This window comes from Thermoactinomyces daqus, from assembly GCF_000763315.1.
Classification (GTDB): domain Bacteria; phylum Bacillota; class Bacilli; order Thermoactinomycetales; family Thermoactinomycetaceae; genus Thermoactinomyces_A; species Thermoactinomyces_A daqus.
Map to the genome: position 1 here is coordinate 1 of NZ_JPST01000012.1, position 57,671 is coordinate 57,671.

General features: G+C 48.0%; 54 protein-coding genes, 2 pseudogenes and 2 riboswitches (1 of these 58 running past the window's edge). Of the genes and pseudogenes, 33 read left to right on the forward strand and 23 right to left on the reverse strand.

All coding sequences use genetic code 11. The features are described 5' to 3' along the window. Together JG50_RS0104855 and JG50_RS0104860 are read left to right on the forward strand one after the other, a co-directional pair. On the forward strand, nucleotides 1–758 hold a 758-nt coding region (locus JG50_RS0104855), incomplete at its 5' end, for a phosphotransferase (protein ID WP_152568485.1). Nucleotides 759–829: 71 nt separating this feature from the next. Then, a complete protein-coding gene (locus tag JG50_RS0104860) occupies nucleotides 830–1,294 on the forward strand; it encodes an SMI1/KNR4 family protein (RefSeq protein ID WP_033099998.1) in 465 nt (154 codons plus the stop codon). Between the two features lie 270 nt (nucleotides 1,295–1,564). Here the strand turns inward: JG50_RS0104860 and JG50_RS0104865 are convergent, their stop codons facing one another. From JG50_RS0104865 to JG50_RS0104880, 4 genes are all read right to left on the reverse strand, one after another. After that, nucleotides 1,565–1,978, reverse strand: coding sequence for a DUF6194 family protein (locus JG50_RS0104865; RefSeq protein ID WP_052154009.1), 414 nt, complete (start codon nucleotides 1,976–1,978; stop codon nucleotides 1,565–1,567). Further along, the gene (locus tag JG50_RS0104870; protein ID WP_160173811.1) at nucleotides 1,978–2,547 is read right to left on the reverse strand and encodes a PadR family transcriptional regulator; all 570 of its coding nucleotides are present in this window, start codon (nucleotides 2,545–2,547) and stop codon (nucleotides 1,978–1,980) included. Before JG50_RS0104870 ends, JG50_RS0104865 begins: the two co-directional genes overlap by 1 nt. Nucleotides 2,548–2,858: 311 nt before the next feature. After that, nucleotides 2,859–3,365 carry a type 1 glutamine amidotransferase domain-containing protein gene (locus tag JG50_RS0104875; protein WP_033099999.1) on the reverse strand — a complete coding sequence of 169 codons (507 nt, stop codon included), beginning with the start codon at nucleotides 3,363–3,365 and terminating at the stop codon, nucleotides 2,859–2,861. A gap of 196 nt (nucleotides 3,366–3,561) precedes the next feature. Beyond that, on the reverse strand, nucleotides 3,562–4,605 hold the full coding sequence (locus JG50_RS0104880) for a D-glucuronyl C5-epimerase family protein (protein ID WP_033100000.1): 1,044 nt from the start codon (nucleotides 4,603–4,605) through the stop codon (nucleotides 3,562–3,564). Nucleotides 4,606–5,199: 594 nt separating this feature from the next. Between JG50_RS0104880 and JG50_RS0104885 the strand changes: the two genes are divergently transcribed. Together JG50_RS0104885 and JG50_RS0104890 are read left to right on the forward strand one after the other, a co-directional pair. Then, nucleotides 5,200–5,895: a thermonuclease family protein gene (locus JG50_RS0104885; RefSeq protein ID WP_081943720.1), complete on the forward strand. Its 696-nt coding sequence runs from the start codon at nucleotides 5,200–5,202 to the stop codon at nucleotides 5,893–5,895. Between the two features lie 63 nt (nucleotides 5,896–5,958). Further along, nucleotides 5,959–6,954, forward strand: coding sequence for a sporulation protein (locus tag JG50_RS0104890; protein WP_033100001.1), 996 nt, complete (start codon nucleotides 5,959–5,961; stop codon nucleotides 6,952–6,954). A gap of 312 nt (nucleotides 6,955–7,266) precedes the next feature. Here the strand turns inward: JG50_RS0104890 and JG50_RS0104895 are convergent, their stop codons facing one another. From JG50_RS0104895 to JG50_RS0104920, 5 genes are all read right to left on the reverse strand, one after another. After that, the gene (locus JG50_RS0104895) at nucleotides 7,267–7,800 is read right to left on the reverse strand and encodes a DUF84 family protein (protein WP_033100002.1); all 534 of its coding nucleotides are present in this window, start codon (nucleotides 7,798–7,800) and stop codon (nucleotides 7,267–7,269) included. Nucleotides 7,801–7,819: 19 nt separating this feature from the next. Then, complete coding sequence (locus tag JG50_RS0104900; protein WP_033100003.1) at nucleotides 7,820–8,677, reverse strand: PhzF family phenazine biosynthesis protein; 858 nt, start codon at nucleotides 8,675–8,677, stop codon at nucleotides 7,820–7,822. Nucleotides 8,678–8,909: 232 nt separating this feature from the next. Further along, nucleotides 8,910–9,704: an SDR family NAD(P)-dependent oxidoreductase gene (locus tag JG50_RS0104910; RefSeq protein ID WP_033100005.1), complete on the reverse strand. Its 795-nt coding sequence runs from the start codon at nucleotides 9,702–9,704 to the stop codon at nucleotides 8,910–8,912. Nucleotides 9,705–9,822: 118 nt separating this feature from the next. Further along, complete coding sequence (locus JG50_RS0104915) at nucleotides 9,823–10,797, reverse strand: LLM class oxidoreductase (protein WP_033100006.1); 975 nt, start codon at nucleotides 10,795–10,797, stop codon at nucleotides 9,823–9,825. 28 nt (nucleotides 10,798–10,825) lie between these two features. Further along, nucleotides 10,826–12,040, reverse strand: a complete 1,215-nt coding sequence (locus JG50_RS0104920; RefSeq protein WP_033100007.1) for an MFS transporter — start codon at nucleotides 12,038–12,040, stop codon at nucleotides 10,826–10,828. A 255-nt stretch (nucleotides 12,041–12,295) separates the two neighbouring features. On the opposite strand from JG50_RS0104920, the pseudogene JG50_RS18095 reads away from it, so the two are divergent. The 14 genes and pseudogenes from JG50_RS18095 (at nucleotide 12,296) to JG50_RS18100 (ending at nucleotide 28,443) form a co-directional block, all read left to right on the forward strand. Continuing rightward, nucleotides 12,296–12,661, forward strand: a pseudogene (locus JG50_RS18095) (winged helix-turn-helix transcriptional regulator). Nucleotides 12,662–12,807: 146 nt separating this feature from the next. Next, a riboswitch (Fluoride riboswitch) is annotated at nucleotides 12,808–12,868 on the forward strand. A 69-nt stretch (nucleotides 12,869–12,937) separates the two neighbouring features. Then, the gene (gene crcB / locus JG50_RS0104930; protein ID WP_033100008.1) at nucleotides 12,938–13,348 is read left to right on the forward strand and encodes a fluoride efflux transporter CrcB; all 411 of its coding nucleotides are present in this window, start codon (nucleotides 12,938–12,940) and stop codon (nucleotides 13,346–13,348) included. Further along, complete coding sequence (crcB, locus tag JG50_RS0104935) at nucleotides 13,345–13,707, forward strand: fluoride efflux transporter CrcB (protein WP_033100009.1); 363 nt, start codon at nucleotides 13,345–13,347, stop codon at nucleotides 13,705–13,707. Before crcB (JG50_RS0104930) ends, crcB (JG50_RS0104935) begins: the two co-directional genes overlap by 4 nt. An 833-nt stretch (nucleotides 13,708–14,540) precedes the next feature. Continuing rightward, nucleotides 14,541–15,959 carry a sigma-54 interaction domain-containing protein gene (locus JG50_RS0104945; protein WP_081943722.1) on the forward strand — a complete coding sequence of 473 codons (1,419 nt, stop codon included), beginning with the start codon at nucleotides 14,541–14,543 and terminating at the stop codon, nucleotides 15,957–15,959. Between the two features lie 247 nt (nucleotides 15,960–16,206). After that, nucleotides 16,207–17,619 (forward strand): GntP family permease, encoded by a 1,413-nt coding sequence (locus JG50_RS0104950; protein WP_033100011.1) that lies wholly within the window; start codon nucleotides 16,207–16,209, stop codon nucleotides 17,617–17,619. Nucleotides 17,620–17,696: 77 nt separating this feature from the next. Then, nucleotides 17,697–18,695, forward strand: coding sequence for an extracellular catalytic domain type 1 short-chain-length polyhydroxyalkanoate depolymerase (locus JG50_RS0104955; protein ID WP_033100012.1), 999 nt, complete (start codon nucleotides 17,697–17,699; stop codon nucleotides 18,693–18,695). A gap of 149 nt (nucleotides 18,696–18,844) precedes the next feature. Continuing rightward, complete coding sequence (locus JG50_RS0104960) at nucleotides 18,845–19,060, forward strand: hypothetical protein (protein ID WP_033100013.1); 216 nt, start codon at nucleotides 18,845–18,847, stop codon at nucleotides 19,058–19,060. A 638-nt stretch (nucleotides 19,061–19,698) separates the two neighbouring features. Beyond that, nucleotides 19,699–20,046 carry an EsaB/YukD family protein gene (locus JG50_RS0104970; RefSeq protein WP_268745614.1) on the forward strand — a complete coding sequence of 116 codons (348 nt, stop codon included), beginning with the start codon at nucleotides 19,699–19,701 and terminating at the stop codon, nucleotides 20,044–20,046. Nucleotides 20,047–20,067: 21 nt separating this feature from the next. After that, nucleotides 20,068–24,126: a type VII secretion protein EssC gene (gene essC, locus JG50_RS0104975; protein ID WP_033100016.1), complete on the forward strand. Its 4,059-nt coding sequence runs from the start codon at nucleotides 20,068–20,070 to the stop codon at nucleotides 24,124–24,126. Between the two features lie 215 nt (nucleotides 24,127–24,341). Beyond that, entirely contained in the window at nucleotides 24,342–24,611 is a 270-nt protein-coding gene (locus tag JG50_RS0104980) for a WXG100 family type VII secretion target (protein WP_033100017.1), read from the forward strand. 110 nt (nucleotides 24,612–24,721) lie between these two features. After that, nucleotides 24,722–26,101 carry an alpha/beta hydrolase family protein gene (locus tag JG50_RS0104985; protein WP_033100018.1) on the forward strand — a complete coding sequence of 460 codons (1,380 nt, stop codon included), beginning with the start codon at nucleotides 24,722–24,724 and terminating at the stop codon, nucleotides 26,099–26,101. Nucleotides 26,102–26,114: 13 nt separating this feature from the next. Continuing rightward, the gene (locus JG50_RS0104990) at nucleotides 26,115–26,870 is read left to right on the forward strand and encodes a hypothetical protein (protein ID WP_033100019.1); all 756 of its coding nucleotides are present in this window, start codon (nucleotides 26,115–26,117) and stop codon (nucleotides 26,868–26,870) included. Nucleotides 26,871–26,992: 122 nt separating this feature from the next. Next, entirely contained in the window at nucleotides 26,993–27,751 is a 759-nt protein-coding gene (locus JG50_RS0104995) for a hypothetical protein (protein ID WP_033100020.1), read from the forward strand. 236 nt (nucleotides 27,752–27,987) lie between these two features. Continuing rightward, on the forward strand, nucleotides 27,988–28,443 hold the full coding sequence (locus tag JG50_RS18100; protein WP_081943723.1) for a pentapeptide repeat-containing protein: 456 nt from the start codon (nucleotides 27,988–27,990) through the stop codon (nucleotides 28,441–28,443). Between the two features lie 142 nt (nucleotides 28,444–28,585). Here the strand turns inward: JG50_RS18100 and JG50_RS0105005 are convergent, their stop codons facing one another. Together JG50_RS0105005 and JG50_RS19675 are read right to left on the reverse strand one after the other, a co-directional pair. Beyond that, nucleotides 28,586–29,569, reverse strand: a complete 984-nt coding sequence (locus tag JG50_RS0105005; protein ID WP_033100021.1) for a poly-gamma-glutamate hydrolase family protein — start codon at nucleotides 29,567–29,569, stop codon at nucleotides 28,586–28,588. Between the two features lie 438 nt (nucleotides 29,570–30,007). Further along, a complete protein-coding gene (locus JG50_RS19675; protein ID WP_152568486.1) occupies nucleotides 30,008–30,148 on the reverse strand; it encodes a sporulation protein YjcZ in 141 nt (46 codons plus the stop codon). A gap of 317 nt (nucleotides 30,149–30,465) precedes the next feature. On the opposite strand from JG50_RS19675, the gene JG50_RS18670 reads away from it, so the two are divergent. After that, the gene (locus JG50_RS18670) at nucleotides 30,466–31,032 is read left to right on the forward strand and encodes a methyltransferase family protein (RefSeq protein WP_052154014.1); all 567 of its coding nucleotides are present in this window, start codon (nucleotides 30,466–30,468) and stop codon (nucleotides 31,030–31,032) included. Nucleotides 31,033–31,041: 9 nt separating this feature from the next. Here JG50_RS18670 and JG50_RS0105020 read toward each other — a convergent pair whose 3' ends face one another. Then, nucleotides 31,042–31,548 (reverse strand): hypothetical protein, encoded by a 507-nt coding sequence (locus JG50_RS0105020; RefSeq protein WP_033100023.1) that lies wholly within the window; start codon nucleotides 31,546–31,548, stop codon nucleotides 31,042–31,044. A gap of 167 nt (nucleotides 31,549–31,715) precedes the next feature. On the opposite strand from JG50_RS0105020, the pseudogene JG50_RS18105 reads away from it, so the two are divergent. The 3 genes and pseudogenes from JG50_RS18105 to JG50_RS0105035 all read left to right on the forward strand — a co-directional run bounded on the left by JG50_RS18105 (nucleotide 31,716) and on the right by JG50_RS0105035 (nucleotide 34,473). Then, a pseudogene (locus JG50_RS18105) lies at nucleotides 31,716–32,329 on the forward strand (PH domain-containing protein). Between the two features lie 222 nt (nucleotides 32,330–32,551). Then, nucleotides 32,552–34,084, forward strand: a complete 1,533-nt coding sequence (exaC, locus tag JG50_RS0105030) for an acetaldehyde dehydrogenase ExaC (RefSeq protein ID WP_052154015.1) — start codon at nucleotides 32,552–32,554, stop codon at nucleotides 34,082–34,084. 14 nt (nucleotides 34,085–34,098) lie between these two features. Then, nucleotides 34,099–34,473 (forward strand): DUF779 domain-containing protein, encoded by a 375-nt coding sequence (locus JG50_RS0105035; protein WP_033100024.1) that lies wholly within the window; start codon nucleotides 34,099–34,101, stop codon nucleotides 34,471–34,473. Between the two features lie 94 nt (nucleotides 34,474–34,567). Here JG50_RS0105035 and JG50_RS0105040 read toward each other — a convergent pair whose 3' ends face one another. The 5 genes from JG50_RS0105040 to JG50_RS0105060 form a co-directional block, all read right to left on the reverse strand. After that, nucleotides 34,568–35,485 carry a PIG-L deacetylase family protein gene (locus JG50_RS0105040; RefSeq protein ID WP_033100025.1) on the reverse strand — a complete coding sequence of 306 codons (918 nt, stop codon included), beginning with the start codon at nucleotides 35,483–35,485 and terminating at the stop codon, nucleotides 34,568–34,570. 299 nt (nucleotides 35,486–35,784) lie between these two features. After that, nucleotides 35,785–36,426 carry a YjgB family protein gene (locus JG50_RS0105045; protein ID WP_052154016.1) on the reverse strand — a complete coding sequence of 214 codons (642 nt, stop codon included), beginning with the start codon at nucleotides 36,424–36,426 and terminating at the stop codon, nucleotides 35,785–35,787. Nucleotides 36,427–36,547: 121 nt separating this feature from the next. Continuing rightward, nucleotides 36,548–38,395: a PTS fructose transporter subunit IIABC gene (locus tag JG50_RS0105050; RefSeq protein WP_033100026.1), complete on the reverse strand. Its 1,848-nt coding sequence runs from the start codon at nucleotides 38,393–38,395 to the stop codon at nucleotides 36,548–36,550. An 80-nt stretch (nucleotides 38,396–38,475) separates the two neighbouring features. Further along, the gene (pfkB, locus tag JG50_RS0105055) at nucleotides 38,476–39,417 is read right to left on the reverse strand and encodes a 1-phosphofructokinase (protein WP_033100027.1); all 942 of its coding nucleotides are present in this window, start codon (nucleotides 39,415–39,417) and stop codon (nucleotides 38,476–38,478) included. Then, entirely contained in the window at nucleotides 39,414–40,169 is a 756-nt protein-coding gene (locus JG50_RS0105060; protein ID WP_033100028.1) for a DeoR/GlpR family DNA-binding transcription regulator, read from the reverse strand. Before JG50_RS0105060 ends, pfkB begins: the two co-directional genes overlap by 4 nt. Before the next feature lie 490 nt (nucleotides 40,170–40,659). On the opposite strand from JG50_RS0105060, the gene JG50_RS0105065 reads away from it, so the two are divergent. From JG50_RS0105065 to JG50_RS0105085, 5 genes are all read left to right on the forward strand, one after another. Then, nucleotides 40,660–40,851, forward strand: coding sequence for a hypothetical protein (locus tag JG50_RS0105065; RefSeq protein ID WP_033100029.1), 192 nt, complete (start codon nucleotides 40,660–40,662; stop codon nucleotides 40,849–40,851). Further along, nucleotides 40,836–41,183, forward strand: coding sequence for a DUF2085 domain-containing protein (locus JG50_RS0105070; RefSeq protein ID WP_232330906.1), 348 nt, complete (start codon nucleotides 40,836–40,838; stop codon nucleotides 41,181–41,183). Before JG50_RS0105065 ends, JG50_RS0105070 begins: the two co-directional genes overlap by 16 nt. 337 nt (nucleotides 41,184–41,520) lie before the next feature. After that, nucleotides 41,521–42,846: a helix-turn-helix domain-containing protein gene (locus JG50_RS0105075; protein ID WP_033100030.1), complete on the forward strand. Its 1,326-nt coding sequence runs from the start codon at nucleotides 41,521–41,523 to the stop codon at nucleotides 42,844–42,846. A gap of 54 nt (nucleotides 42,847–42,900) precedes the next feature. Further along, a riboswitch (SAM riboswitch) is annotated at nucleotides 42,901–43,009 on the forward strand. A gap of 135 nt (nucleotides 43,010–43,144) precedes the next feature. Next, nucleotides 43,145–46,531: a methionine synthase gene (gene metH, locus JG50_RS0105080; RefSeq protein ID WP_052154047.1), complete on the forward strand. Its 3,387-nt coding sequence runs from the start codon at nucleotides 43,145–43,147 to the stop codon at nucleotides 46,529–46,531. 14 nt (nucleotides 46,532–46,545) lie between these two features. Then, nucleotides 46,546–48,417, forward strand: coding sequence for a bifunctional homocysteine S-methyltransferase/methylenetetrahydrofolate reductase (locus tag JG50_RS0105085; protein WP_033100032.1), 1,872 nt, complete (start codon nucleotides 46,546–46,548; stop codon nucleotides 48,415–48,417). Nucleotides 48,418–48,630: 213 nt separating this feature from the next. On the opposite strand, the gene JG50_RS19980 is transcribed toward JG50_RS0105085, so the two are convergent. Then, nucleotides 48,631–48,804 (reverse strand): hypothetical protein, encoded by a 174-nt coding sequence (locus JG50_RS19980; RefSeq protein WP_160173812.1) that lies wholly within the window; start codon nucleotides 48,802–48,804, stop codon nucleotides 48,631–48,633. 765 nt (nucleotides 48,805–49,569) lie between these two features. On the opposite strand from JG50_RS19980, the gene JG50_RS0105095 reads away from it, so the two are divergent. Continuing rightward, complete coding sequence (locus JG50_RS0105095; protein WP_033100034.1) at nucleotides 49,570–49,761, forward strand: hypothetical protein; 192 nt, start codon at nucleotides 49,570–49,572, stop codon at nucleotides 49,759–49,761. 129 nt (nucleotides 49,762–49,890) lie between these two features. Then, nucleotides 49,891–50,850 carry a 4-hydroxy-3-methylbut-2-enyl diphosphate reductase gene (locus JG50_RS0105100; RefSeq protein WP_033100035.1) on the forward strand — a complete coding sequence of 320 codons (960 nt, stop codon included), beginning with the start codon at nucleotides 49,891–49,893 and terminating at the stop codon, nucleotides 50,848–50,850. A 75-nt stretch (nucleotides 50,851–50,925) separates the two neighbouring features. Here JG50_RS0105100 and JG50_RS19985 read toward each other — a convergent pair whose 3' ends face one another. Continuing rightward, nucleotides 50,926–51,090: a hypothetical protein gene (locus JG50_RS19985; RefSeq protein ID WP_160173813.1), complete on the reverse strand. Its 165-nt coding sequence runs from the start codon at nucleotides 51,088–51,090 to the stop codon at nucleotides 50,926–50,928. A 114-nt stretch (nucleotides 51,091–51,204) separates the two neighbouring features. Here JG50_RS19985 and JG50_RS0105105 point away from each other — a divergent pair, with 114 nt between their 5' ends. Both JG50_RS0105105 and JG50_RS0105110 read left to right on the forward strand, forming a co-directional pair. Next, the gene (locus JG50_RS0105105) at nucleotides 51,205–52,188 is read left to right on the forward strand and encodes an alkaline phosphatase family protein (RefSeq protein WP_081943725.1); all 984 of its coding nucleotides are present in this window, start codon (nucleotides 51,205–51,207) and stop codon (nucleotides 52,186–52,188) included. 63 nt (nucleotides 52,189–52,251) lie between these two features. Further along, a complete protein-coding gene (locus JG50_RS0105110) occupies nucleotides 52,252–52,644 on the forward strand; it encodes a hypothetical protein (RefSeq protein ID WP_033100036.1) in 393 nt (130 codons plus the stop codon). Nucleotides 52,645–52,952: 308 nt separating this feature from the next. Here the strand turns inward: JG50_RS0105110 and JG50_RS0105115 are convergent, their stop codons facing one another. Together JG50_RS0105115 and JG50_RS0105120 are read right to left on the reverse strand one after the other, a co-directional pair. Then, nucleotides 52,953–53,306: a L,D-transpeptidase gene (locus tag JG50_RS0105115; protein WP_033100037.1), complete on the reverse strand. Its 354-nt coding sequence runs from the start codon at nucleotides 53,304–53,306 to the stop codon at nucleotides 52,953–52,955. A gap of 62 nt (nucleotides 53,307–53,368) precedes the next feature. Then, complete coding sequence (locus JG50_RS0105120) at nucleotides 53,369–53,548, reverse strand: hypothetical protein (protein ID WP_033100038.1); 180 nt, start codon at nucleotides 53,546–53,548, stop codon at nucleotides 53,369–53,371. 304 nt (nucleotides 53,549–53,852) lie between these two features. On the opposite strand from JG50_RS0105120, the gene ablB reads away from it, so the two are divergent. Beyond that, a complete protein-coding gene (gene ablB / locus JG50_RS0105130; RefSeq protein WP_033100040.1) occupies nucleotides 53,853–54,683 on the forward strand; it encodes a putative beta-lysine N-acetyltransferase in 831 nt (276 codons plus the stop codon). A gap of 61 nt (nucleotides 54,684–54,744) precedes the next feature. Here the strand turns inward: ablB and JG50_RS0105135 are convergent, their stop codons facing one another. Beyond that, entirely contained in the window at nucleotides 54,745–55,224 is a 480-nt protein-coding gene (locus tag JG50_RS0105135) for a DinB family protein (RefSeq protein ID WP_235281611.1), read from the reverse strand. Nucleotides 55,225–55,616: 392 nt separating this feature from the next. Here JG50_RS0105135 and speD point away from each other — a divergent pair, with 392 nt between their 5' ends. Continuing rightward, entirely contained in the window at nucleotides 55,617–56,024 is a 408-nt protein-coding gene (gene speD, locus JG50_RS0105140) for an adenosylmethionine decarboxylase (protein WP_033100041.1), read from the forward strand. A gap of 141 nt (nucleotides 56,025–56,165) precedes the next feature. On the opposite strand, the gene ptsP is transcribed toward speD, so the two are convergent. Beyond that, nucleotides 56,166–57,671: the 3' portion of a phosphoenolpyruvate--protein phosphotransferase gene (gene ptsP, locus JG50_RS0105145; RefSeq protein ID WP_033100042.1), read on the reverse strand. It continues 201 nt past the right edge of the window; the window shows 1,506 of its 1,707 coding nt (coding positions 202–1,707); its start codon lies beyond the right edge, outside the window — the gene reads right to left on this strand; it ends in the stop codon at nucleotides 56,166–56,168.

A 57,671-nucleotide genomic window follows, 5' to 3' on the forward strand; every position in this document is an offset into this window, starting at 1 on the left:
AGCGTATGGGGTCATTATACATCCCTTGTCCCAAACCCTTTCAATATGAAGAGTCCCATTTGATTAAAACCGATTGTGATGTGTGTTACTGCTTAACTCCTTACTGTGAAGGAGAAGTGGTAAAACCGGGAGAAGTGAATATGGATCAAATGTATCATCTGGGAAAAGTGACAGGGAAAATGCACAAAAAACTGCAAGTCCTTCCTGCGCAGCCGCCTGGGTGGAAGCCAAGTTATGAAAAGATTTGCGAAGCATGGAACAGGAATCGGGACAGGGCACGATTGGAGAAGCGTCCGGATCGCGTGCTCCAGGCGATTAATAGCCAGAGAACCATCATCGATCAGCTTGAGTTAGATCGTTTTCATGATTGTCCGGTTGGTTGGGCCCATTCGGATTTATTCGTGGACAATTTGCTTTTTTCTCCTGATCGTGTATCGGCCGTTCTTGATTTTGATCGGATAACGGTCATCTATCCGGAACTGGATCTTTCGCGAGCCATTCTGTCATGCGCATTGAAAGAAGACAAAATGCGTTTGGATGCCGTTTCGGCTTTTTTAAATGGTTACAATGAATATATTGCTTTTCAGGGAAATGATTTGGTTCGGGCGTTTAAACTGCTTTGGTGTCGTGAATCAGCCAAATGGATTAGGCCGGAGATGGAAGAGCGTCCGGGTTCTGCCATGCGTTTTGTTCATGAGATCCTGTGGATAACGGCCAATTGGAATGAGCTGGATAAAATATTTAACTCGCTTCCATAGGAGGAATCACCTATGAGAGGTACAACGCACAGATTAACAATAAGTAAGCAGGAAAGAAGCGGGATTGACATATGGTAGAATGGATAAAACGAGATAAAGAAACAGCTTTAGAGGCTTTTTCCCGGGTTGAAGTAAAAATTGGCATACGCTTTTCACAAGATTATAAAGATTGGGTTAAGCTATACAGCCGACCCAAAAGCGGACATGTTCATATTCTGATTAATGATGAATCCTTTCATTTTGATGACTTCTTTGATTTGGAGGAAATAGTCGATGAGGTAGAGGAATTGTATGCAGGCGAAGAAGAGTATAAGAAATTGGGATTGATCGTGCCTTTCGGGTTTGATTCAGCATTGGAACGTTACTGTTTTTATTATCCTCAAGGTAACGAAAACCCGATTATCATTTGGTTTTCTTCAGATGATACTCTTTCAGAGATTTTCGACGGAAAAGAATTTAACTTGAATCGGGTTAAAATCGTAAGACAAACGTTTACTGATTTTATCAACGATTTATATACAAGAACGGATGATTAATGATTTACTCATAATCATGGCGCATAGGAGCCGCATTTTAAGGAGTGCGGCTCCTTGCTATTTGCAAAGACAAAAATGATGCCCATTTTCGGTTCGCTTTGGGAGGGAAAGAATTCGGTGATTTAAGCTGCTAAAACCGAATTGAATCATTTTTACCTGTTCGGAACAATTTTTCATTAAGACACAGAGGAACAGAGCGAATAGTTCTGATGCATACTAAATTTTTGTAAAAGAACTTGTTTTTTATTTCTTGGGGAGATCTAATTATAACTAAATTGATTCCATTTTACGCCGAAGCCGTTCTTCCGCAATTAAATGTGCCTCTGCAATCAGTTGTTTTGTTTTTTCCACATTCTCTCCGTCCGGATTAAGGATGCACACAAAATGTTGGCGTGAATAGTGAGGATGCGGTAAAAACACGTTCAGCACCGAATAATCGATGTCCCCGTCCAACGGACCGGTAATGAGCTTGTTGAATGTCTCTTTGCTTACTCCTATGTTGAGGCGAAATACATCTTTTCGATTGAGATTGGAAACATTGTCGTAGTCATTGTCTGAATCGATAATGGTTGTAAACGGCAGGCTGCGATCGTCGCCGACGAAAAACAATGAATATCCGAAGTTCTCTTCTCGTTGAACATTGGGCAAACCCATCAGAAATGCTTCAAAATCCACCTGTTTCATCATTTTTCCTCCTCGGATTTGAACACATATTTCCCCGCTTGTACATGGGCCAATATTCTTTCTGTCGTTGCCAATTCATTCTCAACATAACCAACCCAAATGCCTACAAGTTCAGGATGCATGGAAGGTTCGGATGGACGCTCTTCCGTTGGCAAACTCTTCAGGAAACCAATCGATCTTTCTATTTCAATACGGCGTTGCTGTAAGAGAGCAATCACTTTTTGCCGTGGTAGCATATCCATAAAAGCAACTCCCGCTGAAAGCTGCTGAATGTCAATGCTTACAAGTGCCGATTCAAGCAATGCTTCAAATTCGGTTTCACCCTTTTTGGTTACGGTGTATTCCTTTCGTGATGGACCCAGTTTTACATTGACCTCAGAATTAATGGACTTTATCATCCCCTGCGATTCGAGCTTGTTCAAGGCATGATAAACAGACCCGGGCTTTACGTTGGTCCAAGTATCGGCATGCCAAGAAGTGATATCACTTAAAACTGCATAACCATGACTAATTCCTCTTCGCAAAATGGAACCTAACACGAGTAATCTAACAGTGGATATGGTTAACACCTCCCGATATCTATTCAAATTTGAATATAAAACACTATGTATTTTAACTTAATGAAGCTGATTATTCAAGTTTGAATAGCAACGTAGTAAAAAAGCCGTACAAAGGCAAACCAATTACACGCCAGGGGATTTATGGCCAGTTAAAAAAACACTTCCCTGTCTTGAATGACAAGGAAGTATCTGCTCGCTGTTTATGCCATATCTTCTGTAAAATCCTGATCGATCAAAGCCACGTCCGCTGATGACACGAATAAACCACTTCAAATAGAAAAGCAGCCTCTGGTAGTTAAAGGCTGCTTGATCGTCTCATATTAAAGAAGTTTTAAGGATTCACGGATAAAGGCCGGGATATCATCCGGAGTCCGGCTGGTCACCAGCTGGTTTTGACAAACAACCACTTCTTTATCGTGGAAGTTGGCACCGGCATTTTTCAGGTCCACTTGGATGGACTTGTACCCGGTTACGTCACGATCCTTCAAGGTTTCGGCTGTAATTAATAACTGTGGACCGTGGCAAATGGTAAAGACAGGTTTTTTGTCATCCATGAATTTCTTTGCAAATGCGACGAAGCGGTCGTCAGCACGCAGCAAGTCAGGAGAAAATCCACCAGGGATGAATAGTGCGTCAAAATCCTCTGGTTTTACTTCATCAATACCGGCATCGACGGACAATTTGTACCCATGTTTGCCGGATACCGTTTTTCCCTTTTTCTCTTCAATCACGGTAACTTGGTGTCCGGCATCTTGGTAAGCTTTTGCCGGCTCGGTGAATTCAACATCCTCGAATAAGTCGGTAACTAGTGCAGCAATTTTGCTCATGTTGTGTACCTCCTACCGAGATATATAAGTATATTTATGTTTGCAAAGAAATGGTACAGAAATAAAATAACATGCTTTAATTTGATTATCAATATGTGATAAAATAACATACTTTAATTTATTTAGTTACGGGAGAATTCAGTGATGACACAGCAGAGCAGATTATGCACTTTCTTCCTTATCAGGATGATCCCTTTCACTCAAAGGCCGTTTTCACTTTGTTTACCTGCCGTTTGAATTTGGCGGGCCAGCCGTACCAATCATGATGGAAGGTTTGACTCATCTGATGAAAATACGGGTCACCCGTCATCTGATACAACGTCTCCAACTGTTCAATATGAACCATGTGATAGTGCATGGACTGATGGGTGAGTTTGAGGCCATAGCGACTGGCATCATCCGGGACGCGATAACGATCAATGTTGTCGTACACCGTCGTGATGGCTGCCTGCAACAGGACTTTGGCTTCTTCCTTCTTCGTCAATTGGTAATAGTCGTACAAGCCATAGGCGGCAAAGATGAAGCCGTTTAAGACATGTGTGGGTTTCTCCATCGGATACTCTTCAATCCAGTAATGCCCATTTTTGTCGGCCATGGTCACCCACCAGGGATGGTTTTTCGATCTCAGCTGCGCGAAACTGAGATAGGTTTTGTCTGCGAGGATCCGGTATTGGGGATCATGGGTGATCTGATATAAGCGGACAAAAGCAGATAAGGCTTGTCCTTGGGCCATTCCTGAATACCAACGGGGTTTTAGGTGCTCCGTCGGAATGTTATGAAGATAAACATCGAAATCATAGGGGAAATAAAGGGCTCCATCCTTTTCCACCGCAATGTCCGACAAACGCTTCGCGTACTTTTGGGCTTCCCGGAGATACCGTTCATCCTTCGTCATTTGGTAACTGGTGATGAAATTGATGATGTTATTGGCCAGACGAACCGGATGATTATATAAGGGTTTTCCCTCTTTATCCTGGTACATGGGAATCCCGTCTTGATCAAATGCCGTGTGCTTCGGAATCAAATCCGCCGGTTTGGGCAATCGGTAGATCTCCGCCGAACGAATCGGAAACGGATAATAGGAAAGCGTATTGGAACCGATGTTAAATTTTATTTCAGCTTTTTTCGGTTTTACCGGTTCCTTTCCTTCTGCATTTTCTGTCCAAACGCTTGCAATTCCCAGGCATATCAAGGAAATGGTAAGTGTCAGAACCCATAGGCGGGGTTTAAGATTGGTCATAGAAATTCCCTCTCCTTTTTCATCACTACAAATTCATTCGGAGAGGGAACATCTTTTCTACGCATATTCACATATTTGTCAGAAATAAGATTTAACACAGAAGAGTTTGATTAATCATAGTAAAAGAGCTACCCTTTGCAGGTAGCGTGTTTGGTTTTTGGGAAATGGTTATGGTTTGCGCTTCATTATAGTTATTCGTAAGGTGTAACGAATTTGTGTCCATGTACGTATAGAAAATGGTTGGAAACGTGTCTCGAAATGTGTCCGAATAAGCACGACCTCCGGGGATTTTTCATCCGCTTTTAAACGCCGCGCTGAATTTTCTTGAGAGTGACCGTTTCCGGTTTATGTTTGAATGAGGGGTGCTTTTCATAATTCGGAACAGCCTTAAATATAAGACGTACAGCTTTGTACTCAAAAATCGGATGGTGGAAATGGGGCGAATTCAGATGGCATAACGCGGAATTGATTAAAATTAAACTATCCCTTAAGATTTTTTGACAATAATGTGACAATCGAGTGATCGTTTTCATAAAAAAAGTTAGTTTAGTATAATTATCGTTGGATGAATTTACCGCAGAAAGGGGATTGAATATGTGGAAGGGAAGTAGTAAAATTATATCTATTTTCCTATCTGCCGTACTTATTTTTCTTCTGAGTGGATGCAGCAAAGATGACAAGGTGGAAATTCCGGCAAGTTCGGTACAAGTAATTGATGGGGACACGATTAAAGTAAGAATGAAAGGAAAAGAAGATACGGTCCGATTCTTGTTGGTCGATGCCCCTGAAACGCATAATGATCGTTTGGGGAAACAACCTCTGGGAGATGAGGCGAAAGAATTTACCGAACAGATGATCAAACATGCCAAAAAAATTGAGTTGGAAAAAGACCAGTCGACTCGGGATAATTATGGTCGTTTCCTTGCTTATGTATACGCGGATGGCAAATCAGTACAGGAAGAGCTGTTGAAAAACGGTTTTGCCCGGGTTGCTTATGTATACAAACCTAATACAAAATATGCCAAAGAGTACGAGGAATTTGAACAACAGGCTCGAAATAAGAAAGTGGGAATTTGGCAGTGGGATGGATATGTCCGGAAAGATGGCTTCCATCCTGAAGCGACAAGAAACGTATTTGCCGCAAGTAAAAATAGTGATGTTTATCACCCGGCCGACTGTTATGTCGTAAAAGATATCAAACCTGATAACTTAATTTATTTTTATTCGGAGGCATCTGCAAAAGCCAGTGGTCGTCACCGTAGTGATGTAAAAGGTTGTTGGGCTCACTAATCTTTGTTTGTTCCGGATGCGGTTGAAAGAACTGGATTTTTATAATGAAGGGGATAATTAACCATGTTCAAGGAATTAATGGCCCGATTTGGCAAGGGGGCCGCTAAAGTCGATTTGGTATTGGATCGAAATCAGTTCCAGTTGGGAGATGTTGTGGAAGGGAAACTGACGATCCGCGGCGGAGAAGTGGAACAAAAAGTGAATAAAATCGATGTCCGGCTGATGGGAGTAATTCGTTTTGGCGAGTCAGACCATAACCTGAATGTTACCTCCATCCCATTTTATCAATCCTTTACTATTCATCCGGGAGAATACAAGGAGTTTCCATTTCAATATCAACTGCCATACGATCTCTTGGTTTCCGGAAATTACGTGACGTATTTTTTCCATACTGAATTGGACATTGAGGGTGGGGTGGATCAAACAGATCGTGATTATATTGAAATCCTTCCTCCTCAAAAGCTGCAACAAGTGTTAATTGCCCTCGATCAGCTGGGATTTCGGGAGAAGCATGATTCGCGGAAATTTGATGGTCATGTTCAAGAGTTTGAATTTTTCCCGGCAGGTTACTTACAAGGCCAGGTGGAAGAATTAGAGTTTGTTCCGGTAATTTTGCCCGATGGTGTTCGTTTGTTGCTCGAATTAGATTTGCTTTCATATGGTCATGAGAAAGAGATCAAACGTGAAATTTATCTTTCAAATGATCAGTTACAATCGATTCCGTCTCTGGTTAACCATCTGCAAGCCGTATTAAATGAAATGGTCTATCATCAAAATTCCAACTATATCAGTTATGACCATCATTACGGGCACGAATATCCCGGCCATGAACATCACTTCCATGAAAAGCACGGTTCAGGGATGGCTGGAGCGATTGGCGGATTTGCTGCCGGGGTGATTGGCGGTATGATTTTAAATGAAGTGCTGGATGATGACGATGACGATGACGACGATGATGATGACCGGAATGATGGGTTTTTGGAAGACCTGTTTGAAGGAGATGATGATGACCAGGGCGATGGTTTTCTGGAAGATTTATTTGAAGGAGATGACGATTGATCAGCATAAAAAGGTGACGGAATTTCTACGAAGCTGACAGTTGCCTTTTTGAATATATCTTGTAACAGCCGGGATGGCCGGTGGTGATCAGACGAAAAATAAAGGTTCTTACTTCGCAACCAAACGGCGAGTAAGAACCTTTTTTATCATTTCCGGAGACGTTATGGCAAACGCTCTTGTTGCTCATCTGGATAGAGTTTTGGAAACATCTCGCCCCAAAAGCGTGAGGGCAAGATCGAAAACCATGAACCTCTCCGTCTTTTGGGGGATGATACAGGTTGCTGTCAATAGACCTCGATCTGAGATTCCTCCTCAGATGTCGTCTTCATGCCGTTCTTTCCCGGTTTGAAATAAATATTGCCCGATCAGCAATTTTGATACATGGAGAAACATTTCCTGACGTTCCACATATCCGTTGGTAAAAACTCCGACAGCCCCCAACGTGGTTCCGATGTTCTTTTGTTTTGTATACTGCTCCATGATGATGCTTAGTTCTTTTCCTTCTTTCAATGGAATGAGAAATTCATCCGGGAGCTTGATCCTGGCTCCGCCCGCCATCACCCGAATGCCGTTCCGGTCAGTCAGTGCTCCCCAATTACATAGAAATAAGCCGTGAGCTGTTTCTGCAACTCCCCCTTCCAAACCGACTCCGATGTCTGCGTCCATCTCTTTTCTGGCATTTTCGGCACGGTTTATCGCGCCTTGAAGGGTTTCTTCATCGGATAAGGGTTGATTTGAGACACCTGAAGGCACGGATACAGACAGAATAACGGCATTCAGATTTTGTAATGCTTGTTCGACTGCTCCCACTTTCGTACTGTTTTTTGAACCGACCGCCACTCTCATCCTTTTCACCTGCAATACTTTATAGGATTAGCTTTCCTTCTATACATGTGACTGCGTGTCCTCCCAGCAAAATCGTGCCGTCATCGTGGAATCGCACTTCAACCCGGCCGTCACGTCCGACACAGCGGCCTTGGGAAGCGATGTAACCCGGTTTGTCCAATAATTTAAATTCCCTTGCGAGAGCAGCCACACAACCATTGCCGCTGCCGCATACGGGGTCTTCCGGAACGCCTTCACCCGGTGCAAAGGAGCGTACCTCAATCTGCGTTTCTTCTCCGGACGGCGTCAGGCCGAACACCGTTATGCCGGCGGCTCCGGGCGGTGTCAGCGCAGCAATCCGCTCCATTTGAGGTTGCAGGCGACGGAGCAGGTTTGAATCGGTTAATTGCAGCGTAATCCACACCACTCCCACATCGACGATTGCACTGGCACGCACACAGTCCGGAGAGACGCCGATCGCATTTGCCAGCTCAGTCTGATCCACATTCGTGATTTCCTTAAGTACAGGATTGGGCAAAGTGAGAAACAAGCGATTTTCATCCATGAAAATAGAGATTAAACCTTTGCCGCATTCCTGGATCAGGCGCCCTGTGTTTTTGGGTTTCAAACCATGCTTCAACACGGCATAAGCCGATCCGATCGTGGGATGACCGGCAAAGGGAAGTTCGCTTTGGGGGGAGAAAATTCGCAGCCGATAGTCAGCCCGGGGATCTGTCGGCTCGCAGACGAAGGTGGTTTCCGACAAATTGGTCCAATTGGCAATCGACTGCATTTGTTCGTCAGACAGCCCATTGCCGTCAAGAATGACCGCAACCGGATTTCCTTTGAACGGAACGGACGAAAACACATCAACCTGCTGGAAAGGAATTTGTTTCACTGTGTGAACCTCCAAGCTTATATGATGGATTGGTTCCATTATACCCCATGCCAGTTGGAAGAGGTTTCACCAACAACCATAAAAAAAGCCCCGCCGGAGCGGGAAACTTCGTATGCAAACAAGAATTTTATGCCATTGATTTGACAGATGTGATTGATTTGGGGGAAGCTCGTAAACTTCTTGTATTTTGCGTGATCGGAAGTTTACAGGCCTTCGGGGTGGACTTCATTCATTAAAAAATGGTGTGAACCAGCCCGCCATCGATTCTGAGCGAAGCACCATTGATGGCGGAGGATCGGGGACTGCAAAGGAAAGCGACAAAAGACGCGATTTCTTCCGGACGAATCAGTCGTTGAATTAAGGAGCTTGGCCGGTGTTCACTCATGAACCGCCGCTCCGCTTCTTCCAATGTCATCGATTCTCCCTTGTAGAGTTTTTTGATGTGTTCTTCTACTCCTTCTGTTAACGTGGACCCGGGCATGACCGTATTGACAGTCACTTTTGTTCCTCTTGTCAGTTCAGCCAGACTTCGGGAAATCGACAGTTGCATGGTTTTCGTCGCGCTGTAATGGGCCATTTCAGGCGAAGGCATGATGGCTGCTTCACTGGATATGAAGAGAATTTTTCCTTCATTTCGCTCCAGCATGCCTTTGAGATAGTGACGGGACAATCGAATTCCGCTCATAATGTTGGTTTCAAACATCTTCTGCCATTGCTCATCGGCCGTTTCAAAAAAATCTGCGGGCTCAAAGATCCCCATATTGTTGATTAAAATATCGATTTCCGGGTATTTTCCGGTGATCTTATCACTTCCAGTTGCCGAACTGAGGTCTGCCACGGCCGGTTCGAGCGATGCCTGAGGATGTGAAGCCCGAATTTCCTGCATGGTTTGTTGCACTTTTTCTTCCGTTCTCCCATTGATCAGGACAGTACACCCTTCGGAAGCAAGCAGCTTGGCAATCGCTTTCCCGATCCCGGATGTGGAACCGGTAACGAGAACTCTTTTTCCTTTTAAAAACAGATCCATATTTTTCAGTCCCCTTTACTCTGTTTTTATTTGTTCGGATTGCGCTCATGCTGCCAAGTGCAGCGAATGAGATTTACATCTCCAGGTTGTGTTTTACAAGGCGTTTTCAAACATTCATTCAATCGTTTCCGGTATGGTTAAACTCAGGCAAAACATATTCTGCCAACTCATGGAGCACTTCCGGGATCGGACGCTGTGAGTGACGAAAATGCAAAGCGATATGATTGACTCCGATCTCCTCCAGTCTTTTTAGATGCCGGATCAATTCATTTCGTCCGATTGTGGCTCCGAATTTAAACGGTTTGGCCGGGTGGTAGGGATGTTCATGAAGATCTAAATGATATGCTGAAATATAGGGCTTGCGTTCAGTTATCCCGAGCTTTTCATGCACTTTTTCCCACTCCTCGATCTGAAGTTCTGTCGAGGCGACTCCTCTGGGATAATTGAACCAGCCATCCAAATGCTGAACAATCCATTCCAGCGTCTGTGTTCCCCGGCCTGCCATGACGATTGGAATTTCAGGCTGAACCGGCTTGGGGAGAAGATCAAGTTGGTTGTCAAACAACATGTGGTCTTTGTTCCAGGCTTCCTTGATTAACTCTACATGTTCCCGCAGAATGGCTCCTTTTTGATCGGCATCCACTCCGAAAATCGGGAATTCCACAGGGCGATCCCCCGTTGCGATTCCCATCACGAACCGTCCGCCGGAGAGCTGGTCGACTGTGGCTGCGGCTTTGGCTACGTGATAGGGATGCCGCAACGGGAGGACAATCGCTCCGGTCGCCAAAATCACATCATGCGTGATGGCTGCCAAATACCCCAAATATGCAAAGGGATCAAACAGTTGAGCTGCATCACCGAAACGGTGGGGATCGAAAAAAGGAACATCCCTGATCCACATGGATTTGAAACCGAGCCGGTCCACCAGGCGGGCAAATTCCGCGTGTCTTTCCATATTCGGGACGCCAAAGGGACGTCCTTCTTTTTTCGCCTGTTTGAGCCCTTCCGGGGACCAATCGGTATCCAAGGGAAGCTCAACGCCAAGTGTTAAGCGATTGGCGGGAATCATTTTCCGCAATGCAGAAAAACCCATATTAACACCTCCTTTCCCGGTCATGATGTCAAGCCTGTTTTTTTCGTTCCAAAGCCATGCTCCAACCAGTCAGGATCACGGCTCCTGCGACCATGGCTGCACCGACCCAGGAAGTATGAATCAACCCCATTGAACTGGTAACGATTCCTCCCAGCCAGGAGCCGATCGCGATTCCCGCATTAAAGGCCGCGATATTGATTGATGAAGCCACGTCCACTGCGGAAGGAACGTATTTTTCAGCCAGTTGAACAACATAAAGCTGGAGTCCGGGAACGTTCATAAAAGCGAACAGTCCCATGAATATGATCGTAATGAGTCCCGTTATTTTAAAAGGTGCAGTAAAAGTCAGGGCAAACAGGACGAGTGTTTGGATCATGAACATATAAAACAGGGCTTTGACAGGATTATGATTTGACAGTTTGCCGCCGATGATGTTTCCGATCGCAATCGCGACTCCGTAGACAAGCAAAATGATGCTGACCGTATTTGCGTGAAAGCCCGTGATTTCCTGCAACAATGGAGAAAGATAAGTGAAGGAAACAAAGGTTCCTCCATAACCCAAAGCCGTGATGACAAAGACAAGGAGCAGCCGGCCATTTGTGACCAGTTTCAATTGATCACGGAAGGTTGTTTTGGTTCCCGGACGAAGATGGCCAGGAATCAGGATCGCATTGGCAATGAGAGCAATCAGTCCGATTATGGCAATTCCTGCAAAGGAGATCCGCCAGCTGAAGGTTTGGCCGATAAAGGTTCCAAACGGAACTCCTGTCACAGTGGCGACCGTCAGTCCGGTGAACATAAACGCAATGGCGCTCGCACGCCGGTCCTCTGATACCAAGTCGGCGGCAATGGTTGAACCGATTGACATAAATACGCCATGAGTAAAGGATGCAATCACCCTGGCAATAAGCAAAACGCCGAAGTTTGCGGCTGTGGCTGCCAGAGTGTTCCCGATCACAAATAAGATCATGATCGAGATTAGCAGTGTTTTTCTTGACATTGCCGAAGTGAGGGAGGTTAATATCGGTGCTCCGAAAGCCACTCCCAGGGCATAAAGGGAAACAGTGAGGCCGGCCGTTGTAACCGGAACATGCAGATCTTTTGAAATCGGCGGCAACAAGCCTACACTGATGAATTCTGTTGTTCCGATGGCAAAAGCGCTGATGGCCAAGGCAAGCAACGGAAGCAAGCTTTGTCGTTGCCTGCTGCTGCTTTTGCCACGAGATAAAGTATGCGTGGTCATAGAAATACCTCCGTGCTTAATTTGGATATATTGATGGGATAAAAAGGTGTTAGGATTTTCAAATTTGGAAGCTGGAAAAAATCTACTCGACAACCATGGCACTTATTATGTAACATATACTTGTATTTTGGAAGTACGTACTTTGAAGTAATATAGGTACTTGCGGGTAATATAGATACCTGAAAGTGATATAGATACCTGTGAGTAATATTGGAACTAAACCATCTGATTCTGAAAGCAAAAGGGGGAAACACAATGAAAAAGGAAGACAAATTCTATAACATTCCGGTTGAAGCCACATTGGAAGTGATCGGCGGAAAATGGAAAACAGTCATCCTGTGCCATTTGACCCATGGACCGATGCGGACGAGTGAATTGAAAAAAGCCATGCCCAATATTACGCAAAAAATGTTGACCCAATAACTGCGTGAATTGGAAGAAGATGGTGTGATTAACCGTATTGTCTTTAACCAGGTTCCCCCCAAAGTGGTTTATGAACTGAATGAATTTGGGTGGTCGCTGAAGCCTGTGCTGGATCAAATGTGTGCATGGGGAGAAGAATATATAAAATGCAAAGAGAAGAAAAAAACGGAGGCAAGTCATTCCAATACTTCTGTGTAAGGATGGGAGATCGGCCCCGCGTTTGTTTTCATAAATCAACCCCCGGCAACACGGGGGTTTTTGTTGCAGTTGCTGATCGAATTTGATGTTTCAGCCTGAAGCGGATCTTACCATTTGGTGTTCTGTGTGATAAAATAAAACCAATTCATGACATAGGCGATGGAGTTCGCCATAATTGCCGATCAGGCTGATGACTCCTACCGGTGTGGATACTGGTAGGAGTCTGTTTTTTTCGGGAAAGTTTGGGATCATAAACATGTCGGGGAGGGAAAGAGAATGGTTTATCTAGCGATCGGGGCAACGGGAATGCTGGGAGCCTTGCTCCGGTACTGGCTTGGAATCTGGATTCCGACTGCGTGGATCTGGGGGTTTCCGTTGGGAACGTTGTTCATCAATTTGGCCGGTTCGTTTTTACTGAGCGTGTTTTCGGTATGGTTCACCCGTTTTCCGAAGATGCCATCCTGGCTGAAAACAGGGATCACAACAGGGTTTATCGGTTCGTTTACCACGTTCTCGACTTTCAATGTTGAACTTCTCACGTTCATGCAACATCACGCTTGGATCATGGCTCTGTCCTATTTGTGGCTTAGCTTGGTGGGCGGCCTTTTCTTCTCCTGGAGCGGCTGGCGAATCGGGAAAAACCTTGCTGAAAGAGAGAAAGAACCAGAGGTGGTGCCCAGATCGTGATATCTTCCATTTTCGTCGTGATTGGAGGTTTTTTGGGAGCCATTTGCCGTTTTCTGTTAAGCGGGTGGATATCACGCCGTTATTCTTCGTTTCCGGTTGGCACGATTACGGTCAATCTTCTCGGTTCCTTTTTGCTGGGATGGATCACGGGACATAAGCTGAATGAAACCTGGAAACTCCTCTTTGGTACGGGTTTCATGGGGGCTTTTACCACCTTTTCGACATTGAAATGGGAAAGTGTGCAAATGGTTGCCAAACAAGAAAAGAAAAAATTTTTTCTGTATCTCGGGCTCAGTTATCTCTTGGGAATTTTGTCCGCCTTCACCGGGTATTGTTCGGGCGTTTGGATGAAAGGTTGAATTACGATGCCGGAAAATACGGAGATGCATTTTCGACCGCCTGACCTTGAAGGATCTGAGTCAGATTGAAGCAGGCCGGGAAGATCCCAGTCCAAAATTTTTTGCAGCAGGATAAAAGCACTTTCCCCTTGTTCAACCCCGAAGAGGATATACAGACTTTGAATTGGGGGAGGTGGAAAAATGGGATTCGGTTATGGCGGTTTTGGGTTCGGTTGGAGAAGTCTGTTAATCTTCCTCCTTGTGATTGCGACCATCTTCGTCTTTGTCGGCGGAGGATTTGGGTTCTAAATGAAAAGTGATGAAATCCCTTGAGGAAGATGGAAACCGGCCCGTAAGAAATGCACCCATTCGACCTTTTTTTCGGCAGCGGTGAATTTAAACCGATTGTCACCCCAAAATTCGCGTTCTTTTTGCCGGTCGCCGGAACGCGGATTGCTTGGAATGGAGAGATCTGGTCAGGCCGTGGGGATTGGGACAACTCATCAGGAGGCTTTGCGCGTTTCATTTCTTTCACTCCTTTCGTCTTGTGATACGGTGATATCGTATGACCGCTCATCTGCATTGGAACCAAGTCATTTGACCTGAATTCAGGATTGAAGGTCAGGGCTCTTGCTTCCGGTCAAAGGCAGCGAGAGCCTTGACAGTCCGGCGATCGATTTGGAATTTAATCATACATGTCAGTAAAAGGGTTCATGCTTTGCGTTCAGTGCAAAGTATGAGCCTTTTTTTGTGGATGGCAGATCGGTATGTTATATATTTATTAAATTGAATTATAAGTAAATTATAAGAATATGCTTTCAAACATGGTAAAATAACCAAAGGAGGCGACTCAAATGCAAAATATAGAATCTGAATATAAAAAATTATTGGAATCATACCGGGACTGTTGCCGGACAAAAGATCTGATCCTGAAGGCTTTTGACAGCGCGTACGAAGGGATTGTCATTACTGATCCAGATGGATTTATCACTATGCTTAACCGGACTTATGCCGATTTTCTCGGAGTCGACGTCGACGAAGCGATTGGAAAACACTGCACGGAAGTGATAGAAAATACCCGGATGCATATCGTGGCCAAAACCAAGACACCTGAACTTGCACAAGTTCATCGGATCAAAGGCGGGAATATGATCGCCCATCGGATTCCCATTATCCAGGACGGAACAGTAATTGCGGTCGTTGGAAAAGTGATGTTTCAAAATGTGCGCGAATTGCATACGCTATCGGCGCGTGTCATTCAGTTGCAGAAAGAACTCGATTATTATCAGGGTGAACTGCTGAAAAATCTGGGAGCCAAATATCGCTTTGAAGATATTATCGGGATCAGCCGGAACATCTTGGAAGTAAAGGAAATTGCCAAGCGGGTGGCTTTAAGTGATACAACCATATTGATCAGTGGAGAGAGCGGAACCGGAAAAGAAATGTTTGCTCATGCGATTCATAATTACAGCCACCGGAAGTTTGGCCCGTTTGTGAGGGTCAATTGTGCGGCGATTCCCGACACCCTGATGGAATCCATTCTGTTCGGCTATGAAGAAGGCGCCTTTACCGGTGCATTGAAAGGGGGAAGAAAAGGGAAATTTGAAATCGCTCACAAAGGGACTATTTTTCTGGATGAGATCGGCGAGCTTTCCCCCGTCATGCAGGCAAAGTTATTGAGGGTGTTACAGGAAAGGGAAATTGAGCGGATCGGTGCCATGCATCCAATGAAAGTGGACGTGCGGATCATTGCCGCCAGTAACCGGAATTTGGAGTCGATGGTGAAAAACGGGGAGTTTCGGCAGGATTTGTTTTACCGGCTTCATGTGGTTTCCCTTCATATTCCCCCTTTACGGGAAAGGGTGGAGGATATTCCCGTTTTGGCGCGCCATCTTTTGCAAATGTTATCTCAGGAGACCGGCATGTATGCAGCAGGGATGGAACAAGAAGTGTTGGATGTGTTCATTCGCTACCATTGGCCCGGAAATGTCCGGGAATTGAAAAATGTACTGGAACGGGCCCTTCATGTGAAAAGGGAGGATATGATCCGGTTGAGCCATTTGCCTGTGCGCCTCTTTGAAGAAAGCACGGGAGAGCGGCCCTGTTTTCTGCTGGCAAATGCGATTGAAGAAACCGAGAGAGAAACGATCAGGCAAGTGCTGAAAATGACAAACGGCGACAGAGCCCGGGCGATCCGGCTGTTGGGAATCAGTAAATCGAGTTTCTATCAAAAAGTGAAAAAATACAAGATTGAGATCAGACCGATGGATTGAACCAATTTTACCGACCTTGTGATTTTTTTGGCGTTCCCATTCCACAAATCCGGAATGATGTGCAAAAATTCGGACGCGGGAGATGATATCAGGCAAGCAGTTTGCCTGAAACAGGTGCGGTATCTTTCCAAAAATGTGTACAAAAAATGACGAAATATACGGTTTTCACGATTGGCAACAAAATTGCATGGCAAATGAGCAAGGGAGTTCAATGGATTCTTCGACAGGATCGAAGGAGGTAAAGGATATGGCAGTGTTGGTAATTTTCCTGGCTCTTGGATTGCTCATGCTGTTGGCGTACAGGGGCTATCCGGTAATTTTATTTGCACCCGTGCTGGCTGTGTTGGCAGCTGTATTATCCGGACTCCCGCTTTTGCCGACCTATACGGAAGTGTTTATGGTGAAAGCCGTTGCTTATGTAAAACTCTATTTTCCCATTTTTCTCCTCGGGGCGATTTTCGGGAAGGTCATGGATGACAGTGGGGCCGCCTGTTCCATCGCTCGCGGATTAACACGCCGCTTTGGGGGCAGGCAGGCGATTTTGGCGGTTGTCTTAACCTGTGCAGTTCTCACATATGGCGGAGTCAGTTTGTTTGTCGTCGCCTTTGCGGTTTATCCGTTTGCCGCCGCGCTGTTTCGGGAGGCGGACATTCCCAAACGCTTGATTCCGGCTGCGATTACGTTGGGGTCATTCACTTTTACAATGGATTCTCTTCCGGGCACTCCTCAAATTCAAAATATTATACCGACATCTTATTTCAAGACAACTTCCTTTGCCGCCCCGATTACCGGAATCACAGGAGCTTTCCTGATCGCCGTCATTGGCTTGTGGTGGTTGCATCGTCGGAAGAATAAACTGATGTCCAACGGTGAGGGCTATGGTGACCATACGTTGAACGAGCCGGCAATAGCAGAGGATGAAAATCTTCCCGCCATCTGGTTGTCAGTTATTCCGCTCATTTTGGTTTTGGGAGGAAATGCGCTGTTCACTTATGTTGTATTGCCGGGATGGTATCCGGAAACTTTATTGAAACAATATGAAGGATTGGACATTGATCAGGTATTGGGAGTATGGGCTCTCATCCTTGCCCTGGTTTTTGGCATCGCTTTTGCCATCGTCCTGCAATGGTATTACCGGAGAAAATCTGCTGTCGGGGCCGACAAGGTTCTTGTGAAACCCGGATTGTCCAGGACATTGACGGCAGGTGCAACCGGTTCTCTTCTGGCTATTATGAATACGGCGTCAGAAGTCGGGTTTGGCAATGTGATCGCCTCCCTTCCTGGGTTTAAGTCGTTGGCCGATTTTCTGTTGACGATGAAAACCAGCCCGCTGATTTCAGAAGCGTTGTCGATCAATGTACTCGCGGGGATCACCGGTTCCGCATCGGGCGGTATGAGTATTGCCTTGGATACGATGGGGGCAAAGTATCTCGCCTGGGCCCAAAGTGCCGGCATCGATCCGGAGTTGTTGCACCGGATCGCCTCGATGGCCGCAGGCGGAATGGATTCATTGCCGCATAACGGTGCAGTCATTACATTGCTTGCGATCTGCGGGTTAACCCATCGCCAGTCCTACCCTGATATTTTTGCCATTACGGTAATCAAAACGTTGGTGGTTCCTGTTGTGATTGTGTTTTCCATGATGACCGGACTGGTTTGACATTTTGCAAGCGGTGGACGGGCTTTGTTCGTTGGTGGTGTGATCTGGCGTCAATTTTGAATTCGGGGAGGATCAAGATGGAAAAGAAACACCGTTTTTTCCGCCGGGTATTCCTTTTGCTGGTGTTGACGGTCTTGATGGGAGGCCCGACATTTGCCAAAACCGCTTTTTCCGCCGGGCAATTTATTCGTGATACGGCCCCTGACGGACGTGTTTACAAATTGTATATTCCCTCCGGTTATGATGGCACCACTCCTTTGCCGCTTGTCGTGATGCTTCATGGTTGTACGCAAAGCCCGGATGATTTTGCCGCGGGCACGGAAATGAATGCGTATGCCGAACAGAACCGCTTTTTTGTGGTCTATCCCGAACAACCCGTTTCGGCGAATCTGAGTAAATGTTGGAATTGGTTTGATTCGTCCAATCAGTCGCGGGGGCGGGGAGAACCAGCCTCGATTGTGGGAGTGGTCAACAAGATCAAGAGCAATTATCCGGTGGACAGCCGGCGTGTTTATGTGGCCGGTTTGTCTGCCGGTGGAGCCATGAGTGTGATTTTGGGAGCGGCTTACCCGGATGTTTTTGCCGCGATTGGTGTTGGTTCCGGTCTGGAATACAAGGCTGCGACCTCCGTGTTATACTCCGGGACAGCCATGCTGTATGGCGGGCCTGACCCGGTACAACAGGGGAATTTGGCTTATCAGGCGATGGGGGGATATGCGCGCGTCGTGCCAACCATTGTTTTTCACGGGACAGCCGACTACACGGTTAATCCCGTCAATGGAAATCAGATTATCTCCCAATGGGCGCAAACCAATGATCGGGCCAGCGACGGAATGGATAACAACAACATTGATGATCAGGCGGATGTCACTTCATACCGGTCCGTGCCAAACGGGAGAACTTATACAGACTCCCTTTACAAGGATCAGAACGGAACGGTTGTAATGGAAAAAATCATGGTGAATGGAATGGGACATGCCTGGTCGGGGGGCAGCGCTGCCGGGACCTATACGGATCCGACAGGGCCGAAAGCCAGCTCGATCATCTGGAATTTCTTTGACAGTCATCCCAAGTAAATGAAAGAAATGAGAGTCGCTTCCTGTAAGAGGGGGTGGCTCTTATTTGTTTTTGGATAAATTGGTTCTTTTAACAGGTTCAATGATTCTATCAATTGCATTTATTAATAGAGAGATAAAAACTACTTGTTTACAAAGGGGGATTTTAAATGGGGAGTTCCAAAATTCGTGCTCTCCATGAGCTGCGGGCTGCAATCAAGGAACTGGGCGATGCGATGAATTTTTTAGCGGCGAACCGATTTGAAAGTGCAGAAAACGAGATTGGTGACGCGCTTGTACTCATCGGCCGGGCCATTAGAAATATCAATCGCGCTGAGGCTTGCAGGAGGTTTGTTCCCTGCAAAAATTCATTGAAATCCAAGTAAGGGCTTCCGGTCAACACTGCGAAGCTTCTAAAAGAGAGAGGCACTTCGCGGAATAAGGTGTTCATCTTTCCCTGCGAAGTGCCTTTTTGCCGAAGATTGCATGCGGCCGTACACAGTCCATCCACCAAGAAAACATATCATCCGGTGATCGTTATCGTTTTTAATGATGATCATAAACTTAAAATTTACCGGACAAGCCGGATCCGTCTTTACAACAAGAAAAAGCAGCGGTTGTCCACTGATCGGCCGGAAGAGGAAAAGGGGGTGAAAAGCACGTTTCGGCCTCTCTTTTTTCTCAGAATGATCTCCGCTTATCCGAGAGATTTGAGGTGGTTCTCTTATTGCAGACGCAATTGATCAAAATTCGTGACATGATAAAATCGAACCTATTTTAAAAGATTTGTGATAAAATTATTACGGAAAGTCAAGGGGGGTGGATGACCAAATATTGGATGGGATACAGGGTGACCGGATAGTTCACTCTTCCGTTTTTTGTCGTCTTTTTGATAAATAGTCATCTTTGTCCGGAGGGGAGTTACGCTATAATATTAAAACAATAAATAACCGAACGAAAGGTTTATTTATTCCCACTCCGGAAGTTCAATCGATCTTGGAAAGGAGGAGTCTCATTTGGGGTAATCGTAACGGTCTTCATGGGAGCCGGCAACCAGCATTGGCTTGATCTTGAACTTCCATCTGAACTGCCTGTTTCCAAATTGATTCCCATGCTGGCCGATGCTGTCAAAAACGAAATGCAGGAGATGGAAGACGGAAAGCAGATTCTGGAAGTCAGAGCCGAAACCGGTGATTGGCGGAAGCTCGACGAGACGAAATCGCTGGATGACTACAAGGTTATGGATGGCGCTTATCTGCGGTTCCGAATTCAACCGGAAAATGAGCTGCAATTGATCCGGCAACAACAGCTGGAACAAATGAGAAAACAAAGAATCATCGGTTCGCTTGAAGCATTTCGGACCGATTATTAAAGAGCAAAGGGGGGAAGTCGCTTGAACATTCTTTTTCAAAGATCACCACGGATGAAACAGGATTTGCCGCGTACTGTGGTAGAGATTCGCCAACCTCCAAAAAAGCCCCAGCGGCCGTCTTTCTCATATTCTTCCTTGATCATTCCGCTTGTTATGACTTTGGGAACCATCGGTCTTTATCTTTATATGAGTTCGTCCGGCAATGGTTATTCCAACCCGAACTTTTTAGTTTTTCAAATGGTTTCAACTTCAATGATGACGGTATCTTACACGATTCCTTTTTTCGTATACCTGTCGAATAAAAGGAAATATAAGCGAGCACTGGCCCAGAGGACGGCTACATACAGGGAAAGCCTGAAAAAACACCGGGAAGAGCTGCAAATACTGGTGGACCGTCAGGCTGCCTTGCTGAAGGAATGGAATCCGGCTCCGATGCAATGCATGCGGCGGATTCAAACACGGGTCAGCTCGTTGTGGGAGCGTTCTCCCTTTGATGCCGACTTTTTGTCCCTGCGCTTGGGAAATGGTGAACAACCTTCCACGATCACGATTGAGACGCCCGATCAGGAAGAGTACGACCAGGACCCCTTGATTAAAGAGGCGAAACAGCTCGCCCGGGAGTTTTCGAAGGTTTCGGATGTGCCCGTTTCGCTCCCGCTGAACAAGGCGCATGTCGTGGGAGTGGTCGGCGACCGAGCCTCGATGCTCAATGCGATCCGCAGCCTGGTGCTCCAACTGGTGACGCATCACTCGCCGGATGAAGTAAAAATCGTTTCCTTTTATTCGGAAGATGAAGCGGATCAGTGGAATTGGATCCGCTGGTTGCCGCATGTATGGGATGACCAGCGGAAGCGGAGATTTCTGGCGACCAATCCGCGGGATGCCCGGGAGTTGACCGACCATTTATACGAGATTCTGAACCGCCGCAGGCAGAGTCGCCGGCCCGGACTCGCGAACGAGCCGCAAGTTCCTTTTTATGTGTTTATCATCTCAGACCCCAGTCTGATCGAGGAAGAAGTCATTGTGCCCATGCTGCTGAAAGAAGGCGGAAAAGTGGGCGCCCGCACCCTGCTTCTGTCAGAATCAAAAAACACGCTGCCAATGGAATGCCACGCCATTCTGGAAGTTCATCGCAATCACGGGACATTGCAGGAAACCAATTATCTGCAAACCGGGGAGGACTGGGAATATACCTTTCAGCCCGATTTTGTCTCCGTTGAAGTGGCGGATCAAACGGCCCGTTCCCTTGCGCCGGTTCGTTTGAAAGCCAATAAATCGCGGCAGATCCCGCAAATGCTCACGCTGTTTGATTTGGTGGAAGCGAAGAATCTGGATGATCTGGATGTCACACGGCGTTGGGAGCAAAACCGCTACCCCAATACATTGCCTGTTTCCGTCGGGATGGGAACGGGCGGCAAGCGCGTATACTTAAATATTCACGATAAAATTGAACGAAAGGGACATGGCCCCCACGGATTGATCGCAGGAACGACGGGTTCGGGGAAAAGTGAAGTGATCCAGGCTTTGATCGCTTCGCTGGCGCTCAACTACCATCCGCACGATATCGTATTCCTGCTCATCGACTATAAAGGGGGAGGAATGTCGAACACCTTTGAGCATTTACCGCATCTGGTCGGTTCAATCACCAACCTGGACGGGAACCTGATCGAAAGAGCGAAAATCTCTTTGAGAGCTGAATTGATGAGGCGTGAGAAACTGTTTAAGGATGCGGGAAATCTTCAACATATCGATGAATATTTCCAATCGCCGATGAGAGAAAAGAATCCGCTCCCGCATCTGGTGATTATCATCGACGAGTTTGCGGAGTTGAAAAAAGAGCAACCCGAGTTCATGAATGAATTGATCTCCATTGCCGCCAAAGGAAGGACCCTGGGAGTTCACCTGATTCTGGCCACGCAGAAACCGAGCGGCGTTGTCGACGATAAAATCTGGAGTAACTCCCGTTTTCGCATCTGTTTGCGCGTGCAGGAAGAAGCGGACAGTAAGGAAATGATCAAAATCCCGGATGCTTCCTGGATTACGACGCCAGGACGGGGCTATTTCCAGGTGGGGAGCAACGAGTTGCTGGAACTTGTCCAGTTCGCCTGGAGCGGTGCACCTTACCGTCCGAAAACTGAAACGGTACAAGAAGCAGTGATCAGTGAGGTGACGCTGACAGGGCGTCGCATTAACCGCTCTTCGCCCGTGATCTCGACGGCCAAGAAGCAGAAGGGACGGAGCAAAAAACAATTGGATGTCCTGGTCGATTATCTGAACCGGGAAGCAAAAGCATTGGGGATAGAGACATTGCAGGGGCCCTGGCTTCCGCCGCTGCCGACACATATCTCTTTGGACGAACTCCGGCCTCCGGAGCGGAAAGGCTGGGACGGAAAAACTTGGCAGCCGTCAGCGGCTTGGCTGGATCCGGTGGTCGGTCTGGTGGATTCCCCGTCCAACCAAACGCAGTATCCGTTGAATATTCCGCTTAATGAAGGACACCTGCCCGTCTACGGGATGCCCGGAACGGGAAAAACAACCTTCGTTCAGACACTGCTGCTCTCTTTGGCACTGGATCATTCACCCGACGATGTACATATGTACGTCCTTGATTTTGGCCATATGTTCAGAGACTTCAATGAGCTTCCGCACATGGGGGCCATTATTCGGGATGATGAGCCGGACCGGGTGAGACGACTCTTCCGCTTTTTGATGAAGGAAATGCACCGTCGGCGGGAGAAAATCGCCCAGTCAGGGGCAAAAACATTTTACTCCTACCGCAAGTCTTTATCCGAACCGGTGCCCGCGATTATCGTGGTCATCGATGGATACCTGACCTTCAAAAGCACATTTGAAGAAGAACACGCCGATTTGGAGCAGTTGCTGCGCGCCGGCGGCAGTTTCGGGATTTACTTTATCGTTACCACCAACCAGGTCAGCGACATGTACGACCGGGTAAGAAACAATTTCTCGCTCGGTGTTTCGTTTGAGCTGGCGGATCCGTCAGACTATTACTTTGCGGTGGGCCGCCTCAGATCGCCGCTGGTGAACTTGCCGGAAGGGCGTGGGTTTGTCAAAGGAAGTGTGCCGCCGCTGGAGTTTCAGACCGCCTTGGCCTCAGAAGGAAGCGATGAGATCGAACGGGCCAACACGTTGCGCCAAAGAATTCGCACACTTGCCGATTCGTGGCAAGGAAATTACCCGAAAGCGATCGAATCCTTGCCGAAAGAAATTGAATTGAAAGAAGTGCTGGCCAAACACGAGGCTGATCCTGACCAACCTGAATTGACGCCGCTGAGGGTTCCGGTTGCCATCTCGATGGATGACTTGACCCCGTTCTATGTCAATTTGAAAGACGGCCCTTATTTTGTCGTCGGCGGCTCGATTGAAGGGGGAAAAACCTCATTTTTGCAAACTTGGATCTTGTCCCTCGCCTATTTCCATCCGCCAAGCGAGCTGGAGGTTTACGTCATCGACTTCCGGCCGAGCGGGCTCGGTTTGTCCGCGCTGATGGGCCTTCCGCACCTGAAAGGATATGCTTCGGATGAAACCGAACTGGCCGGGTTGCTCGAGAAACTGGGACCGATATTGGACCAGCGGGCAAAGACCAAAACACTTCCTCCATGGGCGGAGCAGACGGAAACCGGGGAAAAAGAACCGGCGATTTTTCTGGTTATCGACGATGCCGATTATTTCAGCAAGCGGCTGAACAATTATGACTTGCAAAATTCCCTTAACAATATTGTCAGCCAGGGACGGAACAAAAACTTTTATGTGGCGATTGCCGGATCACCTTCCAATTTCCCCTACAGCAGCAACGATTGGCTGTCTGAAGTGAAAGGGATGGAGACAGGCTTTTTATTTGCCAGCCTGGACATCAATGATCTCTCTTTCTTTAAAATCCCGTCATCTGAAGCAAGGTCCTCCAATCCGGCGATCCAAAAAACGCTTGGTCCGGGCGAAGGGTATTTTGCCAAGCGGCGCTATGAGAAGGTCAAGGGAGCAGTACCCTTTTCGGCCAACGTTTCCCCGATGGACTGGATCAGAACGTTGCAGGAACGCTGGATGAGCACGAAAAACTGAAGACGGTTGAAAAAAATATCGGCTCCGACTCCATTCACCCGGAGAGAGGCGGATTCGGAGCCGATGAAACCTCATGTCGCTGTCAGGAATTTGATGTTTTGAAATAACATTTCCGTTTCCGACAAAATTATAAAAAAGAAAAGATTGCAAAGAGACTCTATTTTATATATACTCTTTAGAGTAATAGTTAAGCCTTTTTAGAGAGGGGTTTTGCAATGGCACGGATTCTTATTAATCCGGATGAAATTGATGCCGTGGCAAAAGATTTCCAAGCTAAACGGGAACAAAGCCAACAACTCATTCAACAACTCGATTCCCGTATCAACGGACTCGAGGGTCACTGGGATGGTATGACGAAGCAAAAATTCTTCCAAGATTTCCAAGAAGCTAAGAAAAATATGCAAAACTTCGTTCAGCTTCTCGATAACATTTCCCAAGCATTGACCCAAATCGCTACGAAATTCCGTCAAACGGACCAGGCTTAACCCGAGAACTGCAAACAGCTACTTACTTCTGTGGGACAGAACTGACCTTTGGTCGAGCTTGTCCCCTTTTTCTTTTCCATTACTGGTGAAGAGGTGAATCCATTACGGAGATGAGAACGGTATTTCAGCGATGGATCATTGCCCTGCTCCTTTCCCTCGTCGGAGCCGGGATGTTATACAGCGGTCATGCCTATGCAGGCGGGGGCAGTTTTAACGTTCCCCAGGTGAATGACCATTTTGACCAGGTTAAGCAAGGGCCGACGCCGGTCAAAGAGTCCCTTGTGACCAAGTCCCAATCTTCCGGGAATAAACCGGGGATGTGGAATTCGTTCAAAAACGCTTGTTCCAACGCCTGGAACAGCTTCAAAAACGGGGTTGCCACAGCATGGAACTGGACGAAGGAAAAAGCAACCCAAACGTGGAACTGGATTAAAGCCACCGTAACACGAATCACCATGGCCACAGTAATTACCTTGGCCTTCGTTTTTGGCCTGTATATGCGCTTCCAGCGGGCGGTGAACAACGCGATCATCAACTTCGGCAAAACCTTGCTCAACTGGGGCCGGACGGGGGTTGAAAAAACATACAACTATGGGAAAAGCATCGCCGATCCCCCGGTTGATAACAGCACGCCGTATGGAATATTGGATGATGAGCTGCCAAGTGATAAGGATTTGGCTTATGCTTCGCAGTTGGCTTATTTTAATAAACTTTCAGGGGATTTAGTGCATGATAAACTTGGTTCAGATTGGGATATCGGTGAACATATTAATTTACCAAACGATCTTCAAGCATACGTTTTTCAAAATGACAAGACAAATCAGGTTATTATCGCCTTCCGGGGAACGCAGGAACTACAGGATATCCTGGATGCGGACAGGCATATTGCTTTGGGGGATGATATCTTTAACGATCAAGCGATTGCTGCCCGCAAATTTGTGGAAAAGCAACTTCATAAAAGGGCATATCGCGGTTACCGGTTTGTGTTAACGGGTCATTCGCTTGGAGGGTATTTGGCCGATGATTGCGGGGCCAGGTATCGCATTCCCACAGTTACCTTTAACGCTCCGGGGAAAAATCTTTACCCCAATACCAATGCTTCAATCCTTATCGGTGGGCTGGCCGGTCCGCTCAATGAGCGGTTCAGATATTTCATTAATATGTTAAGTCCGGAAAATCGAAAAGAAGCGGTAAACGAAAAACTGGGGAATTACGATAAGCTAATCCGCAACTACCGGTTTGACGACGATGTGGTTGGCTCTCTCGGTTATCGTCCGGGAACCACGTATGACATCAGCAGAGAAGGAGAAAAAATCGAAGATAAAGGGTTAGATAATCACATTTGGGATTCAAACCCGATTGGTGATATTGTTGAAGGGAGCCACAGCATCAAAAATTTCACCGGCTATGATGATAAGCATGGTAAGGAGATTGATACACCGATTCTGAAACTTTTCGACAAAGACGGAAATCTTGTCAAACGAAAATAAAGGATGTGAAGGCATGCAAAATACTTGGAGGAGATTGGGAACCAGTGTCGGTACAATCATCGTGCTCCTGATGCTGATGCTTCTGGTTAGTGGTTGCACCTCCGAATCTATTTTGCCAAAGGATGAGTCTTACATGACCCAAACAGAAGAAAAAAAGGTAAAAGAAGCAGCGATCCAGTATATTAAAAACAGGTACAATAAGGGATTTGAAGTCAAGCAGGTTAGTAAAGACCATGTCTTCGGCGGTTATTACATTATTGAAGGATATATGGAGGATGGCAAGAATACGCAGGTTTATATTACGGGAAATCCCCCAAATGATTTTGATGATACGTATGTAGCCAGGTTGTGGGAGAATGAATTAGAGCCACGGATCAAAGGGATTGCAGAGCAAAGCTTTGATTTGAGACTAATGAAGCCGGTTGGCTACAGCTCTGGTAAAAAGAGGGCGAAATATACAGGGGAGGTACCCTCAGTCTATGAAGTATTGAAAAATGGCGGGGATCAGGACTTTGAATTGAATTTGGATTTGGGAGTGTATCCGCATAATGGAAAATTTGAGGAGGACATCTCCAAGTTTCTAAATGAGTTGAGAAAGATGAATTTTAATAATGTCACAATCACGGTATATGTATATAAAGATGAACTTAAAAACGCACCGAAAAATGCAGACAGCGACAATTATCTAATATACCGTTACAATATATCAGGAGATATTCAAAAAATCGATATCAACAATCTGGATCAGTATAAGACGGATTTAAGATAGTTTGCAGTAAGGAAGCAAGTAGTCAGTACACAACTTTACAGACCCCATTGGACAGAGTAGCTCAGATCGCTCTGTCCTTTTTTCTGGTTCAAAATATATGTAGTGAATAAGGATGTGAACACATGAAAAAGCCATGGGGACGATTGAGACTAGGTGTTGTTGCCATCATCATGCTCCTGATGCTGGCAATCCTGGTGAGCGGTTGCAGCAAGGAAACTCTATTGCCAAAGGATGAGTCTTACATGACCCAAGCGGAAGAAAAAAAGGTAAAGGAAGCAGTAATTGATTACATTCAAAAGAGATATAATAAAAACTTTGAGGTTCAACAGATTGATAAAGATCATCTTTTTGGTGCCGATTATACCATTCGAGGTAAAATTAAAGACGGAAAAGATACAATTATTTATGTGACGGGAAATCCCCCAAATGACTTTCAAGATACGTATGTGCCCCAACTATGGACAGATGAATTGGAGCCACGCATCACAAAATACGCTAAGGAAACCATGGATTTCAGATTGATGAAAAATATCGTATACGGAGATGGAACGAAGAAGACAACTTACACAGGAGAGATTCCGTCCGTGTATGATGTATTAAAAAATGGTGGGGATAAGGATTTTACATTAACTTTGTCGATCGAGATTTATGATCATCATGGGCAGTCCCAAGCCGAGATCTCCAAGTTTTTAAACGAGCTTAAAAAAATGAACTTAAACGAAGTAATTATCGAGATCTTTGTCTATGATGACAAACTTAAAACCATCTCAAAAAAAACAGACACTGATAATTATGCGATATACCGTTATAACATTTCCGGGGATATTCAAAAAATCGATATCAACAATCTGGATCAATATAAGACGGTGATTAAACATTAAGAGTAGACTCTTCATACAAAAACAACTATTGACAGAGCAGTTCGAATCGTTCTGTCCTTTTTTCTTGTTCCAAATTGATACAAGAGACCTTATTCCTCAACATGTCATGGAGTTAAAAGAGGCGATTGAAAAAGAGGGAATTTCAGCCCGAATTATATGGTATCCGTAGAAAAGAGGAATAACAATGCCAACACTTAATAAAGAAGAAATGATAATCAGTTGGAGTCACATCGACTATGGATCGAAACAATTGGGAAAAAAGGAAAAAATTATGCGTGGATGAAATAGACTTTCGCGATATAGACTTAACGAAATACCCAGTAGATCAAGCTTATATGACTGCGTGTATATTTGACGGGATGAATTTAAATAACAAAGATATGTTTGCGTCATTAATTTGTTCTTCCACATTCCGATCAGCGAATCTGGAATATGCTGATTTCTATAAAGCGGATGTGTCTTATGTAGATTTTACAAATGCCGATGCTCAAAATGCAAGGTTTGCTAAATGTGAGTGTATTGAAACCGTGTTCGCCAAAACGGATTTGACGAATGCCAGCCTTTTTGATCATGCGGATTTCCGTGAAAAAGTATTAATATTGGTACTCCCGAAAATCCGATACTTCGAAGATGAAAAAGCAAGAGAGTGGTTAATCAGCTACAGTCTCACAGCAGGGGAAAAGAACGGATAACGGAGGGAGTCTCAGGCCGGCGAGCCTAGGGACTGAGGAGCAAACAGATGAAGCGGGCGAGGTTTGCCGTTTGATTGATAGCATGAAGATCTCCTTACAGAAAAACACGCATGGATGAGAAAGTCCCATGCATGTTTTGGTTTTAATAGACAAGGCCTCCGTAGATCCAGGAGGGGTGTCCAGAAACGTTCACGATTTTTATTTTATAGTAGCCGGTTGGGAGGCCGGTGGAATAGCTGAACCGTTTGTGGCCAACAGCTTCGGCCGAGTGGGATAACACGAGTTTTCCGTTTTGGTCATAAAAATCAAAGCGAATTTTTTCTTTTTGGCTCGGATCAATGGGGCTTTGGACGCCTTTCAGGTAATCGTCACCGGTCAGATAAAACGGATTGCCACCGTTGAGCCAAATGGAGTTGGAAAAGTTGTCGCTCCCAAATTCATAGGTTCTGCCATCCGGATGGGAGGAGGAGGCAGAGATGGCTGCACGGACGGCATCAGCAAATTTTTGCATCTTGGCAGAATCGTTCAGGAGCTCATCGCGCTGGGCTGTGGTGAGTTCCATCTGCGCTCCTTGGAGAATCCGATTCTTATTGGCGATGTTTTCCGGGTGGTTCCCGTTGAGATTGTCAGGGGCATTCTCGACACGGAAACCGGCGGCAGTCAACCGCTCTGAGAGATTGCTCATTAAATTTTGGTTGAGTCCTCCCATGTAAACGATTTTTTCCGTGCCCTTGGCTCCATGGAGAGAAACGATGCGGTTTTTTTGTGCCGTCATTTGCAGGGCGGTTGGTTCATCGTAGTGGGAAGCGGTTAAATGTAAATCGTTCCGGTCATCGTTATTGGTGTCTTTATAAATGTTTGCCTTAAATATGTAGTAACTGTAATCGTCCTGCGCGATTGCTTTTGCCAGTTGATCGGTTCCCTTCTCGATCCTTCCGCCATGAATGGCCAGAATCAGCACATCGTTTGGTTTCGACTGGGTTTCAATCGTATAATCCGTGCCCTGTTTATAGTGCGATGACAGTTCCGCATAATTGGCATAGATATCGGTTGCAGCCAGGGCTTGCGGGACTGATGGCCAGAAGACGGCCAATGAAGAAAGAAGAGGCAAAATGAATTTTTTCATCCGAATCTCCTTTCATTTATTTATGAATGATAAAAGTATAATATATTTTTTAATTCTGATAAATACATGTTGTTCAGTTGATGAAAAATGTTCAAAATTCATGCTGGCAGCGTTTTCGCCGCAAGTCGGCATGTTTGTGTTGAAAAATTCATGGCCGGCAGGAATGTCATCAAACAGACGAAAGGATGTTGGATGGCCGGAAATATCCTGGCCCCAACATCCCTTGAGGAAATGTCTGACCGATGGTTGAGAACTCGGCAGGAGGTTGTTTTTGAGTCACAAGTCCCGACTGATGCGGGAAATGTTTTTGAAGGAGGAAAAATGGGTCGCGACTTTGCAAATTGTGACAAAGATCGGCTTAATTCGGATTTGGCGTGGCTATTGCATGATACGGGAGGGAATCCGGTGCGAAGTTCATTTGTGTAGCTGTTTTTCTAATTAACATCCAAATCCTCCGCAGATAAAGACAAAGATCGTGGCGATGACGAGCAGGAAGATCAGCAGGCTTCTCCAGCCAAATCCGTAACCGTAGCACGACCCGTAACAGGAACTGTAACACGAACCGCATGAAGCACCCATTCGTTTCACCCCCTAACGGTAATTTCGGTATATCATATTTGACCATGACAAAAAACGACTGTGCATTCTCCTATTTTTTGTAAAAAATGTCCTGGCAGGGGAAGAGGGAGGCTGTTCACAAGCTTAAAAGCAATTGGAGAAGTCCGGCGAGGAGGGGAAATGAAGGGGATCAGTGTGTGGGATGGAAAGACGGCGCCGGCGTTGCAAGTGTGGTTAAATGGTTTTGAAAACCTTGGGGCAATTTTCTGCCGGTTTGTCGTATGATTGAATTAAGCCAGCGGCGGTTGAGGATATCCATTGGATTTGGGGAGAAGAATATGAATTTTGTTCATTTGAACCTGATCTGTTGGGGAATCTTTATCCTGGCCTGGATCGGCGGAGCGATTTACAATCATTATCATGCTCCGGCCGTGCAGCAAAGGCGCCTCCAGTTTGACTGGATGATCCTTCTGCTTTTCTGGGGTGTGATCCAGTACATTGCTGTCCGGTATCCGGGAGCTTTGGCTTTTCACCTTCTCTGGTTGCAGGTTGTCGGCGCGGTTCTGCTGGCTGGGTCGACGTTGTTCACTTTATGGGCCAGATGGAAACTGGGGAAAATGTGGGCATCGGTCGCAGTGGTTAAAGAGGCTCACCGATTATGCACGGAAGGGCCGTACCGAATCACGAGGCATCCGATTTATACCGGAATTATCGGGATGGTGCTTGGCTCTGCGCTCTCGACCGGGGCTGGTGTCTTATTCCTGGGCTTTCTCGGGATTCTGATCCTTTTCCTGATCCGTATTCGTATTGAAGAGAGGTTGATGGTTCAAACGTTTGGTGAACAGTATCTGGAATACAAAAAACGTGTTCCCCGACTTATTCCCGGTTTAAAATGGAGAAAATGACCGCATCCGTTATCGAAGCAGTTCTTTAAAGCCGGAGATGACGATTTCGATGGCTTCGATGATCGTATGAATGTCTTCGGAAGCGCGCGTTTTTTTCAGCCGGTCGCCGCAACTGACAAAACAGTCGGATAAATGGCTGATGGCAGTTGCCACCTCTTCTGCCATCGGGTCGGAGTCATCGAGGAAACCATTCTCCCATAACTGATCGAGCATGGCATCCAACTCCAGTACTTCCTCATATGCTTCGTCCACATAAGTCCGGTCCAGCAGCGCGTTGATCACTTCCCTCGTCACTTCATCCAATTCAAAACTGTTGATCTCCAGATCCATTTCCCCGAGCATGTGGCTCAATTGTTGCGCCGTTTTTAACACCTGCCCAGTCTCCGATTGATTTTCCCTCATGATTTGCAATGATTGTTCAAGTTTTTCGATCACCCATTGGACCCTGTCCGGCAAATCGGTCAGCTGTGCCCAATACCGTTTGTCCAAATGCACGGGTGGCAACGGATCGTTCACGGTGAATGCCTCCTCTCTCCTGCTTGGTTCCGCTTTTTGCCATGATCCTCAACTTACAAGACGGAGTCAGAACGGATCAGCATGGCAGGTGATACTGACAAATTGTGTTATAATGATTTTGGAATAGAATGACAATGTTTTGATTTCAAATGGGAAAGGTTGATCCGATGTTTGGAAAAGTTGCCGCCGATGTGTTGGGAATCAGTGATGTCGGAAGTGTGATCAAGCCGGAAAATTACGATAAGGTGGACACAGACGATTATGTGCTTCATGAAGATGGCGAGAAAATTTTCTTTCTCATCAAGTCAAAATCGGATGAGTACTGTTTTACGAACAAAGCCCTGATTCATTTGGATGGTACCAGTGCCACGAGCAAAAAGCGGATGCTTCATCGCTATGATTACCATGCTCACAAAATCGCCAATGTGATGCTGGAAACAGCCGGTTCGATGATCTGGATGTTGAGATCAAGTTTACCATGGGTTCCAAACAATATACAATCGATGTGCACAAAAAGCATCTTGAGGAACTTAAGGATTTATACAAAGCGCTGGTGAAGATTGCGGAACTCTCGCGTGAAAACGAGATTCTTCTGGCATTTGCCAAACAGAGTCTGGAATTGGCCTCCACCACCTTAAGTTCGTTCAAGAATGATGATAACAATTTGGTCGAACAGTTTAAAGGACTGAACCAGGCGGCATTTAACTGGCTCGTCGAGACCCGGGAGAAATACCATGTGAAAGACTTTGGCTTTGTGTTTGAACGCTATATCAACAACTGACACAGGCAGGCCCGCCGCATTTTGGCGGGTGGTTTTTATATCTTTTGCTCTCTTTGGCCCTTGTTTGTATGTGGGACAAATCCATATTTTAAAATGAATGAATTTTTTAAATAAATTTCCTTATTGGGCAGGAATTTTTGAATCTATTGCTAAATAATAATTATATTGTTGTTCAGCAGTTCATGGTTGGTTTGCAAAAAAAGCTGAGGGAGGAAGCCGCTGATGAGTGTGAAGTTATCCGGTTTTAAAGCGCCAAATACCGAAGGAAGCCTGCTTCATTACAAGCCGCGATACGAGAACTTTATCGGGGGAGAGTGGGTTCCGCCGCTCGGCGGGGAGTATTTTGACAATCCGTCTCCGATCAATGGCAAGGTGTTCACCAAAGTGCCGCGCTCTCAAAAGGAAGACATCGATCTGGCATTGGAAAAAGCGCACCAGGCAAAAGAAAAATGGGGAAACACTTCCGTCGCGGAACGAAGCAATATCCTTTTGAAAATTGCTGATCGTCTCGAAGAAAACCTGGAAAAGTTAGCGCTTTCAGAAACGTGGGATAACGGAAAACCGATCCGTGAAACACTGAATGCGGACCTTCCACTGGCAATTGATCATTTTCGCTATTTTGCCGGCGTGATTCGCGGGGAAGAGGGCGGCGTTTCCGAAATCGATGCCAATACGCTCTCCCTTCATATCAAAGAACCGGTCGGCGTTGTGGGCCAGATCATCCCTTGGAATTTTCCGCTGCTCATGGCGGCATGGAAACTGGCTCCCGCTCTGGCTGCCGGCAATTGCGTGGTGTTAAAGCCGGCCGAACAGACTCCGGCTACCGTCCTTCTGTTTGTGGAACTGATCGCTGATCTGCTGCCGCCCGGCGTGCTTAATGTGGTTAACGGATTTGGCCCCGAAGCCGGCCAGCCGCTCGCCACCTCGCCGAAAGTGGGAAAAGTGGCCTTTACGGGTGAGACGACCACCGGACGCCTGATTATGCAGTACGCTTCGGAAAATATTGTTCCGGTCACGCTGGAACTCGGGGGGAAATCGCCCAACATCTTCACGGAAAGTGTGCTGGCACAAGATGATGACTTCCTCGATAAAGCCCTGGAAGGATTTACGATGTTCGCCTTGAACCAGGGGGAAGTCTGCACCTGTCCGTCCCGGGCCCTGATTCAGGAGTCGATTTACGAAGAATTTATCGAACGGGCTATGGAACGCGTGAAGAAAATTAAAATGGGGGACCCGCTCGACCCCGAAACGATGATGGGAGCACAAGCTTCCAACGACCAGTATGAAAAGATCCTGAACTATATCCAGCTCGGCCGCGAAGAGGGAGCCAAATGCCTGACGGGTGGAAAGCCGTACAAGAACGACAAGTACCCCGACGGCTATTACATTGAGCCAACCGTGTTTGTCGGCCACAACAAAATGCGGATTTTCCAGGAGGAAATCTTTGGCCCCGTCGTTTCGGTGACGACGTTTAAGGATGAAAAGCAATTGCTCGAAATCGCCAATGACACGCTCTACGGCTTGGGTGCCGGTGTCTGGACACGGGATGCGCATCAGGCTTATCAGATTGCCAGACGGATTCAGGCCGGGCGCGTCTGGGTGAACTGCTACCATCTCTACCCGGCACACGCGGCCTTTGGCGGATACAAACAATCGGGAATCGGACGGGAAACGCATAAAATGATGCTGGAACATTATCGCCAAACGAAAAATCTCCTGATTTCCTATGATAAAAAGCCGATGGGCTTCTTTTAAGGACAGTGGAGGACATGGAAACAGTCAAACGCGTTCTGGTTACGCCCGAGGCGAAAAAGGTTATTGATCAGCTGAGCAAGCAGCATGGAAAGCTGATGTTTCACCAGAGCGGCGGTTGTTGTGACGGCTCCTCTCCCATGTGTTTTAAAGAAGGAACTTTTCGGATCGGAAGCAGCGATGTCCGACTGGGCGAGATTGCCGGATGTCCTTTTTATATGTCCCGTTCCCAGTTTGAATACTGGAAACATACCCAGTTAACCGTTGATGTTGTCAAAGGGAGAGGGGCTTCCTTTTCATTGGAGATTCCGCTGGGGGTTCGGTTTGTCATCCGTTCGAGGCTGTTTACGGAGGAAGAGTTCGCCCGGTTGGAACCGATTCAAAATGGATAAAGCACTGTTGAAAAAAAGGCGATCTGCTCCTGATCAGGGCGGATCGCCTTTTTTCGGGAAAAGCCACCCGCGAGATGAGGAGGTGGCTTTGCAACTATAATGGAACTTTTTTTGTATAAGGTTTTTTCATCAGCATATCAAATTCAATCGGAACACTGTGGTAACCGATCGCATAAAGCCCTTCTGTCGGCTTCCAGATGTTATAGGCTTTGCACGCCCGAAGAAGAATGGCTTTATCGGCCGGATTGCGGAGAACAACCATCTGGCTTCCGGGAACCTTCACTTTCATGATCCGGTCAGTTGTGATCGAGAGATAGGCGACCCAGTGCTTGACGATGTGTTCCCGGAACAGATCATCCATAACCCGGCCGCACATGGCATGGTCAGGATGAACATCATAGCGGGACATCGTTTTAAAGGTTGCATCGGGGAACTTTTTGGCATATGACGCCATAATGGCTCTTACCTGACTGTACAGAAAATTATCGTTTACCACATTGTATACCCGAATTCTGTCCTTGGGAATGCCAAAAGCGGCAGCAGCCAGGTAAAATTCACGAAGGCGCGCATCCCCGAATTCTTTGCGGGTGAGCCATCCGTCTTTGTAATGTTCCTTATAGGGATCGTGATAGGATTTGTACAGATTGTCTTTTAATTTTTTTCCGGCCAATTCTGCACGATTGGATTCAATGTCGTAGGCTCCGTTGATCCGTTCACGTGCAAACGAATGGCTTCCCGGCGACATCAGCACCAGATATACTTCTTTTCCCGCCCGAATGTCGTTAATGAGCGGAACCCCCATGGTCAAAACTTCATCATCAGCATGGGGAGAGAAGTAGATCACAACATTCTTGGAAGGCACCGGTTTTGGCGCAGCAGGTTTTACTGCTTCCATCGCCCGCGTTGCGGCTGCTTGTTCCCCGTAGGTTTTGTATTTGTGCATTGACATCACGGCGACGACCAGTCCTGCTGCCACCAGGGGGATCGATAAAATGAAAAGCCATTTTTTCATCTGATCACCACACTTAAGTGAAATGTCTATCTAAAAAAACCGGCCTTTCCTTGTAGAAACCCATTCATTGCATTGTCGTGCCAAAAGATAGATTTAGACATTGGTCGGGTAAATCCCTATCAAATATTTTAGCGGGAAACCAATGAGATATATAGAATTTTATATGCCTAAATATGACAGATTCATGAATGATGGATTATAATTTTATTAAAGATAAAGATTTCAACCAAGAGCAGGGCGTGGGTTTTCTTCCGGTGAAACCTGAAGGCGGGAAGGAAACACCACGCCCCGCATTTTTGTCAGCCGGCCATATTATTGACTGCGGCCGGGGGATAGAAGACGGAATAATGATCCAGATGCGTCGAACCGGAGATTGGTTCATTAAAAATAAATTTTAATTGATATTTGGAATTCACCTTGTAAACGAGGATTTTTTGGTGGCTGATGCTGTTGACGGATGAAGGCCGGCCCAATGTTTCGGTGATGTCCCGGTACGTGAGCTTTTGGATTTCCGCAGAGTAGGAGCGAATGTCAAAAATCTGCAACCCGTGATTGAAGCCAAAAGCAAGGCCTTGTTTTTTATAAGTATCATAAATCCCTTTTCCCGCCGACTCGGTCGTGTCCGGATTTCCCAAGGCTTGATGAACATCGGAATCGATGAGGGATTTGCCGCAAATAAAGCGGTAATGCAAAATCTTCCCCTGCTGGGCGCGCTGTTTGATCTCCAGAACGAGAGCTTTGTTTTTGGCATTGATCGGTGCGGGTTTGTCGCCCGGAGTGGATTGTTGAGGAGAGGGGGTCTGCTGGTGGGAGGGCGGGACGGATGAGGCAGGGGGAGCGGGCTTCGGTTCCGGGGTCGGGGCTTTTTCATGCCCGGTGCAGCCGGTGATAAGGAGAAAACTGATCACCGCCAGGGAGAAAACCTTTCTTTTAAAGGGCATCACAGAACATCTCCATTCATTTGAAAATGATGCATTACAACCCAATAATATCCCATTTTCTATCTTTTGTCAATTTCAAAGGAGAAAAAATACCCCCGCGAACGAGGGCCGGATTCTTGGTTTATTGCACTTTTTTCTTCCAGATTCCGAGCATTGCCGCCGTAACGGCAGAGCCGATGAGAATCGCGAGAATATAGAGCAGTGGTTTGTTGACGAGCGGAATCACGAACAGTCCGCCGTGGGGGGCAGGCAGATGAATGCCGAACAACATGCTGAGCGCGCCGGCGATGGAAGAGCCGATGATACAGCTGGCGATGACGCGTACCGGATCGGCTGCGGCAAACGGGATTGCTCCTTCTGTAATAAAGGAAGCACCCAGCAAATAGTTGGTCAGGCCGGATTTACGCTCGGCATCGGTAAATTTGTGTTTAAAGAAAGTGGTTGCCAGCGCAATGCCCAGCGGCGGTACCATTCCGCCGGCCATGACGGCTGCATGCGGAAGCTGGTTTCCGGTCTGCAGTGCGGCCAGTCCGAAGGTGAAAGCCGCTTTATTGATCGGGCCGCCCATGTCCACGGCCATCATGCCGCCCAGAATCAAGCCGAGGATGGCCGCGTTGGTTCCGCTGAGGCTGCCCAGCCAGGAAGTGAGCGTTTTGTTGAGCAGAACCGCCGGTCCGTTAATGACAGTGATCATCAGGATACCTGTAATCATGATTCCAAATAAGGGATATAAGAGAACCGGCTTGATCCCTTCCAGTTGCTGAGGCAGGATCGAAAACACCTTTTTCAGGCCCACGACGACATAACCGGCCAAAAATCCGGCAATCAGGCCGCCGAGAAAGCCCGCACCCGCGTTTGCCGCCAGAAAACCGCCGACAGCACCAGGAGCAAAACCGGGACGGTCGGCTATGCTGGAGGCGATAAAACCAGCCAGAATCGGCACGATGAAATGAAAAGCTCCATCCGCCCCGCCGATTTGATTCAAGATTTGGGCGATCGGCCCATTCGCGTGAATTCCGCCAAATGCGAATGAAAGCGCAATCAAAATTCCTCCGCCGACAACAAAGGGAAGCATGTTGCTGACCCCGTTCATCAGGTGGCGGTAAAAGCCGAGCCGCTGTTTTCCCGTTGTTTCCTTTTCGACGTTTCCCCGCCCCTGATAAATGGGTGCATCCTGTTTCAAAGCTCGTTCAAGGAGCGCTTTTGCTTTGTGAATTCCATCAGCGACGGGTACCTGAAGTACGTGTTTTCCGGCGAACCGGTCCATTTCCACCTGCTTGTCCGCTGCGACGATAATGGCGGTGGCCTGTTCAATTTCCGCCGGGGTCAGGCGATTTTTGATCCCGGTGGATCCGTTGGTTTCCACTTTGATCCTGATGCCCATCTCCGCTGCTTTGGCCTTGAGGGCATCAGCCGCCATGTAGGTATGGGCGATTCCGGTCGGGCAAGCGGTGACGGCAAGGATCAGTTTTTCCGGTTCTGTTTGTTCTTCTATGCTGTCTTCCTCCTCCTGATCCGCTTCTTTGTTATTGATTAAAGCGATCACTTCCTTTGCTGTCCCGGCCTGATTCAGTTTTTCGCGGAAGTCATGATCCATCAGCAATACCGACAGGCGGGATAATGTTTCCAGATGAGTTTCATCAGCCCCTTCCGGAGCGGCGATCATAAAGAAGAGACGGGCAGGCTGTCCGTCCAGGGATTCATAGTCAATCCCTTTCAGGCTCCGTCCGAAACAGATGGCGGGAGTTTTTACCGCCTTGGTTTTGGCGTGCGGGATGGCAATGCCCTCGCCGATCCCCGTCGATCCTTGAGCTTCCCGTTTCAAAATGGCCTGCTTGTATTCTTCACGGTCATGCAAGCGGCCGGCTCCGTCCAGCTTTTCGACCAGTTCATCAATGACAGCGCTTTTATCGCCGGCCCGGAGTTCCATGATGATCGTATCCTCTTTTAGCAGATCCGTAATCTTCATCGTAGGGCACCTCCCTGAAAGTATCGGTTCCCGGTTTTATCAGCCACTGAAGGGGATAAAACCGGGTGATTGGTCAGTTGCTAAATTGCTCCCAAATCAATGGGATGGACGACCGGCTTGATTTTCACTTGCGGAAGTAGCTGTTCCACTTGGTTTTTGGTGCACAAATCGGAAGAGAAAGCAGTTGCGCTTCCGGCAGCGATGCCGCATCGGAACGATTCCAGAAGATCCCCCGTCCGGACGTAGGTGGACAGAAAACCGGCAACCAGCGAATCGCCGGCCCCGACAGAATTGATCACTTTTCCTTGTGGGACAGTGGCTTGATAGGTTCCCTCTTCCGCAAAGAGGAGCGCACCCGCCCCGGCCATGGAGACGATCACGTGTCGGGCCCCCTGCTCAAGCAGTTGGTGTCCATAGGGAAGAATCTCCATGGCATTGGTCAGGGTAACGCCGAACAGTTCCCCCAGTTCATGATGATTCGGTTTGATCAAAAAAGGGCGATGGGCGATCACCTTGCCGAGTGCTTCACCGGAGGCATCGACAACCACTTTGACTCCCCGCGGGCTGAGGATCCCGGTCAGATCTTCATACAGACCGGCGGGCAGGGAGCGCGGAATGCTGCCGGCAAGAACGAGCACATCTCCTTCAGCGAGTGCGTTCAGTTTTTCCCGAAGCAGGGCAATCTGTTCTTCGCTGATGGAAGGCCCTTGCCCGTTGATTTCAGTTTCGCCGTCTTCCGTCTTCAGTTTGATGTTGATGCGCGAGTCACCGTCTACCCGGATAAAATCGGTTCCGATTCCTTCCTCGTGCAAAGTGTCGCGGATGAAAGCGCCCGTAAATCCGCCGATAAAGCCGAGGGCCGTTGTCTCCGCTCCCAGCCGGCTGAGGACGCGGGAGACGTTAATCCCTTTTCCTCCGGGAAATTTCTGCTCTTTCTGCATCCGGTTGAGTCCGTTCAGCTGAAAAGATGGTACGTTGACCACAAGATCGATTGATGGATTGAGGGTTACGGTATAAATCATGGCGTTCCAACCTCGATTACATAAGTTTTGTTTTCATAGGCTGCCCGGCTTTCTTCAGGAATCCGGCTTGTTACAAGAACAGCCTCTTCGATCTCGGCGAATTGGGCAAAGGAGATTTCGGCAAATTTGCTCTGATCAGCCAGGACATAGGTTTGGCCGGACAGGGTGCGGGCCAATCTTTTCAACCGGGCTTCCTCGGGATCGGGAGTGGTATACCCCATTTCCGGGTGAATTCCGTTTACCCCCAAAAAACAACGGTCAAAGCGAAAGTGGCGGAGTTGATCGAGTGCCATGCTTCCGATCACTGCCTTGGTAGACGCTTTTACCATTCCGCCCAGAATATGGCATTTGATGTTGGTGGCATCCATCCGGTCAAGATGGGAAAGACCGTTGGTGACCACAACGATTTGTTTGCCGGACAGATAAGGGATGAGCTCCCCGACCGTGCTTCCGGCGTCAAGATAGATGCAGTCTCCATCTTCCACCAAGGTGGCGGCATGCCGTGCGATCGCTTTCTTTTCTTCCAGGTTTTTCGCGAACTTTTCCGCGATGCTGGGCTCGGAACCTTTGCCCTGAAGCAGGGCAGCGCCGCCGTGGACGCGTTTTAACAGCTTGAGTTTTTCCAATTCAATCAGGTCGCGGCGAACCGTCGATTCAGAAGCCTGGGTAGCGTCTACCAACTCCTGCACTTTGACAACGCCCTGTTGTTTTAACATTGTCAGAATCAATTGATGCCGCTGTGGAGTCAACAATTTTGATCACCTCATGAGTTCACCTTTATAATAACGAAAACCCTTTCAAAAAACAATCATTATCTATCAAAATCATTCAATTTCATTCAAAAACATTCGCTGTAATTGCCGGGCTTGCATCACAGCAGGCTTGTTAAATTGCATGACTTTGGAGGGGATTTTTTGAGTTCCGGGCTCTTTCCGCCTTGCTTGCACTATTTCTGAAATGGGCAACTTGCTTTATTCTAGGAAGTGGAGAATTCCTGCATTAAAGCGAGTTAAAGGGGATTTTGAGAAAGATTATAAACACCAACAGCAAATGGCTGTAAAGGGGAAAATCGTGTGTTTTTTGTGCAGCTTACTTTAAATCTCATTTTATATTTGTCGGCCGGCGTGCTTTTTTATAAACAGCAATGGATGGCAGGGGGGATTTTGCTGGCGGCTGCCGTCTTGTTTTCGTTGTTTTGGGGTTACTGTTATTGTCGGAGGAGGAAGCGGAAAAAAGGAAAAAATGACTGCACTGTCTGTGATTCCTGTGATTGTTTACCGATGGATTGCCCTGATTGCAATTGCCATCATTTTCATAAAAATGTGCCGGAATGCAATTGCCATCATTTTAATTGTGATGGGCCGGATTGCGACTGCGATATGCCCAATTGCAGCTGTCATTAGCGGGGAGGGAAAAGGATGGGATGGTGGATGAAGTGGGCGGAATGCGTTCCTTGTCACCGGCGTCCGGAGCGCTGTTTGCGCATCAGGGGAAAACCGATGCCGATTTGTGCCCGCTGTTTCAGTATCCTGCTCGGGTATGGGCTGATCCCGGTGTTCTTCTTTATGCCGCTGCGGTTGCCATGGTATCTGGGAATCATCAGCCAGATTCCGATGCTGGTTGACGGTTTTACGCAAAAATGGGGCTGGCGCGAAAGCAACAATCTTCTCCGCGTGATCACGGGACTTATCAGCGGGGGAGGGTTGTCGCTGCTGGCGGTGGCGGGAGAGCGATTTGTGGTCACTGCCGCAGAACGGGTATTTTGAGCGGATCATGCATATCAATATCCTGATTTACTGTTCGGCAAATTTTACCGTTCAGCTCCAATCTTAAAAGTGGAAAAAACGCACCAAATCTTTGTTTTCGGGTTTGTTCAGTACTTGAAACGGGAGCACCTGGGCGATGGTAATCCAAAGAACGAATCATGTTGAAATTGTGAAAGATTGACCGGGATGTCCAGATGCACCCGGCTTTTTCTTTCAGGTTTTCGACTGGAAAAAATTACACTCCTATATATGGTAATTTTTATTTATTCATTTCTTTATAAAATAAAATAGATGAAGTAATATAGAAATAACAAGTATTCCGAAAGGGAGATCGCCGATGAATGTGATTGAAATGAGTGAAATTGGCAAATTCATCCGTAAAGTGCGCAAAGAACGTGGCTTGCGGCTCGAGGACCTGGCTGATGAGCATATTTCCACGGCGACGATCAGCAATATCGAACGCGGGGTTCCCCATGTAAATAAAGATAAAGTTTTGTATTTAATGAGTAAATTAGGTCTTGATTTAAGTGAAATTCCTGAAATGATCGAAAAAGACAGCGAAAGCTTGGAAAGTATGCAGGTAAAGTTTACGGCGATCGAGACGATGATCGGACTGGGCAATCCCGGACGGGCGCAAGTACTGTTATCCAATATTTCGGAGGAAACGTTTTCCCGGCACCAGGCGACCATTCATTATTTAAAGGGCAGAATTTACGCAGCCAAAAAGGATTGGCGCAAAGCCGAAAGGGAACTGAGCGAAGCGATTCGCCTTGCCTATCAGGACCCCTACTCTCCCAAAAGCAATCTGGAAGCGGTGAGCTATTGCGGTCTGGCACAGTGCCGCGCAACCCACAAGGATTATGAACAGGCGCTGAAATATGTGGAACGCGGTCTGGAAGCATGCCGGGAGCAAAACGAAAGCCCGGAGCAAATTCAGTTTCAGCTGTCCCTGAACCGCGTGATCTATCTGGAGAAACTAGGCCGGATTGATGAAGCGCTTAAGAATCTCGACGAGCTTTGGCAGTATCAATCCGAGATCCAGAACAAAGAGATGGTCATCCAGATGTATTCGCTGAAAGCCGGGCTGTTAAGACGGATGAAGATGTACCATGATGCCATCCGTTATGCCCGTGAAGGGGCGATGATGGCGATGTCCAGCAAAGATTATGATGAGATGTTCCGTCTGTGGAACATTTTGGGTACGTCGTACAAGGAGATTTCCCAGCTGGAGGATGCTGAATCCTGCTTTTTGTTTCTCCTTGAATTAAGTGATCATGTTTCCAATAAAGATGAGGTTGTCCGCGTTCATTGTTCCCTGGGCCATATATACATGTTGCAGGGCAAATTTAACGAGGCTCGCGAAGTGCTGGAGAAGGCGCTCGGCTGGACCGAAAAGTCGCATGATCCCTTTGAGAAGAGTACCGCCTTGCTGATGCTGGGGCAACTGATGAAGAAGATGAAGCACTATACGGATGCCGTTGAGTATTTTAAACGGGCAGTTCAAGTGGCAGTGAAATATAAATTTAAAAAGCGAATCTATCTGATTTATTATGAATTGGCCGGTTGCTGTGAAGAAATGGGGGATCTTGAGGGATTCAAAGATGCGACCGAGAAAATGTATCGCGCCAAAAAAGAGATGGAGAAAGAAGAATTATTCTTTTAAATGAGTTGACATAAAACGAAATCATTTATATATTATTTAAATAATTAAAAAGATCTCTTATCCAGAGTGGCGGAGGGACTGGCCCGAAGAAGCCCGGCAACCTGTTGGTTAATCCAATGTGGTGCCAATTCCAGCAGAGAGGACCTTCTCTGAAAGATGAGAGCAATAACCTGGCAAACACACGCCTTCATCTTTCGGAGATGAAGGTGTTTTTATTTTTTACAGGGATGTGGACATTGTGGAAAAAACAGCGATTCACAAACGATTGCAAGAGAAGATTTTGATTCTTGACGGTGCGATGGGGACCATGTTGCAGCGGGCGAACCTGACAGCGCAAGACTTCGGCGGAGAGGAATGGGACGGTTGCAATGAGATGTTGAACCTGACGCGCCCCGATGTGATCCGCTCGATTCATGAAGCTTACTATGAAGCCGGAGCCGATATCGTCGAAACCAATACATTCGGAGCGACACCAACGGTTTTGTCCGAATACGGATTGGAGCAGCGCACGGAAGAGATCAATCTGGCTGCGGCCCGTCTCGCCGTGGAAGCGCGGGATCAATGGTCTACCCCGGATTGGCCGCGCTATGTGGCCGGAGCGATGGGGCCAACGACCAAAACATTGTCGGTTACCGGGGGAACAACCTTTGAGCAGCTGACGGAAGGGTATTATCTTCAGGCCAAGGCGTTGATCGAGGGCGGTGTTGATCTGCTTCTCCTGGAAACCTCGCAGGACACGCTTAATGTAAAGGCTGGAGGAATCGGCATTCAGCGGGCTTTTGCCGAGACGGGAAAACAGGTTCCGCTGATCATTTCCGGCACGATCGAACCGATGGGCACGATGCTGGCCGGGCAGAACATCGAAGCGTTTTACCTTTCGATCCAACATTTGAATCCATTGGCTGTCGGGTTGAATTGTGCGACCGGTCCCGAATTTATGACGGATCACATCCGTACGCTGTCCGGGTTGTCGCAGGCTGCGGTCAGCTGTTATCCCAATGCCGGGCTGCCGGATGAGAACGGCAACTATCTGGAAACGCCGGAACAGCTGGCCCGGAAGCTGGCGGAGTTTGCCGAGGCGGGCTGGCTCAATTTGGCAGGTGGTTGTTGCGGGACCACCCCCGATCATATCCGGGCGATTGCCGGGGCGCTGCGGGACAAGAAACCGCGCCGGCCTGTTCCTTCCTATCTTCCGGCAGTCTCGGGAATTGAACCCGTTTATCTGGAAGAGGACAACCGGCCGATACTCGTCGGGGAAAGAACCAATGTGATCGGTTCGCGCAAATTTAAGCAGTTGATCATTGAGGGCAAGTATGAAGAGGCATCGGAAATCGCCCGCAAGCAAGTGAAGGGCGGAGCACAGGTGATCGACGTTTGTCTGGCCGATCCCGACCGGGATGAACTTCAGGATATGGAGCGCTTTCTCTCTTTTGTGACGAAGAAGATCAAAGCCCCGCTCATGATCGATTCGACCGATGGACAAGTGATTGAACGGGCGCTTCAATATTCTCAGGGAAAAGCGATCATCAACTCGATCAATCTGGAGGAAGGGGAAAAGCGGTTTAACGAAGTGGTTCCGCTGATTCATCGTTATGGCGCCGCGGTTGTCGTCGGCACGATTGATGAAGAGGGGATGGCGGTCACGGCAGAGCGAAAATTGGAGGTGGCCCGACGTTCCTTTGATTTGCTGGTCAAGCGGCATGGACTGCGGCCTGAGGATCTCATCTTTGACCCTCTCGTATTTCCGGTGGGGACGGGCGATGAACAATACATCGGATCGGCCAGGGAGACGGTGGAAGGAATCAGGCGGATTAAGGAAGCGATGCCGTCGTGTTCGACCATTCTCGGGATCTCCAATGTGTCGTTCGGGTTGCCGGCAGCCGGGCGCGAAGTGCTGAATGCCGTCTTTCTTTATGAGTGTACCAAAGCCGGACTTGACTATGCGATCGTAAATACGGAAAAGTTGGAACGCTACGCTTCGATCCCGGATGAAGAGAAGCGTCTGGCGGAGCGGTTGCTCTTTGAGACCAATCATGAAAACTATGATGCCGTTTTGGCTGAGTTCACCTCTTTTTACCGCTCGAAGAAAGTGGAAGCAAAACAACCCCTGGAACACTTCACCCTGGAAGAGCGGCTGGCCCGATATGTCGTCGAAGGGAGCAAAGACGGGTTGTTTGAGGATTTGGATCAGGCCTTGGCCAAATACTCCCCGCTCGATATTATCAACGGCCCATTGATGGCCGGCATGGATGAAGTGGGACGCCTTTTTAACGACAATCAGTTGATCGTCGCCGAAGTGCTGCAAAGCGCGGAAGTGATGAAAGCGTCGGTCGCCTATCTTGAGCCGCATATGGATCAGGTGGAAACGCACACCCGGGGGACGATCATGCTGGCCACTGTCAAAGGCGACGTGCACGATATCGGGAAAAACCTGGTGGAGATCATTCTGGCCAACAATGGTTACAAAGTGATCAATCTGGGGATCAAAGTGCCGCCACAGCAATTGATTGAGACCTATTGGAAAGAGAAACCCGATTTGATCGGGCTGTCCGGGCTGCTGGTAAAATCGGCTCAGCAGATGGTGGTCACAGCACAGGATTTGAAAAAGGCCAATATCAATGTGCCCATTTTGGTGGGAGGGGCCGCGCTCACCCGCAAGTTTACGGAAACGAGGATTGCCCCTGAATACGATGGGGCAGTTGTTTACGCCAAAGATGCCATGAACGGTCTGGAACTGGCCAATCGTTTGATGAATCCGGAAGAGCGGATTCGCCTCCGGTCAGAGTTAAACGAGAAGCAGTGGGCAGCACAGGCAAAAGCAGGCGAATCTGGAGCGGGAGCGGTTACCATGACGCTGGTGAAAAGCAGTGTTGACCGCAAGGCGCCGATTTTTGTCCCGCCGGATTTGGAGCAGCACATTTACCGTGATTACCCGCTTTCCCATTTGCGTCCGTATATCAATGAACAAATGCTTCTGGGCAAACACCTTGGCCTCAGCGGCAACGTCGAACAATTGCTCCGGTCGGGAAATGAGAAGGCGGTTGAATTAAAACAATATGTGGATCACCTGATTGATCGCTCTGCACGGGAAGGGCTTTTGAAACCGCAGGGGATGTACCGGTTTTTCCCGGCGCAATCGGTTGGCAATGATATTCTCATCTATGACCCGGCCGATCCCTCCCGTGTGCTTGAACGCTTTTCTTTCCCACGGCAGACAGCATCGCCCTATCTTTGTCTGGCTGATTACGTTCGCCCTGTTGAATCGGGAGAGATGGATTATGTCGGGTTTTTGGCAGTGACAGCCGGCGGCAATGTGCGTGAATTGGCCGAAAGATGGAAAGATCAAGGTAATTATCTCGATTCCCATCTTTTGCAGGTGCTCGCCCTGGAGATGGCAGAGGCGTTTGCCGAGCATTTGCATCAGGTGATGCGCAAGGTCTGGGGCTTTCCCGATCCTGCTTCGATGACAATGAAAGAGAGATTCGCCGCAAAATATCAAGGGATTCGCGTATCGTTCGGTTATCCGGCCTGCCCGGATCTGGAGGATCAGGCTAAGCTGTTCCGCTTGCTGAAACCGGAACAAATCGGTGTCGCTTTAACGGACGGTTTTATGATGGAACCGGAAGCTTCCGTCTCTGCCATGGTATTTGCCCATCCGGAAGCCAGATATTTTAATGCGAGGTAAGGAGGAAAAGAGAAATGCGCAAACCGGGGCTGCTGGAACAGCTGAAGTCTTCTTTGATCGTGGGGGATGGAGCCCTTATCACTTACCTGTACCAGCTGGGAGTTTCGATCGGCCATTGCTCTGAAGAGCTGGTGCTCAGTACCCCCTCCCTGATCAGCGAAGTGCATCAGGCTTATTACGAAGCGGGAGCGCGGGTGATTGAAACGCACACCTACGGGGCAAACCGTGAGCGGTTAACCCGCTATGGGCTGGACAACAAAGTGATTCGGATGAATCGGGAAGCTGTCAAGATCGCGCGCGATTCCGTCGGGGATGATGCTTATGTGATCGGGGCGATCGGTTCGATTTGCGCCGGGCGGGTTCCGGTGTTTGATGAAGAGGAATATCGCGCGATGTATGAAGAGCAGGCGACAGCGCTGCTGCTGGCCGGAGTGGACGGCATTTTGCTGGAAACCTTTTTGGATTTGAAGGAAATCTTGCTGGCGGTCGAGGTGATCCGTCCGCTCACCTCATTGCCGATCATCGCTCAACTCTCCATGCTGGAAGTAGGCAGAACCAGGGATGCCTATACGCTTACAGAGGCTTTCGGGCTTCTGGCGGAACGGGGGGCCGATGGAGTCGGGCTCAATTGCCGGCTCGGACCGATGGAGATTTTGCGCGCGCTGGAAAAAACGATCGTGCCTGAGGGGATGATCCTCACTTCCTTTCCCAACGCCGGACGGCTGGGCATGAGCGAAGGAAAGCTGCATTACAAGTCTTCGCCGGATTATTTTGAGGAAACTGCCCATCTTCTGGTGGATCAGGGTGTCAGTCTTCTCGGGGGATGTTGCGGGACGACTCCGGATCACATCCGCAAACTGGCGGCGGCTTTGGAGGGGAGAGAAAAGGTAAAACGGACAAACCCTTCTTCCGATGCCATTTATGACGGGGCGGTTGAATCGATTGCCGTTCGCGCACGGTCCAATCCCCATGTCGTCGATAAGGTGAAAAGCGGCCGGGCCATTATTTGCGAATTTGATCCGCCGAAAGATCTGGACATTTCTCAGTTTTTGCTTGGGGCTGAACGGCTCCACCGCGCCGGCGTGGATGCGATCACGATGGCCGACAATTCCCTGGCGACGGCAAGGATGAGCAATTTGGCTTTGGGCGCAATTTTACGGGATCGCCTTGGCATTGATCCGCTTCTGCATGTCGCCTGTCGCGATCGGAATCTGTTGGGCCAGCAGTCACATTTGATGGGCATTCATGCATTGGGGATCGATCAGATTCTGGTGATTACGGGGGACCCGACACGGATCGGCGATTTGCCGGGGGCCAGCTCCATTTATGACTTGTCTTCGATCGAACTGATCCGCATGGTGAAGCAGCTGAATGAAGGTATTTCTTTTTCGGGGAGAAAGCTGAAGCAGAAAGCGCGCTTTGTGGTGGGAGCAGCCTTTAATCCCCATGTGCGCAATCTGGATGCGGCAGTGAAGCGGCTGATGAAAAAGGTGGAGGCGGGTGCGGATTTTATCATGACCCAGCCGGTTTATGACGAGCAGGGGGCCCTTAATCTTTATGAAGCGACCAAGGGGATCGGCATCCCGGTATTCATCGGGGTGATGCCTTTAATCGGCTACCGCAATGCTCTTTTCCTCCATCATGAGGTGCCGGGAATCAAGATCCCGGAATCGGTGTTGAAACGGATGGAAGCGACGAAAGACAACAAAGAGGCGGGGAGAGAAGAAGGGATTCAGGTGGCGAAAGAGCTGCTGGAAGTGATTTTGGATAAGTTTTCCGGAATATATCTTATCACTCCCTTTTCATACTGGAGGATGACGGAAGAATTAACCCGGTTTATCCGCTTGAGAGATCAGCAGGCCCGGAGGAAACTCGCCAGCAGATAAAAATGGCCATGTCTTGCCGCCACAGCTTCAAAAAAAACTGCCGCCCGGAAGGGGAGGCAGTTCAGATTTCCAAAACCAAAATCAAAACGGAGAGAGAAAGGCAATGAAGCGATGCTGAAAAGCAGATGCTTCATCTATGCAAAGGGGGCGCAAATTTTGTGTCCCCTGTTTTCATGGAATGATGGAAAACAATAAAGAGCATTGGTTAAACGCTTAATCCTTCTTTTTGATGGAGACACCGCGGGAGAGCTGGTCGAGAAACATCTCTCTTGCGATCTTGAGAAAAGCTCGTTTCACCGCGGGACGAACCCGCCGTTGCAAGACACGGTATTTGTAACTCAGACGCCTTTCAGCGATTGTTTTTGCTTGCCCAACTCGGTTAGTCACCATCCGTCCCTCCTTTAAACAGGTTATTTGACAATCATGACCCTGATTTCCTCCCGGTCGACATAATCAGTCAAATTACCTGTTCATTAGACAAAATTATTCCCGGATCAGGACGGAACGGAGGGATTTTTGACATCGAGGAACCTCGGGTGCCGCAACGAGTGAAAGCATCCTGCTTTTTTCATGTAATTGTGCGAATATGGGAGCAACCCGGTGCCGATTTCCAGTAAGATTAAAGTGAAAACACATGTGGCGCAGGAGGGAGTTCAACCAATGTATAGTAACAGCTTGGAATCACCCGGACTGTTAATATTTTTCATGATTATTTCTTTTATTCTCGCTGCATTGTATATTCGCGAACGGATTAAGAATTCGGCAAAATAATCGCTTTCCCCGCATTTTGTGGGTTTTGTTCAATAAGCAAAACCTCCCCTGACGGGTATGGGGAGGGAGAACAGGAGTAAAATCTAGCTTGAGCTTTCCCAATACCGGCTGGATGAAGAGGATTCATAGTAGCCGGGATGGTGGTGAAAGGGAGAGTGGGGTCGGTGGTAGGATGAACCGAAAGCTGAAGATTCCCGGCAGGAGTCACAGGGGGCGCCGAAAAACGGACGGCGGCGAGTTCCCGCGCAATAGCGCATATACCATTTGAGCATTTCCCGTTCATATCGGTGGCAAATTTTCATTTGGTGATAGAGTTGGCGCAGCATCTGAGGATCGCAGTACATATGGGTTGGCAAGGTCACAGGTGGTTGCGGCAACGGCATGACCGGCGGCATCGGTGGCTTCGGCATCGGTTTGTATGGTTTGGCCGGTTCGGTGGGTGGAGCCGGGCGAGCGGATGATTCCGCCGGTGCCGGAGTAACGGGCTGCATCGGTTTGACTGGTCTTCTCTCCGTCATACACTCACATCCTCTCTTCATGATGACAGTGTATATTATGAATGGTCTGGTATAGATGTACCTGGTGTACCAGCCTATCTTTGAGCAGAGATGTGCGTCCCTTGGTCGAATTTTGATAATAAGCTATAATAGGAGAGACTAAACCTCGGGCCAGAAGGTGATACGGGGTCAGGAGGAATCAGCAATGGAAGTAGTAAAAATCACACCGCGCGGCTATTGTTACGGAGTGGTCGATGCGATGGTTCTGGCACGGCAAGCGGCAAAGAACCTTGATCTTCCGCGTCCGATTTATATTTTGGGAATGATTGTGCATAACAAGCATGTCGTTGAGGCGTTTGAAGAAGAAGGAATCATCACTTTAGACGGGGAAAACCGGTTGGAAATCTTGGAGAAAGTGGATAAAGGAACGGTTATCTTTACTGCTCACGGAGTTTCTCCGGAAGTTCGCCGCAGAGCGAGGGAAAAAGGCCTCACAATTGTCGATGCCACTTGTCCCGATGTCACTCGCACCCATGACCTGATTCGTGAGAAGGTTGCTGAAGGCTATGAAGTGATCTATATCGGCAAGCACGGACACCCGGAGCCGGAAGGGGCAATGGGGGTGGCACCCGGCCATGTCCATTTGATCGAGCGGGAAGAAGATATCGAAAAGCTTCATTTTGATACGGATAAACTTCTGGTGACGAATCAGACGACGATGAGCCAGTGGGATACGGCCAACCTTATGAATAAGGTGCGGGAACGATTCCCGACCGTTGAGATTCACAATGAGATCTGCCTGGCAACGCAGCTGCGGCAGGAAGCGGTGGCACAGCAGGCCAAAGGGACGGATTTGGTGCTGGTTGTCGGTGACCCGCGCAGCAACAACTCCAACCGTCTCGCCCAGGTCGCCGAGAAAATCGCCGGGGTGGAAGCGCACCGCATCTCCGATGTTTCCGAAATCGATATCAATTGGTTAAAAGGAAAAAAAATTGTTGGCGTAACCGCCGGTGCTTCGACGCCGACCCCAATCACACGTGAAGTGATCCAATTTCTCGAGCAGTTTGATGAAAATGATCCCATGACTTGGAAACCGGAACGAAAAGTGGATCTTCGCCGGATTCTTCCTCCGGTCCGGGAGAAAAAACATGGGAACAAAAAATAAACCGGGACAGAGGTCTCCGGTTTTTTTTAAAAACTCATGTTCCATTATTCTGTCAATTTTGTGAGTGGGAGAAATTCACCGCTTGGGATAGCGGGAAGCCATAAAATCATAGCACTGATTCATCGTGCCGCGAAATTCGACCCGATGGTCCTTTTTCATCGGGTTATACCATGCGAAGTAGTTATCCTCATGGATTATGGATGGTGGCAATTTGTCAGAATCCTTGATGACGTAATACATCTTGGAACACACCTCCTAGTTGTAGTATGTTCAAAAAAATAAAATTTAACCCATGTTTTAACAAAAAAACGGTTTGGATGAAGATGTCACCTCAGCCACCGGGGTTCAGCCAAAATGGTTGCAGCTTTTGTTACAATGACAGTACATGCTTTTTTGAATCGGAGGTGGAGACAAATCGCAGTCATTATGCTGTTTATTGATGGGGTTGGCTTGGGAGACGATGCGGATCATAATCCCTGGGCACAGCACGCTTTGCACATGCGTTCCCTGTTAGGCGGAAAGCCATTGACCGGGGAGGCGGTTGGTAAGCACGGGAGAGAGGTCAGGCTCCTGAAGACCGATGCGAAGCTGGGGGTTGACGGATTGCCGCAGAGCGCCACCGGTCAGGCGGCGATTTTTACCGGGAGAAACGCACCGGCGGCAATGGGAAAACATATGAGCGGTTATCCGTTTAAGCGTTTGCGGGAATGGGTCGAAGCGGACAATATTTACCTCCAATTTCAACGAAAAGGCTGGAAAGCGACCTTTGCCAATTCGTATACCAAAGAATATTTTGAGCGTCCGGCCACGAAAAGGGGATGGGTTTCCGTGACCACCGCGGCCATCCGTTCACTGGGAGAGCCGTTTCGCTATTTGGAGGATCTGAAATCAGGACGGGCGGTTTATCATGATCTCACCCGCCGCACGCTGAAATCGTTCATACCGGAAATTGAAGAGATTGCCCCGGAACAAGCGGCAAGGCATCTGTGGGGAATCGCGAGGGATTATGATCTGGTCATTCACGAATATTTTTTGAGCGATCGGGCCGGGCACAAACATGACGCTGACCTTGTTTCCTATGTGGTGGAAACCTATGACCGTTTTTTGGGGGATCTGGTTCGCTTGCGCCCCGAAGGTGATACCATCGTCTTGGTCAGTGATCACGGGAACAGCGAAGATTTGCGCATTTCCGTCCATACCGAGAATCCGGTTCCCACCCTGATCATCGGCGATGTGGGAGCAGTCGATGAGGAGCAGGTACCCGGCTGGGATCTGACTTGCATTGTCCCGCTGCTGCACCGATTGGTGGAGAGGCAGAAGAACAGGGAAGGCATTTAACTCTTTAAGGGATGATTTCAGGATGCCGGTCTCACAGAAAACTTTCACAGATGGAGGATGATGATGAGCAAACGATATATTCCGAGAATAAGAGAAGCCGCGATCCCGGAGGACGGAGGATGGATGAAATTGCAGGAAGAGGGAGCGCCGGTGCTGGTGTTGTCGGTGCCGGAATGGTCGGATGAACTGAAGCAGTCCGTTTCCGGGTACGAACATACGTGGATGTACGATCGTGCCAACGATGCGTATCTTTTTTGTTTTCGTTTGGAGGAAGGCAGGGAATATGCGATTGCCTTTGCCAGGGAACATGCCGGAATCTTATTGAACGATGATCGGGCCCGTGGCAAATTTTCACTCCTCGTGACTGCGCAGCACCTGAAAGAGACGGAGGATCTGAAACCCTGTTTTTTATTTCGCGGGATTTCGCTGAAGCGCCATCCGCGAGCAGGCTGGTAACACCATTATATCTTCGGGGCAAGAAAATTCCTGCTTCAGCCTTGGAACGAGAGCGAGTGTCAGGCAAGGGAATGAGTTGCCTTCTCCCTCCTGTCAGCCTGACCGATTTTCGCTCTCTTTTTTTCACACTATCTAATCTTCATTGTAAAACTGGCAATGGACGATGAGTGTTCAGGAAACGTTTAAAGCAATCGAAATGGCAGTTCAAAGGGCCGCGGGTTCTCGGGCAGAAATTTCCGCATTTGAGATCACGGATCGGGGAAAATCTTGTTTCTTTTGTGAGTCCCGACTGGAGGCATTGGGAGCGGTCAAGGGAGGATCATCACTTTTGTGCCGATTCCGACGTAGCGTGCCAAGTCTTCCACATCGCGGTTGTGCATGCGAATGCAGCCTTTGGAGACGCGTTTGCCGATGGAGGAAGGGCAGTTGGTGCCGTGAATGCCGTAGTGAGGGCGAGAAAGACCCATCCACAGCGTGCCGAACGGACTGAGGGGACCGCCGGGGTAGGAGTAAGGATAAGGAACTTTGTTGACAATCGTGTAAACACCTTGGGGGGTTTGGGTCGCCACCTTGCCGATGCCGATCGGATAGGACTTGATTAATTGAGAGTCTCTGTACAGGTAAAGGCGGAATCGGGACAACCTGATCACGATGTGAGCCATAGAAAAAATCACTCCTTCGCCATATCTTATGGAGAGAAAGAGTGACTGGTTCTCACGCGGTGTTATCCGTCATCCAGATTGAAATCAAATTCCAACAAAGTATCCTCATCCCGCTCTTGCGCACTTTTCAGCCGATCCAACAATTTTTTGTATTCATCCGCCCGTGCATACGGGGGTTCCGTTTCCAAAACTTTCGTCAGAGCACGGATAATAAGGTTGCGCTCATGAGGTGTCAAATACATAGATTCCCCCCCCTGGGAAGAGGTTTCTGCGAAAAAGCCCCGGTTATGGCATAAATGCTGTTCCGGGAAGAATCATGCCCCCCATGCGGGACCTTTAAAAAGAACATCTCGCTTCTATTCTACCCTGTGAAAATAAAAATTACACATAAGGAACAAATAAATTCTGGATTTTTTTATAATTTCGTTCGTATAACAAAGCTGGCTTTTTCGCATTTTAAGTTTGAAAAAAAGTTTTTTCTGCGTGAACCAGGGTAACAAGATAGTGTGGCATGGTGTTCGGATCAAAAAAATGGAGGATGGATGAATGACAGCAAAACAACCTGCCCCCCAAAGTGTTTCGTATGAAGTGGATGAGTACAACAGCCGTATTAAGCTCATGCAGTACAAGAAGGAACATGCAGAGGCGTTGGTACAGCATCTGGAGGATTTGGCGAAAATGGAGGGGATCGGGAAAGTGCTGATTTATGCCGCTCCCGAGGATGTTCCGTTATTCGAAAAGCTCGGTTTTCACCAGGAAGGTGAGATCAGCGGTTTTTTTGACGGCGACCCGGCCTGTATCCTGTCACGCTTTTTGCAAGAAGAGCGGGCGAACAGCAAAGATGAGGAGAAGAAAGACGAAATCGTCGAGATGGCGGAGCAAGTTGAGCAACTCGACGAGCCTCCGGAGCTGGAACCGGGATTTGAATTACGCCACGCCGATCACCGGGATGCGGAGCAATTGGCCGAGCTGTATCGATTGGTATTTAAAACCTATCCAACTCCGATTCACGACCCCGAATTTATCCTGGAATGCATGGATAACGAAGTTTATTTCTCCGTTATCACCCATCAGGGCAAAATCGTGAGTGCGGCATCTGCAGATGTGTTTGCCGAGTACAATTCTGCGGAGATCACGGATTGCGCCACGCATCCCGATTATCGCGGAAAAGGACTTTTAAGCGTTCTCATCTTTGATTTGGAAAAACGAATGAAAGAAAAAGGGGTGCCCAATCTGTTTTCCCTGACGCGGGCCGTTTCCACAGGGATGAATATGGTGATTTCCAAGCTGGGGTTTACCTATAAGGGAAGGCTCATTCAAAACAGCCAGATTGCCGGCGAGTTTGAGGACATGAACATATGGGTGAAAGAGATTTGAAACAAAAGAGTAAGGTTGCGGTTGGAGAGAGGAATTCTCTCTTTTTCCGCCACCTTATTTTTTAGTAAAGGCTGTACATCGTCACATCCCGTTTTAATTCTTTCAGATAATTAAACAATTGCGCGCGGTGATGAGCCATATGGGTGATGATTTCGATCAGCCATTTGGCTTGCGTTACAGGTTGTTGGTTGTAGTATGCCCTTGTTTTGCGATGGATAAAGAAGTCCTCGGAAAGGCTGTCCATATAGGCAGTAAGCTCGGCAAAGCCTTTCGTGAGAATGCGATGGTAGTCTTCACGCGTTTTTGGGGTCAGATTTTTTTCCAGCTTGCGGATCGCTATTTCATCGTTTTCCTGTAAGATTGCCAGGTCAGTGGCAGGAATTTGGACAAGGTGGGTGGCCAGCTCTTGCAGAGTGCGCATCGATTCGTGCGGACGGAATGACCAGTCATCCTCTTCGATTTGGTCGATGAGGCGATGGGTAGTGCGCACGAGAAGATCCAGTTCCTCCAGCAGCATCTGCCGAATCGGGTTTGTTGCCACAGGGTTAAGCCTCCTCTCGCAGCATAGATTTTGCAATATTCTACATATAGAGAAGAAAAACCTTCTAATAACATTCGCTTTTTGTAATATTTCGTGACACTGACCCTCCCAAGTGTTCCGCTTTACCGGAGAAAAAGGCGTAAAATCAACTTTTGTTCATTCAACTGAATTTTTAAAAATCTTCACGTTTCTTTCGGAAATTGGGGTAAAATAACTATTGCAGACATAAAAAGATTATGTTAAGTTAATCATTGTGACATTGAGCTAGTAGGATCCAGGATTCACTTAAAGGGTTGGGACCTCACTGGACTAACCTTCCCCCGTGGTGAACAAGCAGATCCTAGCGGAATTTGGCTCACACCAACTTTTTGCTAGGAAGGGGGCCGAAAGAGATGGAATTTTCTACTTTCGGAAGGCATGTAGCCATGGACGCATGGGGCGTTGAGTTCGATCTTCTCAATGACGTAAAGTTTTTGGAACAACGTTTAAAAGAGGCGGCAAGTGCTTGCGGGGCGACGATTTTATCTGTTCAATCCCATCAATTCGACCCACAGGGGGCCACGGTGCTGGTCATGTTGTCTGAGAGCCACCTGACCATTCACACCTATCCGGAAAAAGGCTTCGCCGCGCTTGATTGTTACACCTGCGGACATACCGTAGATCCCATGATTGCCATTGAGTACATGCTCGATGTCCTTAAACCGGCCCAGGCATTTACCAAAATGCTGCGGAGAGGTACGGGACCCATTGAGGTCGTCCAACCGGGAATCGAGCTTAAAAAAGAAGAAGTGACCGTTTAGTGATACAACGACGAAAATGGAAAGAGTACGGATTTATTTATGATTGTTAGTGAAAAAGGAACCTGGGAGTACTAAGGTTCCTTTTTTATTTCAGTCAAAAAAAGATCCCGGGTTTTAGCGGAAAGCCCGGGATCTTTTTTATTAACCTTTTTTCGCCAGGTTTCGCACCTGATCGCCATCTTCCAGCAGAATGGCCTGTTCAGCCAGTTTTTTCGCTTCAGCAGTGTCGGTGCTCCGAACTTGCTGTTTCACTTCCGGGATCGTGCTGGCGCTCATCGACAATTCAGCCAGACCCAGTCCGATGAGAAGTTCCGTCATACTCGGGTCGCCGGCCAGTTCGCCGCACATTCCCACAAGAATATTTGCTTTTGCTGCGGCATCGCAGGTCATTTTCACCAGACGGAGAACGGCCGGATGAGCCGCATCGTACAGATGGGCCACCTGTTCGTTGCCGCGGTCTGCCGCCAGGGTATACTGAGTCAGATCGTTGGTTCCGATACTCATGAAGTCGACCTCTTTGGCCAGGAGATCGGCGGCGATGGCAGCTGCAGGGATTTCCACCATGATTCCCACCGGAATCTTGTCTGCCACCTGCACTCCTTCGCTGATCAGTTCCTCGCGGCATTCATTGAGGAGAGCTTTGGCCTGACGGATTTCCGAGCAGTTTTCGATCATGGGGAACATGATCCAGAGATTTCCGTGAACGCTGGCTCTCAGCAAAGCGCGCAATTGCGTTTTGAACAGATCCGGGTTGGCCAGGCAGAAACGGATGGCCCGGTGGCCCAGGAAAGGATTTTCCTCTTTCGGCAATTTGGCGTAGGGAAGCTCTTTGTCTCCGCCGATATCCAACGTGCGAATCACAACGGGCCGCTCGCCGAAGGAAGACAGTACTTTCGCATAGGCTTGGTATTGCTCTTCCTCTGTCGGCCAGTGGTCATTTTCCAGGTAAAGAAATTCGGTGCGGAACAAGCCGACGCCCTCGGCGTGATTTTTCAGGGCAATCTCAATATCGCTGAGGCTGCCGATGTTGGCGAAAACCTGAATCCGTTTTCCGTCGGCCGTTTTTGCTTCCGCTTTTGCCTCTTTTAACGCCAGAGCGCGCGCTTTTTCCTGCTGTTCAATCTGCGTGCGCACCCGGTTGATCACATCCTGGTCGGGATTGATCTGAATCGTGCCTTTGTCCCCGTCGACGACGATGGTATCCCCGTCTTTGATTTGTTCGATCTTGGATCCCAGACCGAGTACAGCCGGAATTCCCAGCGTCCGGGCCATGATGGCGGCGTGGGCCGTTTTGCTTCCTTTGGCCGTCACCATGCCGGCGACCCCTTCCGGGAACTGGGCGGTGTCCGAAGGAGTCAGCTCCTCAGCGATGACCACGCTTCCCGGGGTCAGCAAAGAAGGATCAAACGGCTGTTTTCCGAGCAGGATCAAAAGCAACCGTGAACCCACGTCGCGAATGTCATCTGCGCGCGCTTTCATATATTCGTCATCCAAAGAAGCCATGAGTGCACCCATTTCTTCGGTAACATCCTGGCACACGGCTTCGGCATTTTTCTTTTGATTTTCAATACGGTTTTTCATTTCGCCGGTAAAGGCCGGGTCATCCAAAAAAGCGAAATGAGCATCAAATACGGCCGCCTCTTCTTC

Bases quoted from the DNA above. Each gene is read 5' to 3' on its own strand.
- JG50_RS0105075 (WP_033100030.1), top strand. From the start codon at position 41,521: ATGAATGTGATTGAAATGAGTGAAATTGGCAAATTCATCCGTAAAGTG.
- JG50_RS0105095 (WP_033100034.1), top strand. From the start codon at position 49,570: ATGACCGGCGGCATCGGTGGCTTCGGCATCGGTTTGTATGGTTTGGCC.
- JG50_RS0105115 (WP_033100037.1), bottom strand. From the start codon at position 53,306: ATGGCTCACATCGTGATCAGGTTGTCCCGATTCCGCCTTTACCTGTAC.
- JG50_RS0105120 (WP_033100038.1), bottom strand. From the start codon at position 53,548: ATGTATTTGACACCTCATGAGCGCAACCTTATTATCCGTGCTCTGACG.
- crcB (WP_033100008.1), top strand. From the start codon at position 12,938: ATGGTTTATCTAGCGATCGGGGCAACGGGAATGCTGGGAGCCTTGCTC.
- JG50_RS0105085 (WP_033100032.1), top strand. From the start codon at position 46,546: ATGCGCAAACCGGGGCTGCTGGAACAGCTGAAGTCTTCTTTGATCGTG.
- JG50_RS0104885 (WP_081943720.1), top strand. From the start codon at position 5,200: ATGTGGAAGGGAAGTAGTAAAATTATATCTATTTTCCTATCTGCCGTA.
- JG50_RS0104895 (WP_033100002.1), bottom strand. From the start codon at position 7,800: ATGAGAGTGGCGGTCGGTTCAAAAAACAGTACGAAAGTGGGAGCAGTC.
- JG50_RS0105035 (WP_033100024.1), top strand. From the start codon at position 34,099: ATGGAAACAGTCAAACGCGTTCTGGTTACGCCCGAGGCGAAAAAGGTT.
- pfkB (WP_033100027.1), bottom strand. From the start codon at position 39,417: ATGATTTATACCGTAACCCTCAATCCATCAATCGATCTTGTGGTCAAC.
- JG50_RS0104980 (WP_033100017.1), top strand. From the start codon at position 24,342: ATGGCACGGATTCTTATTAATCCGGATGAAATTGATGCCGTGGCAAAA.
- JG50_RS0104890 (WP_033100001.1), top strand. From the start codon at position 5,959: ATGTTCAAGGAATTAATGGCCCGATTTGGCAAGGGGGCCGCTAAAGTC.
- JG50_RS0105005 (WP_033100021.1), bottom strand. From the start codon at position 29,569: ATGAAAAAATTCATTTTGCCTCTTCTTTCTTCATTGGCCGTCTTCTGG.
- JG50_RS0104950 (WP_033100011.1), top strand. From the start codon at position 16,207: ATGGCAGTGTTGGTAATTTTCCTGGCTCTTGGATTGCTCATGCTGTTG.
- JG50_RS0104915 (WP_033100006.1), bottom strand. From the start codon at position 10,797: ATGGGTTTTTCTGCATTGCGGAAAATGATTCCCGCCAATCGCTTAACA.
- JG50_RS0104910 (WP_033100005.1), bottom strand. From the start codon at position 9,704: ATGGATCTGTTTTTAAAAGGAAAAAGAGTTCTCGTTACCGGTTCCACA.
- JG50_RS0105110 (WP_033100036.1), top strand. From the start codon at position 52,252: ATGAGCAAACGATATATTCCGAGAATAAGAGAAGCCGCGATCCCGGAG.
- JG50_RS18670 (WP_052154014.1), top strand. From the start codon at position 30,466: ATGAATTTTGTTCATTTGAACCTGATCTGTTGGGGAATCTTTATCCTG.
- JG50_RS0104865 (WP_052154009.1), bottom strand. From the start codon at position 1,978: ATGAAACAGGTGGATTTTGAAGCATTTCTGATGGGTTTGCCCAATGTT.
- JG50_RS19675 (WP_152568486.1), bottom strand. From the start codon at position 30,148: ATGGGTGCTTCATGCGGTTCGTGTTACAGTTCCTGTTACGGGTCGTGC.
- JG50_RS0104985 (WP_033100018.1), top strand. From the start codon at position 24,722: ATGAGAACGGTATTTCAGCGATGGATCATTGCCCTGCTCCTTTCCCTC.
- ablB (WP_033100040.1), top strand. From the start codon at position 53,853: ATGACAGCAAAACAACCTGCCCCCCAAAGTGTTTCGTATGAAGTGGAT.
- speD (WP_033100041.1), top strand. From the start codon at position 55,617: ATGGAATTTTCTACTTTCGGAAGGCATGTAGCCATGGACGCATGGGGC.
- JG50_RS18100 (WP_081943723.1), top strand. From the start codon at position 27,988: ATGGATCGAAACAATTGGGAAAAAAGGAAAAAATTATGCGTGGATGAA.
- JG50_RS0104945 (WP_081943722.1), top strand. From the start codon at position 14,541: ATGCAAAATATAGAATCTGAATATAAAAAATTATTGGAATCATACCGG.
- JG50_RS0104960 (WP_033100013.1), top strand. From the start codon at position 18,845: ATGGGGAGTTCCAAAATTCGTGCTCTCCATGAGCTGCGGGCTGCAATC.
- JG50_RS0105100 (WP_033100035.1), top strand. From the start codon at position 49,891: ATGGAAGTAGTAAAAATCACACCGCGCGGCTATTGTTACGGAGTGGTC.
- JG50_RS0105105 (WP_081943725.1), top strand. From the start codon at position 51,205: ATGGTTGCAGCTTTTGTTACAATGACAGTACATGCTTTTTTGAATCGG.
- JG50_RS0104955 (WP_033100012.1), top strand. From the start codon at position 17,697: ATGGAAAAGAAACACCGTTTTTTCCGCCGGGTATTCCTTTTGCTGGTG.
- metH (WP_052154047.1), top strand. From the start codon at position 43,145: ATGGGGACCATGTTGCAGCGGGCGAACCTGACAGCGCAAGACTTCGGC.
- JG50_RS0104880 (WP_033100000.1), bottom strand. From the start codon at position 4,605: ATGACCAATCTTAAACCCCGCCTATGGGTTCTGACACTTACCATTTCC.
- JG50_RS0104875 (WP_033099999.1), bottom strand. From the start codon at position 3,365: ATGAGCAAAATTGCTGCACTAGTTACCGACTTATTCGAGGATGTTGAA.
- JG50_RS0105040 (WP_033100025.1), bottom strand. From the start codon at position 35,485: ATGAAAAAATGGCTTTTCATTTTATCGATCCCCCTGGTGGCAGCAGGA.
- JG50_RS0105045 (WP_052154016.1), bottom strand. From the start codon at position 36,426: ATGCCCTTTAAAAGAAAGGTTTTCTCCCTGGCGGTGATCAGTTTTCTC.
- JG50_RS19985 (WP_160173813.1), bottom strand. From the start codon at position 51,090: ATGTATTACGTCATCAAGGATTCTGACAAATTGCCACCATCCATAATC.
- JG50_RS0104860 (WP_033099998.1), top strand. From the start codon at position 830: ATGGTAGAATGGATAAAACGAGATAAAGAAACAGCTTTAGAGGCTTTT.
- JG50_RS0104920 (WP_033100007.1), bottom strand. From the start codon at position 12,040: ATGACCACGCATACTTTATCTCGTGGCAAAAGCAGCAGCAGGCAACGA.
- exaC (WP_052154015.1), top strand. From the start codon at position 32,552: ATGAGTGTGAAGTTATCCGGTTTTAAAGCGCCAAATACCGAAGGAAGC.
- JG50_RS0105070 (WP_232330906.1), top strand. From the start codon at position 40,836: ATGGGATGGTGGATGAAGTGGGCGGAATGCGTTCCTTGTCACCGGCGT.
- JG50_RS0104990 (WP_033100019.1), top strand. From the start codon at position 26,115: ATGCAAAATACTTGGAGGAGATTGGGAACCAGTGTCGGTACAATCATC.
- JG50_RS0104995 (WP_033100020.1), top strand. From the start codon at position 26,993: ATGAAAAAGCCATGGGGACGATTGAGACTAGGTGTTGTTGCCATCATC.
- JG50_RS0105050 (WP_033100026.1), bottom strand. From the start codon at position 38,395: ATGAAGATTACGGATCTGCTAAAAGAGGATACGATCATCATGGAACTC.
- JG50_RS0105065 (WP_033100029.1), top strand. From the start codon at position 40,660: ATGACTGCACTGTCTGTGATTCCTGTGATTGTTTACCGATGGATTGCC.